The sequence below is a fragment of the Chryseobacterium sp. W4I1 genome, assembly GCF_030816115.1.
Classification (GTDB): domain Bacteria; phylum Bacteroidota; class Bacteroidia; order Flavobacteriales; family Weeksellaceae; genus Chryseobacterium.
The window spans coordinates 4,090,859-4,148,529 of record NZ_JAUSXQ010000001.1 but is presented as its reverse complement, the minus strand read 5'-3'; the positions used below and the strand labels follow the sequence as shown (position 1 = coordinate 4,148,529).

Here is a 57,671-nt window from a genome sequence, read left to right as displayed (position 1 = left end):
CGAAAAGCTTTCTGATTTTTATGCTGAATTTAAAGAAAAAGAATTCGGAAGTGAGGTGACGCTTAAAAACTTAGCCCAAATGGAAGCAGGACTTGACTGGGATGAAAATTACAATAATCCCTTTCTCCCGAATGCAAAGGCCTATTATGGAAGAAATCTTATAAATGCTGTTTTCTCAAGAAGATTTAAAGATGAACCCGGCACCCGGTTCGAATACCAGAGCGGATCTACTCAACTTCTCGGATTTGCTTTAAAAAAGGCTCTGAACCTGACACTTGCCAGCTACTTATCAGAGAAATTCTGGATCCCGATGGGGATGGAGCAGAATGCATACTGGAGTACCGATAATCACGGAATGGAAAAAACCTACTGTTGTATTCACTCCAATGCAAGAGATTATGCAAAACTGGGTCAGCTGTTTTTAAATAACGGAAAAGTGGGTGAAAAGCAGATTCTCAACTTAGATTTTATCGAACAGATGAGAACACCTACCAAAAAATCGCAGGAGATCTATGGAATGGGGCTTTGGATCAATCATGACAATCCCATCAGGCATTATTACTTCCTTGGATTGCAGGGCCAATATATTATTATGGTTCCTGAGCACAATATGGTCATTGTAAGAACCGGAAGCTACCGCAATAATCCAAAGAATGATAGAGGAAGACCGGATCAGGTAAAATTTCTTGTCAATGAAACCGTTCAATTATTTCAGTAAGCTTTATGGAAAAACACAGCCCGAAAATAGATGCCTATATTGAAAAATCACAGGATTTTGCAAAACCGGTTTTAGAATATATCCGTGAAACGGTGCATGAATTTTGTCCTGATGCAGAAGAAACAATGAAGTGGAGCTTTCCTCATTTTATGTATAAAGGAAAAATTCTCTGTGCGATGGCTTCTTTCAAGCAGCACTGCACTTTCGGTTTCTGGCTGGAAAAGGAAATGAAAACCATGCATGAGATTACCCGGAATATTGAAAAAAACTCAATGTTCAGCTTAGGAAAGATCACCGGGATAGAAGATCTTCCGCCAAAAATTCAGCTAAAAAAAGCGCTTACTGAAGCAATGGAGCTTACCGACATGGGCGTTACCGTAAAAAAGGCAGCCCCATCTAAAACGGAAACAAAAATTCCTGATTATTTCCAAACTGCTTTGAATGAAAATATAAAAGCTTTAAAAGTTTTTGAAAAGAGTTCACCGTCTTTCAGGAAAGAATATATCAGCTGGATCATTGAAGCCAAGACTGAAGCTACCAGAAATAAAAGAATGGAACAGTCTTTGGAATGGATAGCCGAAGGTAAATCCAGAAACTGGAAATACGAAAAAAAATAAAACACAATAATTACGATGAAGAAAAAAATAATCTTCTTTTTCTTCTTTGCCATTTCAACTTTTACATTCTCACAAAACTTTGATTTTGAGGGACAATATAAATATGCGCGGTCTTTAGCTTCTAAAAACCCGGACAGTTCTGAAATCATATTAAACAGCATTATAGATTCTGCCCAGAAAAAAAAACAGCCGAATTATCTGGCAAAAGCATATTACCTGAAATCATTCAACAGCTATTTGAAATCGGATGCAAAAGCGACACTTGATTTTGCAGAAAAGGCATTAAAGATATCATCGGAGAACAATTATGGCCCCGGAAAAGCCCTTGCCTACAGAATGCAGGGAACACAGTATGCAAAACTGGGACTTTTAAAAGAAGCCTCCCAAAGCCTTAATAAAGGTTTAGATGAGATCAAAAATAATGATTCTGATGAGGGACATGAACTGAAAGGCATGATATATAATTCTTTCCTGATCCTTTTCAATGAGAACGAATATCAAAAGAAAGAATCTTATTCTAAAAATGCAGTCCGGGAATTTCAGAAGATAAAAAATATTCCCAGAAGAAATGAACTTCTGGTCTCTGCCTACACAAACTTAGGTTACAATTTATCAGAAGTAAAGAAATTTAATGAAGCCCAATCTTATTTTGTGAAAGCGCTTGCGTTCGTTGGACATGACAATCATTATTTGAGGGCTAATATTCTCCATGATATCGGGTTTTCTTTTTCACAGCAGAATAAACCGGACAGTGCGGTGTCATACTATCAGAAAGCTTTAAAAATTGCCAGTCAATATGGGTTTAGCGAAAAGAAAATAGAAATTACCAAAAACCTTGAAACTGCATACAAACAGATCGGAGATCTTCCTAATGCCCAAAAATACAAACTGGAAAATCTTGAATTAAAGGACAATGTTTCGTACAGCCAGAAAATGGCTGTTGATAAGACCTTTAGCCAAAAGGAAGAAAACTTTAATAAACAGCTGAGTGAAAGCTATACTACCTCCAAAGGCCTGATTACAGCATGCATCATTCTGCTCCTCATTTTAGGAATTATTATTTTTTATATAATCCACCTTAGAAAAAAATATAAAAACACAGTCACCGAAATCTATGAAAAAGGGATCACTCCTGCTTCCTATGAAGCAGATCCTCAGGAATCTGCTGAAGACCAAACCGGAATTAGTGTTCCGGCAGATATAAAAATATCGCCCGAAGTAGAAGGAAGTATTCTACTCGGCTTACAGGTTTTTGAAGAAAGCTTTGATTTTAACAATAAAAATATTTCACGTTACAATTTATCTAATACACTAAATGTTAATACAAAATATCTTTCAGCAGTTATTAAAAAGCATAAAAAATTTAATTTCAATCAGTACATCAATCATCTGAGGATCAATTATATTGTAGACAAATTAAAAAATGAACCTCAATACCGTAAATATAAAATCAATCATCTTGCTGAAATCACAGGATATTCTTCCCACAGTGCTTTTTCTCTTGAATTTAAAAAAATTACAGGGTTGCATCCCTCAGCATTCATCAAAACGCTTGATGAAATAGCTTAATTATTGTTCCGCTATAGTCAGGTTATTATATCCCCCGGTATTATTTAATGAAAAGCCTGTTGTATTTAAAGCATTTAAATTAAACCAGATGTAAGGCATGAGCCGTTGCCCTGCCGTCATGTAAAAAGATGCTGTACAGTTGCTTCCTGCATCAATGTTTCCGTTGCTGTTTGAAGACATGGTATTGACACATTTTACTGTATTTACAATATTTGTAGCAAGTAAACCCGCTGTGTTGTCATACAGCTGCCAGATTGCTTCTATCTGGATTGGATTTAAAGGATCTGCTGTATAATTAATGGCAAGCGGGGCCAGATCTGTAGTAAAAGTGGCTATATACACTCCGTTTCGGGGTGCTGTAAAAACTCCTGTTGAGGTATCAAAAGTAGTTCCGGAATTACTTTCAAAAGCTTTCGTCCAGCCTACCAGATAATTACTCACACGGTTTTGTAATCCTGTGGTGGTTAATGCAGAAGGTAAAACCAGTTTTACAGTATTATCTGTTTTTGCAGCAATAACAATGACCTTATTGACTGCTGGTTGGGCGGTAAGCAAGGGAAGCCATTCATTTCCGTTGGAGTACTCCATTCCTGTATTGTAGCGAATTGCGCCTTCGTCTGCTGCGGCAGCTGTAAGTGCAGAAGTACCGAAACCTACTGCTCCGTTCCCGGAATTTCTGGCATCTACTTTTACAGCCGGACTATGAGTTCCCGCCCCTATTCTTCCGGCGTTTGTGATCAAAACATCATTGCTCTGCTGAGCAGGCGTAAATGAAGATCCGGATACGGGATTGTCTTTCTGTCCGTCTGTATGAAGAATTCCTCTGGGATTCGGCGTATTGATCCCAATCTGGGAAGATGCCCAGTTAAAACTTAAAGCTAAAATAATTACTAAATATTTTTTTTTCATCATTTGTGTTTTTATAATCCGAAAATACTCAGAGACGTCAGTGACGCATCAGTATCCAGTGTTTTTGCTGTTCCTAAAGCCTGGTTAAGGCTTACCGTAATATTGTCTCCCTGGTTAAGGTTAAAAATTCCGGAACAATTTCCGGCGACACGGTTTGAAAGTGAATTGGTTCCCGGATAACTTCCTACACACTTGAAGACCTTATTGGTAGTGGAAGATGCAGAATTGGTCTGAATCAGGGTTTCATATCGTGAATCATTGGCAATAGCACCGGAAGCCAATGAAAAGGTGAAGGAGACAATATATATTCCGGCTTTTGATGCTACAAAAGTTCCCGTGCCTGTATTAAAACTTCCGTTGACATCCGTTTTTTTTGTCCAGTTGGTAACTGTAGCCTGCGTTCCACTTGTAAAGTTCTGTCCAGAAGCATTTTCTGCATCTACAAAATCATTGGGCGCTTTGTGTGCCAGTGCGGTCCATGCCGTACCATTGGAGTAGCTCAGATCCTGTGTTCCGGAATTGTATCTCAGTGCTCCGGCTTTTGCTGCAGAAGCAGTCTGGGATGTTCCTCCGATGCCCAGGGCATTCTGATGTTCGTTAGATCTCAAATCCAGTCTTGATTTGGGTGTTTTTGTTCCTGCTCCCATATTTCCTGAAGAAGTTATCACCACGTCATCATAGTAGCTGGCAGGAACTGCCGGTGCTGTATTTTTCTGTCCGTCTACATGGAGTATGCTTTCAGGAGAGGTCATATTGATTCCTACCTGAGCCTTAACAAATAAGCTTACGCTGATCATTAAAACGAGTCCTAATCTTTTTTTCATTATCAAGTGTATTATTGTTCTACAATAGAAAGATTCACAAAGCCATACTCATTGCTTGCGGGAGTAATATCCGTCCGTAAACTTAAGCTCCCATTAAATACCGATTGGTAGATATGAGGCTGGAAGGTGTCTCCTTTATTGAGCTGGATCCCTGCAACACATGAGCCCGCAACCTGTGCGTTCTTTGAGGTATTCGAAAAAGATTTTACGCATTTTTTAACAACAGTACTTCCGTTCACAACGTATCTGGCTTCAGAAAAATATCCTGAAACAATAGGAATTCTTACAAAGTCATAAGTAAAGGAGACGAGATATACCCCTGTTCTGGGTGCGGTGAAGATGCCTGTTCCCGGAGTGAAATTAGAAGTGGGATCTGAAATTTCTGTCCACCCCGCAATGCCTGTAGAAACCTGATAAGGAACCTTGACAGCAAAACTAGCAACCCTAAGATTGGCTACTACAACAGCTTTGGTAGGGGAAGAAATAAGATCCTGCCACACCACACCATCTGAGTATTGCATTTTTCCACCGTTCAGCGGATTATATCTCATGGCTCCAGAGGCTGCTTCTGATGCCGTCTGGGTAGTTTCACCTATTCCGATAGAGTTATCTGTATTATTAGTCGATCTTGCGTCTATTTTCACTGCGGGCGTAAGAAGTCCTATTCCTACTTCTCCGTTGGCCGTAAATACTACATCATTAGCTACCTGAGCAGCAGTTGGAATCCCTGTAGCCGGATTATCTTTGGTGCCATCTATATGTAGTACGGCTTGAGGGCTTGATGTATTAATGCCCACTTGTGCAGACATGAAATTTACCAAAAAGCATCCTCCAGCCACTACACATTTCATCATTGTGTTTATTTTTTTCATCTAAAGTTTGTGTTTTTCAGAATGTAAAATTCTTCAGCAAAGATAAATTCAAATACATCATTCCTACAACACATAAAAAATGAAATAAATACAAATAACTGAAAATGTAACACTTAAGTACATTTTAAACAGTATCAAAATTCGGAATTTTAGTAACTTCAAGGAAATACAGGACAAAAAACTAATGTTTTTTTTAAACAAGAAAGAGAATTTAATAGAAATTTTTAAACATTAATGAAATCTGAAATTGGCTTCGGGTAACGTATTCTTTTTCAGGAAAGCTTCATATTCCGGAGAGAGTTTTGCACGGCCAAAGGTATTTTCCCCACTCATGCTTCCGAGGCGTACTTTGTCTTTACCATACTTTTTATTCATGGCATCCATTGCTTTCATGACCGGCAGGTGCTGATTCTGGGTATCTTCTTCAAAAAGACTGATCTGCCTCTGATCCTCCGGAACAAAGTCATTCACCATCACCCCTGCTCTTTTATAATGGAATCCATCTTTATAAATGGCTTCGAAAAGTTCGTTCACAACCCTTCCTATTAAAATGGAAGAATTGGTAGGGTTGGAAAGAATTCGGGTCATGGCATTTCGGTATTCAGGCAGATCTTTTCTGAAACGGTTAGTCTGTACAAACACGGTGATCATCTTACAACAGGTATTTTGCTTCCTTAATCTTTCTGAGCAATACATTCCAAAAGTTTCCACCCGCTCCCTGACCTCTTCTTTCCCGATAAGCATCTGCATGAAACTCCGGGTAACCGCAATAGATTTTTTGGGTGATGGGGAATCCAGTTCCAGTTGGCGGATTCCTTTAAGCTCATTGATCATCCTTACCCCATGAATTCCCATGATCTTACGGACCCACATTTCAGGTTTTTGGAGCAGATCCCAGGCTTTATAAACTCCACTGTCCTGCATTTTTGCAGCAAGTTTACGGCCGATTCCCCATACATCACCTATATTGAGCCACCTCAAAGCTTTTTCAATTTTTTCAGGAGTGTCGAGGGTATAAACACCATCAAACTGATTTGGAAAATCCTTCACAATCCTGTTAGCTACCTTGCAGAGTGTTTTTGTAGGTGCAATTCCTATGCTTACGGGAATATTTTCTTTTGCTTTGATCTCGTCTTTTATCTTAAGGCAGTAATCACGGATATTGACATATTTAAAACCGGAAAGATCCAGAAATAGCTCATCAATACTGTATACTTCATAATCCAGGACATACGACTTTGAAATATTAATGACCTGCTGGCTTTTGTAATTATAAAGTTCAAATTTTGCAGAAAAGCTTTTCACATCATGCTGTTTGAAAAGATCTTTATATTTGAATGCAGGAGCTGCCATAGGAATGCCCAGATCTTTTGCTTCTTTACTTCTCGACACCACACATCCGTCATTATTGGAAAGTACCACAACAGGTTTTTCTTCGAGAGACCCATCCAGAGTTCGCTCGCAGGAAACAAAAAAGTTGTTGCAGTCGACTAAAGCATACATGATAGATGATGATAATTTTAACGCAAAATTATCATTTTTAAAGATAATTTCTTTCTTTAATTTTAAAATTAACACTATAATTAACACATTGATTATTATATAGTTAATTTATTTTAAACACGTCAAGTTCTGTCGTATTACTTCTATACCTTACATGCCTTCAATTCAGCTATCGGCAGATTACCTTTAAATATTCTTCCAGATCGATCTGATATAAGTGCTGTCGAATGACTTCTTCATTAATGGAGATGTCTTTTATTTGAACTTAAATCAAAAGAAACTTTTATAAATTCCTTTGTCCTTATGTTGTGAGAAATATCTATTTAAATTAGAAAATTTTCAAGAATCTAAATTTATTTTATTTAAAATATTAATTAAATACGTCAAGTTTCGTCGCCATTCATGTATACTTTTGTGGTATAATAATATACATCATGGACAAAATTACAATAGAAAGAATCAACAAGCTTCATCCTTATGTACGGGACGAAGTGAAGCAGATTATTAAAGAATGTGACGAGGCACTCACCGGACGTGCAAAGGTGAGAATTACCCAGGGACTGAGATCTTTTGAGGAGCAGGAAAAACTGTATGCCATCGGAAGGATCACTTCCGGTAAAAAAGTGACCAATGCAAAAGCCGGGCAGAGTATCCATAATTATGGCCTCGCTGTTGATATCTGCCTGATGATCGACGGTAAGGTGGCAAGCTGGGATACCGTCAAAGACTGGGATAATGATCAAGTGGCCGACTGGTATGAGTGTGTAAAGATTTTCGCAAAGCACGGTTGGGACTGGGGTGGAAACTGGAAGACTTTTAAAGACCTTCCCCACTTTGAAAAAAAGAATATCCTGACTAAAAAAGGACTGGTCAAAACAAACTGGCGAACGTTATCCAAGATGCCGAGGGATAAGCAGAATTATATTCTATTTTAATTCTCTTTTATTTGAAAATAATTATAATACGACAAGTTCTGTCGCTTCCCAATCCTACCTTTGGTTTGTTAGAAAAATGTTAGTTAACTGAGATCTCAATACTAAAACCAGCATCTGTTTTTAAAAACAGAACGTTGGTTTTAGTTGTCTCAGGACTCTATTTTTCTTTTGAAAAATTACTAAAAATCACATGAAAAAGACAACCATTCTTTCTTTGGACGGGGGCGGAATAAGAGGTATTATCACCTGTATTATTCTCCGCTACATAGAAGAGCAGCTTCAGTATCATGATAACCCGGCGGCCAAACTCGGGGATTATTTTGATCTGGTGGCCGGAAGCAGCACAGGAGGACTGATCGCTTCTATTATTCTATGTCCCGATGAACACCGGAAAGCAAAATATTCTATTCAGAAAGGATTAGAATTATATGCTGAAAAGGGAGGCGACATCTTTCAGGTATCTTTTTGGGAAAAGCTGGTCAATCCATTTGGCCTTCTTAATGAAAAAATCCCTCAGGAATCACTTGAAAAAAACTTAAATGATTTTTTTGGACACTTAGAACTTAAAGAATTTATAAAACCATGTTTAATAACCAGTTATGATATAGAAAACAGAAGAGCTAAGCTTTTTAACTCGTGGGAGGCTAACCTCAGCACAGATAATTTTTATGTAAAAGATATTTGTAGAGCTACATCGGCAGCGCCCACTTATTTCAGTCCGGTACAGATAAAATCTATGTATGGACAGATCTTCAGCCTGATTGACGGCGGTATGTTTGCGAATAACCCTACTTTATGTGCCTATGCGGAAGCGAGAAAAATTCCTTTTGCAGAAGTATTAAAGAATCACCAGAAAGCCAATCATCCGGGTGTAAATGATATGATTATTGTTTCCCTGGGAACAGGTATGGAAGCCAGACCTTATTCTTTTAAAAAGCTGCAAAAGTCAGGAAAAATAGGTTGGGTAAATCCTATCATTGATATCCTGATGTCTGCAAATGCAGAAACGGTAGATTATCAGATGTGCCAGATGTTCCAGACCTTGGGACAAAGGAATCAGAAAAATTATTACCGTCTGAATCCTTCATTAAAAAATGCTTCTCCAAGTATGGACAATGTAAGACGGTCCAACATCGAAAATCTGATCCAGGCAGGCCTAAGCTATATTGATGATAACAGGGAAACACTGAACCAAATCGTACAGAAACTGATCAGAAATAAAATATAAGCTTTTTACCTTATAAAGATTTAATATAAGCTTAAAAGCTAATATTTAGAAATTATAAAAAGTTTTTTAAACACGTCAAGTTTTGTCGTCTTCCCGCACTACTTTTGAAGTATAAACAAAGACACAAAAAAGCAATCATTAAAATTTTAAAAAGCCTTTGAATTCAACATTTATCAATGCTGAACAGCCAGAAATATGTTTATTAAAACATAACCTCAACCTTAAAACACAAAACATGGAAGCACCAGATCACAATCCAGACACACTTTTCGATGAGGATCTCTATACGATAGAATGGAGCGACATTGAGCACGCTGAGATGGACTATGAAAACTATCTCAATGACATAGAAAATTTTTTCAGGGAAGATTTCGAAGAGGCTATTCCTGAAGAAAACAGATACTAAATACTCTATAACACGACAAGTTCTGATGCTGTCCGGAATTACCTTTGAAACACCAAATCAAAACACCAGACATCATCCTATAATCATTCAAAATCACCTTTGAATCTATCATTCACAAAATGCCGGACAGCCAGAACTATGTCTGAAAATCTGTAAAGTAATATGAAAATCTAACCATAAAGTGGAAATAGTCTCAACCACTAAAAAATGAAGACTCAATCCATGAAAAGCTTCTAACAAGAAGACTTTTCAAATTCTATTAATTAATCAAAAACAAAATCACACAGTTTTATTATGAAAACAAAAGAAGAATTAAGGCTTTTATTCGAAAACGGAGATAAGCCTACACAAGAAAATTTCTGGGAATGGCTTGATTCGTACTGGCATAAGGATGAGAAAATTGCCCAGGATTCCATTGAAAATATTGAAAAAGTAGTCCCTTTTTTTAATGAGGATGGATTACTTGGATCAGCAATAATACTTACTATTCCTGCCAACACAAAAAAAATCCTTCCTAGTAGTTTCGGCTATATGGGGACATCTTCCCAAATTATAAAAGTAATTTTTAATGAGGGACTTGAAGAAATAGGAGAATCTGCTTTTATGGGACAAAATATTAAGAGCATCAAAACCCCTTCGACATTAAAAATCATTAAAGCACAGGCTTTTTGGGATCAAAGAAACAGTATTAATGGCTCGGATTCCATGGAAGAAATCGTTCTCAATGAAGGTTTAACAACTATTGAGCTTCAAGCATTTTACTGCCCTAGAGGAACATCCTCCGTTGAAGATTTATACATTCCAAGCACAGTAACGTCTGTTGGACAAAATGCATTTGTAATTCCTTCGCTAAAAACAGTTTCAGCCCCGGCTGGCCTGGATTTAAGTATTGCAGGAATCCCCGCAACAGCCACAATCACCTATAGATAAAAATATTTATGAAAACAAAAGAAGAACTAAGGCTTTTATTCGAAAACGGAGATAAGCCTGTACAAGAAGATTTCTGGACATGGTTGGATTCGTACTGGCATAAGGATGAGAAAATAGACATGACTAAAATTTCAGGTCTAGAAAATGGACTTCCTCGCTTAAATGACTTTTATGCAGATATAGATGAAGATGGAAATGCATCTTTTGCCAGTTTATCTGTCAGGAAAATATTTATAAAATCGGGAACATTAAAAATTCCTGAGCAGTTTGCTACTAATATGGGACTGTCCATTCTATTTCTTGCAGATAGTGTTACCATTATTGGTGCAGATGCTTTCAGTAATAATGCTCTAAAATCATTGACGATTCCCGGAAATGTTACAGAACTTAATGACAGGGCTTTTTCATCTAATCAGCTGACATCATTAATCATTCCCGGCAATGTTAAAGAAATTAAAGATTCTGTATTTGCTTCCAACCGTTTAACATCATTACAGATTGCCAGCGGTGTAGCAAAAATTGGGCACAATGCCTTTAAATATAATCCGGATTTAAGTTCAGTTACTTTATCCCCAAGCACGCAATATTATTCAGACTCATTTGATCCTACTACTCAAGTTATTGGTGGAAATCTTATCAATTAATTTTAAATAAATCACAAAATGAAATCAAAACAAGAAATCAAAAAAACCTTTGAGAACGGAGACATCCCTGTACAGGAAGAATTTTGGGAATGGCAGGACTCTTACTGGCACAAAGATGAAAAACTTCCTCTAGGAAATATAGATTATGACTTTTCTAAAAAAGCTGAGGTAAATGCATCCAATATAAGTCCGCAAAATGCCCAGCTATGGAAAGATAAAATAGAAACACAGACATCAATTCAAAATCCGGAACTAAATGGAAATATTCTAACTGTATATTACACAGGAGAAAATGGTGTTCAGCAAAGCAAATCGGTAGATTTAAGTGGTCTCGCAACTAACAATATCAGTATTGAGAATGCAGAGTATGATGCCTCTCAAAATATCATTACCATTACTCAGAGTGACGGATCTTCGTTTCCGATCAATCTTTCTGAATTTAGTATTATTCCTACTACAAATGTAGACGGAAGTGTTTCCCTGGTTCAGGAAGGTGTCGAAAAAATAAAAATACATAAAGCTGGTGTTTCAGGTAGCTATAATGATCTTTCTGATAAACCAACTTTTAGTGGTAGCGATAATTTACAAAATGTTATTGACAGAGGTAACGGAACAACTAAACCTATTATTTTCCAGCCAAGCCAAGGCAGAGCAGGTGAAATAAATTTCAGTTCCACCACTTATTCTTTTTGGTTTGGAAATTTAAATACGGATCATACCGGAGCCTATGGACTGGGCATTGGTTATAATGCATTATCAAAATTAACAACAGGTTCAAATAATGTAGCACTGGGTTCTTATGCTTTAAATGAAGCAACCACAGGTAAATGGAATACAGCAGTTGGTGTATTAAGTGGTTCCAAATTAACTACAGGCGAATACAACGTATTCATTGGTACAGCATCAGGTGAAAACGTAACGACAAGCAACCAAAACACAATGGTTGGTGACGAATCAGGCAATAGAACTACCACGGGCTTTAAAAATACTTTTTTAGGTGTTGGAGCTGGTTATCTCAATACTACCGGTAACCTTAATACATTGTTAGGCTGGAAAGCTAATAATCAATCCAATTTGGGTGATAAAAACATTATGATTGGTGTTTCATCCGGTTCTGGGGTTACAGGCAATAATAATGTTTTGATCGGTACAGGGGCAGGAATGAATGACGGAGCCATCAGTAATAAATTAATTATCCATGGTAACCAGACATTAACAGGATATTCAAATACTGCTGAAGGAAATTTTGGAAGTTTCCAACAAGGTCAATTAAACAGAGCTTTAATCACAGGTGATTTTGTAGATCGCTGGGTTAGAATGAATGCTGGATTTCTACAAATTGGATCACCAGCTTCAAATACTGATGATATAACGATCACTCCCACAACAGGAATAACAGCCTCAAAACTATATACTCCTGCAAGTAACAACGATTATATTCAACGTGGCTGGATATTTAATAATTACTATAACCAGGCTCAAATTCATTCACTATTGAACAGAACGTATCATGTAATGGGGTCTGTTGCCAATTTTGGAGCTTTACCTACAACGGCTCAAACGGTAGGTGATGTATGGAATTTACTTGATACTGGTGAAAACTATGTTTGGGTAGATAACTTAAATAATACCGGAGCTGCCGGATGGGACAAGCTTTCAGGAATAATTGATGTTTCAGGTTTTATACCGGTAACAGGTACCGCCACAGGTCAACCTATAACAGGAGATCTGGTACTTGACAATTCAATTGGGAACAGAGAGATTAAAGGAGCCGTACAGGGATCATATATTTCATTCTTTGATGATGGTCAGGTTGAAATAAACAACATTCCCAATGCAGGCAGCAATGTAGGCATATCAGGCATCGACTTTGCCGGAACACAACCCGGATCTCCAGGAATGACTGGTGCGTACTACTATGGAGATATGTATCAGGACAAATCTTTTATCCAGAAACAATATGCAGACAAGCAGCATTCCTACACCACTAAAGAGGAATTAACAGGCGGAACATGGATCAATGGTAAACCAGTTTACAAAAAAACCTTGTATTTAGACCAAATTCCAAGAACGGGTGAAATTGATTTTAAAATCGAGTTCCCTGATATTGAAACCATTATTTCCAATGAGATGTTTACAGAATGGCAGGCCATAGATGCTTCTTTCGCAGGTAACCAATGGCGAACAAAAGCCTACATCACCATAGAAAGGAGAATGGCTAAAATTGAACTGCTTAATGAGCCCGATTATGACTACTCTGTCATTAATTCATTCACACTTACCCTTGAGTACACAAAAAAATAAATCATTTAAACAAATATTAAAAATGGCAACAAACAATATACCTCCAAAAACCGCATTTACTGTAGGCGGATCATTAATAGGAGAAGGCATCATTAATTATAAAGAAATCAATACCATGAATGCAACTAATAACGCATCACAAACACTTTTCAGATTTGTGAGTTTAAGAAACCCACAATTAACAGAAACTAAAGACAAAAATCTAGGATTTATCCACAGACCAAAAGAAGCAACCGGTATTTTTGACACTGCAGTTGCCGGAAGACCTGCCAAAACTCTAAAATTTGGAGAAATGAAAAGGGCTGCCAGCGGATTTAATAATGTCGGGTTTGAAACCGAAAAGAAAATTGAGGAAGGAGTATTCGGAGATCTTCTCGTTATCGGGCGAAAACTTTCTAAAAAGGAAATATTAGACAACAATGACTGGACCTACGTTACAGATTATTACAAAACCCTTATTGATGCCAATAAAGAACTTAACCCTGAAGGAATTAAAACATTTACCCTTCTTTGGAATAACTTTATTTATCAGATTGTTACTCAGGGAGACTTTTACATTAAAGAAGCAATCAGCCATGTTTTGATGGCCATCCAGCTTGGTTTTGCGAACATCCAAGATATTACAGACCCGGAAATTATCAAGGTAAATGGTGAAAAACCATTAGAAAAAGCAATGGCTAGCCAAATTATATTACCAAAATCTCTATTTTCAGAGGACAATTCAGAAACGGTTTCTTCAGTCTCTTCAAGAGGAACCGAAGGTGAAGCCAAACCTGTTCTGGGTGCAAAAACAATTCAAAGATTAGAGGCTGAAACAAGAGCTTCCCTGGTTGTTAACAAAGCAATTCACAGGAAAGAAGGTTTGGATAAACTGAATACTGAATTGGAAAAAATTCAGAAAAAATATCATAAGTCCCGTTATCAGGCATACCAGGAAGGCTATTCAAGATATATGGACGAAAATAGAGAACGTCTGGAAACCTATGACAGAAAACTGGCCGAAGTAGAAAGCAAAATCACTCCGGAAACTACAGAAGAAGAAAAAAAACGTCTGTACGACAGCTTAAAAGAATATGAAGTTCCTTCTTTTGAATTTTCTTTTAGAAATGAAATCGATTTGGAAGATTTAAAAGCAAAACTTTCTCCTGAATCCTTTGACCTTTTTGTTGAGCTTTTCGGAGAATTAAACGCAGGAGAACTATCTAAAATGACAGATACAGAAACTGTTCAGATTCTTTCATCCGATACAATGAAAATCGGAAATCAGACGATTATCATTGATGATGAAATACAAAGCTATTCCGATGCTTTGATTGTTGTACAAAACAATATTTCTTCATCCATGCAGACTGCATTACAGAATAGTTCTCTTCCGCAGCAACAGTATGTGAACATCGGAGGAGCTTCCATTCCTGTTAATCAAAGTACAGCCAGAACACCAATGGCATACAGCTTTTTAGCACACAATTCTTTCGGGATTTCAGGAACAAGAGGATTCGTTAATTTTTCTTTTGAAGTAGAAGACACTTCATGGAGCGTCGCTAATATCAAAATTATTGCCACTACAGATGTTGCAGGAAGTTTTGAAGAAAACTACAGCAATATTCCGGTTATTGACAACAAAATCACTCTGCCAAGCAGCTTGATTGATAAGTTCAGAGCCAGCATTGTTTTCAGAATAGAAATCATTTTTGATAATGGAAGTCAGGCATATGGCGATCTTGGACAATTGTATCCAAAAGGCGATCTGGCCCTTACGGGAATGCTTACTCTGAAACGTGCAGTAGAAAACCCAGGAAATTCGGGTGAACCAGAACCTGTAACAATTCAGAAACGTAAAAATTTCGGAATCAAAAGATTGGGGGTTGCAGATTATCTTAAAGTCGTACAAAGCGTTCACGCTTACGTTCCGGGAGAAGTTTCCAATATCGAAAATGTTATGGCCAGCGAACTGAGACATAAATCTTCTGTTTCCAGGGATTATTCTGAAATTACAGATACAACTTCCAAGTCTGAAGAAACTGAGAAAATTTCCGACACTTCAAAAACTTCCAGAACAGATATGCAGACCGAGGTGGCAAAAGAAATTGATAAGCAACAAAGTATTTCTGCCTATACAAGATTCAGTTATGGGAATGACAATGCTATGAAGTTTGAAATTGGGGCAGACTACGCCAATAATACAGCACAGCATGACAGTACAAGACAGGCAGTGATGAAGTCTCAGGAAATTACGGAAAGAGCCATGGAAAGAGTTCTTACCAAAATTTCAGAAGAAAGAGTACAGAAAATCATCAAAGAATATACAGAAACCAATGTGCATGAATTCGACAACAGAGGAAAAGCTCTTACAACGAATGAACCACCACAGCACATCACAGGAGTTTACAGATGGATCGATAAAAAGATGAAGAATCAGATCTATAACTATGGTAAACGTACCATGTTTGAATTTATGGTTCCTGAACCATCAAGATTACACCGTCTGGCGCTGACTGTTGCCAAAGCTCAGGTGCTTACCGCTCCAGTAGACCCTAGAAGAGCTCCCGAACCATGGTATATGCCGGATCCGAAATCTGCAACTGTAGAACAGATACAGCATTGGGCACAGATTTATGGGGTACAGCTAGAAGCTTTCCCAGCTGCTACCAAGCAGGTTATATATAATGCTGCGAGTGTTCCTCAAACTAATGATGATTTTGGAATAGATAACTGGCAGATTGGTATCCCAGACAACTATGCTGGAAAAAATGCAAGTTTCAGCTGTAGATCATCCCGAAACAGAGGTGGCGGATGGGACGGATCCCGTTATTCCGAAGTATTCTGTTCAAATTTTAAAGGAGATATGGTTGGCCGCTCTGAACGTGGTGATATTAATTTTGACGAAGGAGCATCCGGTTTCAATATAACTGGCCCTGTATCTTTCCAAGTAAGAGGACATAATGTTAAAAATTACAACATTAAAGTAACAATAAACTGCGAGCTGAGTGATGAATACATCAGCAAATGGAAAACAGAGAGTTTCAATGCTATTATCAAAGCGTATGAAGAAGCTTATGCAAAGTTTCAGGAAGAGCAGGCTAGATTAGATGCAGAGCAGAAAGAAAAGGAGGCACAAGCGAAAGAAAGACAGGATACTTTTTACCGTTATATGGAGCATGATGTCTTAAAGCACAACTGTATTGCGTACCTGCTGCAGGATTATCTAAATTCCAATACATTAGGCAGGGAAACAACAAACGGAGCTGAGGATAAAACAACTATGGATAATTTCCAGGTATACCTGAGTGATGAGCTGGATAAGTATACTGCCCTTGCCAAGTTTATGGAACAGGCCTTTGAATGGGAAATTATGGATTACACCTTCTATCCGTATTACTGGGCCAACCGTAAGAGCTGGCAGGAGTTTTACCTGAGCGAAAGCATGGATCCATTATTTAGAAGCTTCCTACAGGCAGGTATGGCAAGAATTATCGTTACCGTAAAACCAGGCTTTGAAAATGCTGTACAGTTCTTCATGGAAACAGGAATTATCTGGAATGGCGGCGCTGTTCCGGTAATCGGAGACCCAATGTACATGAGTATCGTGGATGAAATGAGACAGCCTACAGGAGTAGCACAGGGTAAATACTGGATTACCAAAGTACCGACCACCTTAACTATTCTTCAGGATAAGTCTACAGGATTACCTGTTGATGAACCCCTACCAATTTTCCCGGAAACTGATCCGAAAAATTGTGAGAATCCTTCAGAACTGGAGACTAAGACAAGTTTTAGGTTGGATGAAAATGCACAATTATCACATAGTGATAAACCAACAACATTACCAACAACCATTGTTGGATAATAATTAACCTTAATCAGCGGTGCGAAATATCACCGCTGTTTTTTGAAAATTTAATCCTAAAAATTTAGAAATGAAAAATATAGATATTAGAAATCTGGCAAGCATTGGAGTGGCTGATGTGGATGTTTACAAAACTGATAGGAGAAAAAATTCTAATTTCAAACTTGAAGGTGATGTATATTTTTGTCGTTCAACAACAAATATTGATGATAAATTAGGCTTAGAAGATTCTGCATATATTGGACAATTTGGTTTTGATAAGTATAGTGTAGATCATTGTCCTACTGGAAGTATAATTTACTATATAAATAAAGAAGGAAAGCCAATCGAAAACAAGCAATATACAGGCTATTCTTGCCCATATATAAGCATTTGGCCCCCTTTAATAAATAAACAAAAAAGCACCTTTCTTCTATATGTTAAAACCAAAAATAACAATGATGTTCCTGAACTATTAGAATATAAATGTAAAGAATGGAATGAAGACAGTAAATCTTTTGCACAAGAGACTGACAAACTAAAAGTAATAAAAGAAAATACACAACTTATTAACGATAAAAAATATTACAAAATCAGAATAGAGTGCCTAAAACCCTTCGAAAATGATATAAGCATTGAGGCAACATATGATGGTAATACGGTTGGTAGATTAATTGCAAAAGCTAATTCAAAAGTATATGAGACAACAATACAACCTGTTCTCGTTACTTTTGGCTCTGAGCCATCCACTAAAGTTGACGAGAAAGAACATACAGATTTTGAATTTGTTCCGAAGTTAATTGACTTTTTTAATAATCAATCATTTAATCAATCATATATACATGGAAAACTTGCAAAAAACACCCATGTTGTACAATTTTTGGAAAGTGATTTTACTAAAGATGATGTAGTGAAAATAAAAGGAAAAAAATTGTTCATTAATTATACTGAAACCAACCAAAGGAATGCAACAATATATAATGATTTAATTGAAAATAAATACTCGGCCTTGTTTTATAATTCAGTTAAAATTAGGGAAAACATAGAAAAAATGCATGATTGTATTAAAAAAATACTTATTGCATTCAAGAAAGATTTTAAGTATGATAAAGAATTAAATTTAAAAAAAGCAAAAAAATTTCATGAAGATCATACTGCAACTATTGCTTGGAATAAAATAAAAGATAATTTATATAAAGAATATCTAGCTTATAAAGCTGAGTATTTACAAAATAAAATTGTACATCTTGATCAAAATAATATCATTTATGTATTTATCAATACATCCATTGAAGGTGGCAAAAACGAAGATGCTAAAACTCAGGCATATTCTTACCGGAGTTCAGGAGTTACGCATATATTTAAAAGCGCAATAAAAGATCAAGACGGACTTGCATTAGTTGTCCATGAGATAGGGCATTCTCTTGGCCTGCCTCATACCTTCGAAGACGATATAAAAAAAGAAATCAACAAATTAAATACATTGATTGAACGGAAAAAAGCTGAACTAGATGAATTAAATAATGTAAAAGCCGAATTAAGAAAATATTTCCCACTTGATAGCAAATATCGCGTTATCCAATCTATTATTGAATCATCAGAAAAATCTCTTGTTGACATTGAGTTTTTTGAAAAAAGATTTCTAGTGAATATTATTGGTGAAAGTTCCTATTTAAATGAAAAGTCAGAATTGATAACGGACAAAAAAACGTCAGTAATTGAGCTTGAAAGTATCTCTCTACCTGATTTCGATGTGGAAAACACAAAAAAAAAGGCACAAAAAGATATAAGAGATTTTGAAAATCAAATTGCAAAAAAAACACCATACTCTGATATAATAAAAGAACAAAGTGAAACTTTAGAAAACATAATGGATTACAGGCAATATGCTACTCCCCAAGATACCAATACTTCTGAAGATGGGAAACCTAACTTTAATAGAAATTTCAAATACAAATCTTTTTATCAGTGGCAGTGGAAAAAAATGCTAGAAGAATCAACAAATAATAATTATATTAGTCAAATAATAACTAAAAAATGAAAAATATTGTTTTTTTATTAAGTCTACTCATTGTCAATTTGTTTTGTGCTCAAGAATCTTTGGAGAAATTTGAACAAAATGGAAAAATAGGTTTAAAATATCAAAATAAGATAGTACTCCCCCCTGTATATGATATGATTTCAACCAATATTTTAATTATAACAAGTAAGGCAAATGAAAAAAATATTTATGATCAGAAATTGTCTTTACTGTATAAAAATACAGACTTTTTAACTACCTATTATTCTGAAGATTTTGACATTCTACAGATTATTCTAAAGGATGGAAGTATGAAAAATTACACATGGGATGGCATACTTAATGACTATTCTAAATTTATTCCAAAGAAAGAATCAACCGAATCATATAGAGAAAGCAGAGACCGTGGTAGCAAAACTTATATAATTGAAAAAAAAGTAATTAAAGAAGAATTGAATAATATTTTAAGTAATCCCGAAGATGAACTTATACATGTAAAATATATTATCAATGGCAAAGATGCTGTTTTTTTAAACAATGAAAAAAAATTAGAAATCGAATATACTCAAAAAAGAAAAGGTAACTTTAATGACAAAATCATTGATTATGGTTATAGCGAAGAGTTTTTGTTTAGACCTTTAAAGATAGAATACATAATTTCGAAACAAGGAAGCAATTATGGAGTTTGGGATTTTAAAGAAAGAAAAATGATACTTCCTTTTGAATATAAAAGAATTATATCATATCAAAATTACCTTAATTTAGAAAAAAACGGTTTGTATACTTATTATCCAAATATTGGTACAGAACCAAAATATAAAAAATTAGAACCTTATATTGGATATTTTGCTAGATTTGAAACTCCAGATGGCAAAAAGGGATGGGTAAATAGAAAAGGAAAAGAGTATTTTGACCAATAATCAGTAAGCCACAATATTTGTGGCTTATTTTTTTCAAAAAACTTCTCAAAAAAATAAAACGACACGTTTTGTCGCATTAAGCATATATATTTTTCTTATAATATTTTACCATGAAACTTAGCTGCCTTATAAATCCTACTATGGAAAAGAGAAGAAAAAACTCTTTTTCATTGGTTAGATGTAATTTGGATTTGCACGAGGAGAAGCTTAATATTATATCCCAAAACATTACAAATTTAAACCCCAACATAATTGTTGATTCATCTTTACATTTTAATTAAAAAAAGACTTTTAATTACCAATGATTCAACCGTAGCAGCCGCTGCGGTTCTTTATTTCACATAATATATTACTATCCGAATAGACTGGTAATATTTTAGATAAAAACAAAAAATTAATTTTATAAAAAATTATAATTATGATAACAGATAAAGATTTAGAAATTCTATATTATATAACCCCAAAAAAATATAGAGGAATATTAGATGGAGAGCCAGATCCGATGTCCTTAGAAAATATGCATAAGGAAATACATTTGGAAGAAGTATTATTAAAATCTTCTTTAAATGATTTAATTGCAACCATTGTCAAAGTATTTAAAAACAAATATGCTAATCCACTACCTATTTGGACAGGAATTGTAGATTATGAAGTAAAAACAAAAAAAGAATCATCTAAAAGAAAAGATATCAAAAAAATACAATTCGATTTTAAATATGGAGTAAAAACTGACTTCGGAGGAAATACTGAATATTTGGACAACTTATTTATGGAATTCTCAATACCTTCTCAGATTTTTAAAGATATTGTAAAAAATAATTTACAAGGGAAAACATTTACAGAAAGTGAACAAAATAACAAAACTACCTTTGTTATTTCCAATAGTCCTATTTTAAAAATAGAAGTTACACCTACAACTTTTCATTTATATATCAATAAAGATTCTTTTATAGATTATGGGCAATAATTTGTAAAATCAAAAAAATAGTGAATGTACTTAATCATTTCAAGCTTAAATTTCATGGTGCCATAATCTCTATTTTATGAGCTGATTGCGAAGGTCCTTAAAATGAACAGTTATATCTTCGGCAGTTTTTTCTGCCGAAGCTTGTTTTTAAGATTTCTTTAAAAAAACAATATCAGATTGTTCAGAAAGTGATAACAAATAAAATATAAGCTAAAAAAATAAAATTGGGAATTTATATAAGTTTTTTTTTAAACACGCCAAGTTCTGACGTCTTGCCAAACTACTTTTGAAGTAGAAACTAATACGTAAAAAATCTTTAAAATTTTAAAAACCCTTTAAATTCATCATTTATAAAATGTTGAACAGCCAAAATTATGTCTAAGAATTTGTAAAAATTAAGATGGGCCACAGTCATCCATAATTAAAAAAAGACTGGGAAACTCTGAAGAGTTACTACTAAAAGAATCGTCTAACCTTAACTTATTAATACCAAACAAAATCACCAAATTTTATTATGAAAACAAAAGAAGACCTAAAACTATACTTCGAGAACGGAGACAAGCCAACACAAGAGCATTTCTGGTCCTGGCTGGATGCTTACTGGCATAAAAACGAATTGATTCCATTAAACCAAATTCAAAATAGTGATCAACTTATTCAGCAAAACAGCAGTTTTAAAGATTACATTAATCCAATTCTGGAAGTTGGAGCTCTGGCACTTTCGGGCTCTGTTGGGTTTCCTACAGGATCAACTACAAGAGGTAGAACAGATACCTTTTTAGATACAATCTATGCAAGTCAAATTGAACTTGTAGGTGAAATGTTGCTTCAAACAATCTTCTATTATACTGATTCAAATGTCTTTATTTCAAAGCAGGACATCAATGCAAAAACTTTTACTCCAACCATTCCTGCAACAGCAAAGAAATGGAAGGTTTCTGTATATCACATGAACAACACGCAAACAGTCACTCAACAAGAATTAAATACGATCAAGATTAATTGCTACTCATCTGAGTCAATCACATTTAATAATATCGTAGAAAATACAAAAACATCGACAAAGGTTATATCAGAATACAATAATTTTGAAATTAATTTAGGCGATAGTGTTCCTATGGAAATCGGCAGAATTGCGGTAAATAATGGTTTTAATTCAACCTCTAATACAGGGATAAGAACAGCTTTAATTCCTATGGTTACCGGTAACTATGTGATTAGTCAAAAATCAGGATATAAAATATCCCGTGTTGTTTTCTATAAGGATGGAGTATTTGCCAACCAGAATGTTACCACAAATGAGTTTTCAGTAGATAACGCAACCTCCAATCAGGTTAGAATAGTTTTTGAAAAGAATAGTCCAACGGATATTATAACTGAACAGGACCTCTTTGATTTTACATATATACTAAAAAATATTAGTTCCAGTAAGTATGATCAATTACTAAATGAAACTAAAAAAAGCAAGCCACTTCCATCTACTATTTATACAATAAACGAACAGGTTGCTATTCTAAACACAAATGACGCCGACATCAATTTTGATTTAACTAATCGCAAGATAATGATTTCGGGAGGAGCAATAATTGACACCGGAAATACCACCGTAGGAAGGATAAGTTTACCTGCTTCAACTGCAGGTATAGATATGCCATCTTCTATAACCGCAGGCGTTGTATTGTATAATAAAATAAATAACACAATCATTGTTCAAAATCAAACATCTGCTCCTTTGTTAAATCATTTGATTTTGTTCACTTACCGATACAGTGGTTCATTTGCTAGTTTTTACGTTACCGGACTGAAAAATTATTGTGTAAATGGAGTTCCTATTTCACAAAAGGACACACGGCAAATGAATAAATTTGCAGTCGATAATTTTGGGATTAAATATTGGAATGCACCAGTTTATCCAGCATTTAATCCCTTAACTCTTACTTCAAGTGTTCTTTATCCAATGTATGATAATGTAATAGCTCCTTTTTCTAATAACGTAACGAAAACAGTTTTAGGCCAAACAGAAGGACCCATACCTTACGATATTTTGAGAATTGACATTTCATTTAACAGAAAAACGCCACCAACGCAAAGACGCAGGAAGCCCCGTATATTCGTATGCGGAGGTACACATGGAGGTGAAAAGTTAGGCGTTTATACAATCTATTTATTTTTTAAACTGCTGCTTGAAAACCCCAATAAAGACGAGATGATCGATGCCTTACGAACCAATTATGACTGGACATTTATTCCTTTAGTAAATCCATATGCATTAAATATTGGTAAAGTGAATGGTGCAGAATCGGTAAGATGGAATCATAATGGCGTGGATATTAATAGAAACTTTGACTATAGATGGGCTGAATATGCAGACGGCGGCATGGGCTCACAATCTTATAAAGGTACTGCACCGTTTAGCGAAAAAGAATCACAATTGGTAAGGGATACTTTTAATTCTATCAAAACAGACACGGTATTATTTATTGATTGCCATAATTTTGGATCGGGAGTAAATATTGATTATCGGGCTGCCTGGTTTGCGTCATCATTCAACACTGTTCAAAATGCTATCTATTCACTGTGTGACAGATTAGACGCCGAAATAAGGAAGCGGTATAGCTATTTAGCAGATAAAGATCTTCTTGCGTTTTCCGACATTGATGGCAGTTCTCCAATGTCTCAGGCTTGGATGGGAAATCAGCAAATTGTAGCAATGACTATGGAGACAGATCAGGGAGACTTTTACAATCCGACAGATCCCACATCCTTTAACAGCAATGTTATTACAAGAAGCCTGGAAACATACGTAAATACATTTTATTCTTTAGGTAAATATGCTGTTGATTTTTATAACAGCAGAACATAGTAACCACTATTTACCAAGCATATAATTCTAAGTAATAAAAGCATCTGTAACAGGTGCTTTTTAATTTCAAAGCTAATAACTATGAAATATTAATATCCCCAGCATTTAAAATATAAAAGTTCCCACAAAAAAATAAAACACGACACGTTTTGTCGCATTAAGCCTATATATTTGTCTTATAAAATTTTACCATGAAACGCAGCATAGCTGCACATAAAATACAGACGAATGAAAAAAGATTTTTACCTGACAAGATATGCCTTAATTATCAAAAGATTAGAAAGTTCTCCGGCTAACTATTCCCAGCTGGAGAGCTATCTTTTAAACTCTTTCGAATTTCAGGATGCAGGAATCAAGAGTTACTCTATCCGTACCCTGCAGAGGGATATTCGGGAAATTTCTGATCTTTTTAATCTTTCTATTCATAATAAAAAGAAAGGTGACAACAGGTATTATATTGAAAGTCGTCCCATCATGGAAGTGGATGAATACAACCAAAAACTTTTAGAATCTTTCCAGGTAAGCAATGCCTTGAATCTTCATCCGGATTTTTCAGATTTTATTTTTTTTGAAAGCAGAAAACCTACAGGAATAGAGCATTTTTATGATCTTTTCTTCGCCATCCGTAATAAAAGAGTCGTTAGTTTTGAGCATTATAACTACAAGAATAAAGTGATGACTTCGCGGAAAGTACACCCTTTGGCTTTAAAAGAATCTAAAGACAGATGGTACCTGATTGCCATTGACACTAAAGACAAAGTATTGAAATCATTCGGTTTGGATAGAGTCAACTATCTTGATGTAAGCGACAATAAATTCCGCGAAAAATATAATTATAATTTCAGGGAACATTTCAAAAATGCCTTCGGAGTAATGAATTTGGCGGAGCAGAAACCGCAGAATATTGTGATGAAATGCAGCAGGCATCAGGGAGAATATATCAGAAGTTTTCCGCTTCACCAGTCTCAGAAAGAAACCAAAGAAACACCGGATGAGATCTATTTTGAATTCTTCCTCCACCCCACCTATGATTTTATGCAGGAAATTCTTTCGTATGGAAAAGAAGTCACTGTCTTGGAACCGAAATGTTTAGTTGACGACATCCGCACCCATCTTCAGGAATCCCTGAACCGTTATTTGGAAAGCTAACGTTGACATATAAAAACTCACATTTTTTGATTATATTTACATAAATATACTCCTTTGAAAGCTTTATTCTTTTGCCTATTCTGTCTTATTTCGTCATTTTGCTTTTCCCAGCAGAAAGAAGAATTCAGGCAGGTGAAAAACTATTACAATCAGCACAGAAACATGCTGAATACAGAGTTTAAGAAAAAATTTGACAAGGAATCGGACAACTTTAGAAAAGCAGCTATAAAGAGTGATTTTAGTCTTTTTATGCAGAAGATGGACAGCATTGAAAACGTCGCCATGATCGGAGCACTTTTAAGGGTGAGAAACCTGGAAGACTTACAGGCATTGAAAACGCCGAAATCTATCCTACAAGATAATACAGTAAAACCTGCCATTATGGAAAAGCCTGCCGATTATCCGGGCGGGTTTGCTACACTGAGGCAGGAAGTGGCCAATCTTTTCTATACACCAGCCGTTCATAGCGAAGTTAAATCCGTAAAAACAGAGGTAGCTTTCATTGTGGAAAAAGATGGCAGCATCACTAATGTTCACGCCCAGGGTGATAATTTTACCTTCAACAGACAGGCTGAAATTGCCCTGTATTCTGTTTCCGAAAAATTCTCTCCTGCAATTGTAAATGGAGATGCGATAAGATCTCCACTAAGGGTTCCTCTCACATTAACTATTGAAGACTAAATGTTTACCGACGAATATTACATGAAAATAGCTTTGCAGGAAGCAGAAACCGCACTGGAAAAAGATGAGGTTCCTATCGGATGTATCATTGTTTCCAATAACCGTATTATTGCAAGAGCCCACAACCTTACTGAAACATTAAATGATGTGACTGCCCACGCAGAAATGCAGGCCATTACTTCGGCAGCTAATTTCCTTGGCGGCAAATATCTGATCAACTGCACACTGTATGTCACCATGGAGCCCTGTGTAATGTGCTCAGGAGCTCTTTCCTGGTCGCAAATCTCAAAAGTGGTTATAGGGGCCAGGGATGAACAGAGAGGATTTATCAATAAACATCTTTCGCTGCACCCAAAAACAGAAATCGTAACGGGAATCATGGAATATGAATGTTCATCGATTGTAAAAGAATTTTTTAAGAGTAAAAGATAATACTTTGTATTTTCTATTGTAGATGAATAAGGTGCTTACAGATCTGGTCAGCAAAACACTTTCTCCTTCGTCAAGATAACCATAAATCCAGTTTATTTTTTTGATAAAAACTGACCGGATATCCTAAATAGAAATTAGCATCATAAAGATTTTTAGAATTGGATTCCTCCTTCTATGAAAAATTAAATCAAAGCTTATTTTTAAAGACGGAATGCAACATAACATCAAAATATTCTCCGTCCTTTTTAAGATGCTGTTTTAGCAGCGCTTCTTTTTCCATTCCTATTTTTTCCATGATTCTCCCGGATGCCGGATTGTGAAGAAAATAAGTGGCATAAATCTTATTAAGAGCCAGCTCCCGAAATCCAAAATCTATAATGGCAGCAGCAGCTTCCGTTATATATCCTTTGTTCCAGAAAAGCCTTCCCAACCAGTAACCCAACTCGGCTTTGTCATCATCCCTGTCATGCAGCCCGATTGCTCCTATAATAAGGTTTTCCTTATTACGAACGGCAAAAGTATATCCTGTGTTCTGTTCAAAAGCTTCTTTAGAAATTTTCACCCAAAACTCTGCATGCTCTCTGGTATAGGGATAAGGAATATTGGAGGTAAGGTCTGAGTAAATCTTATTCTGAAGATATTCGGTAACAAAAGGAATATCTTCTTCTTTCAACTGTGATAGGACCAGTCTTTCCGTTTCTATTGTCGGGAATTCTTCTAATTTTCTCATGGTGCTTTAATTTAGAATTTAATCTGAACTTTATATCTATAAATCTTTTCCCAGGAAGTAAAGTCCTTTGAGCGTGTGAAGCCTGTCCATCACATGGATCTTTTCAGTCAGTGGTTTATAAACATGAGAAACCCCGCCAGTTGCTACAACGAAGCAGTCATCATTCACCTCATCGTTGATACGGTCTATAAAACCTTCTACCATTCCCAGAAATCCGTACACCATTCCGCTCTGCATACAGGTTACTGTGTCTAGTCCAAGAACTGTTTTAGGTTTTTTCAGTTCAATATCCGGAAGCTGAGCCGTCTGGCTGATCAGTGAGTTCAAAGAAGTCACTATTCCCGGAGCAATGATCACCCCTAATGTTTCTCCTGTTTCCGTAACGCAACTTGCGGTCAGAGCTGTTCCAAAATCAATAACAATTTTCTTACGATTGGGGTATAAATTATGAGCCGCTACAAGATTGGCATAAATATCTGTTCCCATCTGTTTAGATTTTGCCACCACATCAGAAGGAGTAGATCTGTCTACGATCACCGGAACAATGCCATGGATCTTTTTAATTGCGGAACTGATGACTTTAGTAAGCTGGGGAACTACCGATCCTATAATAATTTTACTGATCTCTTTGGGTTCTATTTTATAGGTCTGGTACAGCATCAGCATTTGTACATACAACTCATCTACTGTTCTGTACGGCTTTGTATTGATCACCCATGAAATATCACAGTTGTCTCCATTGAAAAGTCCGAATCTGATGTTGCTGTTCCCTACGTTTATTACAATTGAATTCATTTAATTTTTTAAGCTTGAATGGGTTAAAAAACAGATGTAAAAATAAGGCTTTATCCTCAAAAATAAACAATATCCATATTATTTAGCTCAAAGTATATTTTTGTTGATTTTTAAAATAACTTTATCATTGCAAATCAATTTAAAATCACATTGAATGAAAAGAACGATCAGCCTTATATTATTTATACAATTTACGTTGATTCTCGCACAGAAGCCGGCAAAAATATACCTGGAGCAAAAGAAAGATGTAGTATCTTATTATGTTGATAACGAAGACATTTATCCTATTTCACTCTCATTCCCAAAACAACCTGAAGTTGTCAATATGAAGGTTCCTGAAACGTTTAAACTTATTCAGGTAATACCTCCCCAATCAATAAAATATAGAATTGCTTATTTTGTAATTAATAATAAGAAAAAAAGCTGGAAAATCGACAAAATACCAAACTATTATACGTTGATTGGAGATGCCACTTTAAAAACCTATGATTCGGATTATATATATGATCTTCCTTTTCAAAAAGGCAAATCTTTTAAGGTCTATCAGGGTTATAACGGAACTTTTTCCCATCAAAATGAAAATTCATTAGATTTCATAATGCCTGAAGGAACTGAAATTACCGCTGCAAGAGACGGCAAAGTGATTGAAGCTGTTCAGACCAGTAACAGGGGCTGTCCTACTATTGATTGTGCTAACTTAGCTAATTATGTTTCTATTTTACACTCTGATGGCACTATTGCTCAATATTATCATTTAAAACAAAATGGAGTTAAGGTAAATATCGGAGACTTCGTCAAAAAAGGTGATGTAATTGCATTAAGTGGCAATACAGGCTGGACAAACGGGCCTCATCTGCATTTTGTCTGCTATTTGCCTGATTTTACAAGTCCTAAACAAAAGAACACAATTAAGACTCTTTTCAAAACCGGAAACGGAAGCAAATCCGAATACATAGCAGAGAAAAAAACTTATACAAAAGAATATTAGTTTTTTTTTAGAGATATACAAGGAAAAAAAGAACAACATTTAGAAAATTGGAAACATTTAATTACCTTTAAAACTGAAAATATTTTAAACTGATCTCATGAAAAAATTGATCCTAGCATTTTTCTTTTGTATAAGCCTGAACACTTTTGCGCAAAGCGAAGCTCAGGTAAGGGAACTGTTCCAGAAAATAAAAGAAGGGGCGAAGATTGATAAAAATGACAGGACTGTTTATGATATTATGGATGAGTTTTACAACAAGAATCTGCAGGCTGAAAATGATGAAATGACTCCGGAGACCATTCAGAGAATTGAAAAAACGGCTTCTAATCCCGACACAAAAAACCTTCATATTCTCATGCTTTTCCTGATGTATCAACAGCATATCAGCAGAACTTCAATGGCCGGAAAAGCACCTGATACTGAATTTCAGATTGAAGCAATGAATCTCCTTGAAAACGAAACGAAGGACATCTATGGAAAAGTACCTGCGATTATTTTCATCTATAAAGCTGAAGCTCTGGACGGAGGCGGAAAAAAAAATGAAGCCAGAACAGTATTGGACCAAGGACTAAAAGAATACCCGGATTCCGTTCCTTTAAAAGTATACCGCTATCTCAATACGAAGGATGAGGTTCTAAAAAATGATCTGGTAAAAAATCATCCCAATCACTGGATGGTACAGCAGTTTGGAATAAAATAGGGGAGATAGATTTCAAATATCAGGCATAAGATTGTCAATGGTGAATTTTGCTTCGCAAGTGAAATGTGAATTTTAAAGACGCTAAAGTCTCCATGTGAAAGTTCAGCAGAAAAATAAAAATCCCGCAGAAAATTTCTGCGGGATTATCTTTTGATGTGGTAAGGTCTGTTATTTAACCTCAACAATATTATTATCCATATTCACATCTGCCAGTCTCTGGCTGAAATCTATTCCTAAAACAGATAACTGAGCTTTTGTATAAGGTATTGTCAGCGTATATTCTTTCTGTGTCCACGGCCAGTAAGGCATGGTTTTAAAATCTCCGTAGATATCTTTACTTTTCCAGGTATGGGTCATATTCAGGGGAATCTGGTAGGTAACGACTTTTTTATCGGTGGTCAGTACATTGAAATCAACAGGCATTGGAACCTGTCCATTATTTACCAGGGTAATGGTTGTAGATTTTGCTTCGTATTTTACATCTTTGATACCGTAATCAATGGTTTTCGTTGTATTGATCCAGTAATTCTGGAACCATTTCAGATCCATTCCTGAAACTTTCTGGGCAATATGCAGGAAATCTCTGTCAGAAGGATGTTTCATGTGCCATTGATCATAATACTGCTTTAAAGTTTCTGCAAGATTCTGCTCACCCATGATATACCCCAACTGTACAAGATACAATTCTCCTTTTACATAAGAGGCATAGGTATAGGACGTTCCGTTATCATGGTGGTCACCCAACCAAACGGCAGGTTCTTCAATCCCTTTTTTAATGAAATTCCTGTAAGCTTCCACGGTATGGGCAAAAGGATTCGGAAGTTCTTCAGGAAATAGCTGGTACATCACATAGCCTTCGGCATAGCTTGTAAACCCTTCATCCATCCACGGGCGTACCGACTCATTGGTCGCCAGCATCTGCTGATACCATGAGTGCGAGCCTTCGTGAGCCATCAGTCCCATCAGACCTTTCATATCTTTCGCCTCTCCCAGGATCATGGTACACATTCCGTACTCCATACCACCATCGCCACCCTGGATAAATGCGTAGGTAGGATATACATATTTCCCGAAATGGCTATTCATAATCTGGAAATATTTGGTCACATAAGGCTGTGCCTCTTCCCAAGCTTTCGTTTTATCATTCTGCTGATACACAAGAAATACTTTTGGTCCTTCTGGAACATCAAAACTTTTGATAATATAATCCCTGTCTGCGCTCCAGGCAAAGTCTAAGATATTATTAGCTTTCCATTTCCAGATCGCTTTTTTGCTTTTGTCAGCTATAATTTTTGCATTGGCATTATAACCTTTTACTTCCGTTGGGTTTTCAAGAATTCCTCCCGCTCCGATTACATAATCTTTGTTGATCTTGATGGTAACGTCAAAATCTGAAAACGGCGCATGAAACTCTCTTCCGATATAATCGAAGGTTGCCCAGCCGTCATAATCATATTCTGCAATTTTCGGATACCATTGTGTCATGGTCATATCGACTCCTTCCCTGTTGTTTCTTCCACTTCTTCTGATCTGCTGAGGGATTACAGCATCCCAGTCCATCGTAAAGGTGGTAGAAGAATTTGGCTTAATCGGTTCTGCCAGATACACTTTCATAATGGTTTCCTGAATCTCAAATTTCAGATCTTTCCCGTTCTGTTTGATCCAGTGGATATTTTGAGCACCTTCCTGATCTTTAGGAATCGAAGCCAGCCTGGAAATACCATCTTTCTGCAGTCTGGAATCTCCATTCTTACCTTGTCCGGCCACTCTCTGGTCCATCATTGAATTAGGCTTAAAAGCATTCCAGTATAGATGAAAGTACACAACATTCAACTCATCCGGAGAGTTATTGGTGTATTCTAAGGTCTGGTTTCCCTGGTAGGTAAATTTTTCAGCATTAACATCAATATCCATCTTGTACTTCGCAGCCTGCTGATAATAAGCTCCCTGCTGGGCCTGAAATTGTGAAATGATAAACGCAAAAAGGATTGCAGCCGATTTTCTCATTTAAAATTTATTTTTTTTAAAGGTAAGTAATTTATGTAAAACCCTCAAATATGGAGGTATTTCAGGGCTTTTGATCTGTTAATGATTTAGATGAGGTTTTATTCTGATGGTTAAGTTTACTCACGCAGATTTTGTTTTTTTTAATTAGTGGCAATCGTGAAAAACATTCATGGTATTTGTGTTTCAAATTACGGATGAGTCAGCATCTTTTTTATTAAAGTGATCTGTCCCAAATGATAGTAGCTGTGCTCAATCATTCCATCTATATTTCTTCTGTAGGTTCCGTATTTTTCATCCACGAAAACCTCATCCAGCTTATCATCAGGGATTTGCTCTACCAATGATGCAAGCTTTTCTGAATCTGTCCACAGCCTGTTCAACAAATCTTTCCATTGTTCTTCAGATTCAATGGGCGGAAGATCAAAACTGAACTGATCCTTTATTTCAAGATCACCCCCTTTCAACACATTAAGGACTCCGGCTATATAATAATGAATATGAAAAGTGAGCATGGCAATCGTATTTAAAGAATCTACCTTTGTGACAGCCTGCTCCCAGGTGACAGCTGAAAGCTGATTTTTAAAATTCGTATTGGCGATCCACAAGCCGTCCAGCAAGACCTCTCTGAATCTTTTTGCTAATTGTGAAGCTAAGCTCATTGTTTGACATTTTATGATTCTTAAAGATAATTATTTTTTTAAGCTTTTGCGGACTGTGCAGATGATCAGATTTTTTAACCACAAATGACACTAATAAAACCAAAATTTTAAACATTAATCAATTCGTGATATCGTGAAAAACATTCGTGTCATTCGTGTTTCAAAAACAAAAAACCTCAAATGTAAAATACACTTGAGGTTTCAATATGATTTAAAATCAGATTATTTTTTTGTAGCAATTTCTTTCTTACTGCTCATTAAGATCTTTTCCAGGATTCTCAAAGTGATCAGATAAGTTGGCTTTACTCCTGTAAGTCCTAAACCACCTGAAGAAAGGGTGCTTCCCGTTTCCAGTGGATTATCAGAAGCATAATAGGCATAGCAAACAAACAGATCCGGTGTAATATGATGTCTGATCTTGGAAGCTACCTGAATGGCTTTCTGGTAATGTGCTCCTTCCATTTCAAGACCGATTGCCTTCCATGAGGTATTCATAAAATACGATAAGATATCTCTGTTCTGAAGCGATGTTCCTAAAACGGTGATCATCGGGCCTTCAAAAGCTTTCAGTTCATCATCTTTGAAATCATCCAGTTTCAAAGCATTTTCAAAAGGATAATTATCTGCCGTTCCTTCAAAGATATGAGAAGTCGGGATCATAATATCACCTTTTCCTCCGTTAAGAATTCCTGCTTTACCCATGATAGAGACAGATTTTACCTTCATCATGTAGACTTCTCCTTTATGTTCGTAAGGTCTCAGCAATTCATCCATCACTTCATAAGCCTGTTCCCCGAAAGCATAATCAAAAACCATAATGACATCGTCTCCACCGTATTTTATGCCATTGAACGGAGTGTTTTGAAGGTTTGTTTTGCTTAAATCAATGATCTGAACGTCAATATTACTTCCGCTCTTATCATTAATGTAGATCATTCCTTCCTCCAAAGCATATTTTGATACTTTATCGCGAAGTTCCTTTTTATCAGAAATATCACCGTAGAGCTTATAGTCTACTTCCTTATTGTCTTTTTTCTTTAAAGCATCATTTCCGTACAGCATATTTTTTACGGAGTGCATGTTGGCCGAAATAATATGCAGTGGACGCATATGAAGATCGTTCTCAAATAAAACCTCCTTCACCGTATTCGCCCATTTCTCTCCAAAATAATGGTGCCCTACTCTTTCTTTTAAGATAGCACTGAAATGAATTTCTCTTTCTCTGGTCTGCTTGGCATCTTCAAGACTTACTTTTCCTAAGTTGTAGATGATCTTGAATAAACGATCGGGGTTATTATCATCCCCGAAAGAATTATAGGCATTTAATGTTTCGTCAAAAGTTCTTCCTATTAACGAAGAAAGGTGGATAAGCGCTACTTCTTTTTCTTTTCTGCTGAATTTCTTTTCACCTTTTACTACTTCCTCAATAATCTTGAAAGCACGTGTTGGCTTCCAGTTTTCGTCTTTGATGAAAGCCAGATTACGGATTTTGTCCGCTTCTATAAATAAGAAAGTTAAGTGGGTAAGAATGTCATAAATTTCCGAACGTCCCAAAAGAACTTCGATATTCATCTGGTGTTCATCTATTCTATAGCAGTTTCTTCTTCTCTTTTTGGGAACAATAGGCTCGAAACTTCCTTTATCAAACCCTTCATCTGATGTAAGATGAATGAAAGCGCATTCTTCAATTCCTTCAGGAAGCCTGTCCAACACATACATCAAACCGTTAAGCTCCAGTTTGTTCGGAATATTCATCGTTCCGTAAATCTCGGGATTGATGATCTTTAGCAAGCTTCTGATACTTTCTCCTGAGACACCCGCCGGCTTGAAAAATCCTCTATAAAATAAGTGTCTCATAGAAATATATAATCTTTCAATAGCTTCCGTTGTCTCTCTTGCTCTAGAATTTGTCATAAAATAAATTTCACACAAATATACAAAATCTCCACTCAACTTATTTTAAGTATCTTTTAACAAGCAGTTTAAATTTTGTATCTTTATGATTGTAAAAAATATAGAGTACAATATGCTTGTGAAGGTATTATAAGCTAAATATTAAATCTCATCTGTTACTTACCCCTCCTTCAAAAAACACTAAGACCAATATTAAATTTCAAACAATTTCAAAGAGACCCCTAAATTTTTATAGGGTAAAATGTTTTGAATTCATTTTTTTTGTAAATTTGCCCCACAAAATACCACCTTAATATGTCAACTTTAAGATTCAAAGCGTTAGAAACTTTACCATTTAAGGACTTCAGAAGAGATAATTCTGTTGAGGTTCCAGGAAAATTGTCAGAATTATTCTGCCAGAATGTTTTCTCAGAAGAGACCATGAGAGAATATCTGACAAAGGAAGCATTTCAGTCTATTATGGATGCTATCAAAAAAGGAACAAAAATCCAGAGACACATTGCGGATCAGGTAGCTGTAGCTATGAAAGACTGGGCAATGAGCAAAGGAGCAACTCACTACACGCACTGGTTTCAACCTTTGACAGGAACTACTGCAGAAAAGCATGATTCTTTCTTCACACCAATCGAAGGAGGCAGAGCCATTGAAAGATTCAGCGGAAACTTACTGATCCAGCAGGAGCCTGACGCTTCTTCTTTCCCGAACGGAGGAATCAGAAATACTTTCGAGGCAAGAGGCTATACCGCATGGGATCCTACCTCTCCGGCGTTCATTATGGGAACTACTTTATGTATCCCTTCTATCTTTATTTCTTATACAGGAGAAACTTTAGATTATAAAGCACCTCTTTTAAGAGCTTTGAATGCTGTAGATGAAGCTGCAACGAATGTAATGCAGTATTTTGACAAAAACGTAACGAAAGTAACTCCCACTTTGGGCTGGGAGCAAGAATATTTCTTAGTTGATTCTGCATTATTCCAATCCCGTCCGGACCTTGTTTTAACAGGAAAGACTTTATTAGGACATTCTCCTGCTAAAGGACAACAGCTGGACGACCACTATTTCGGTTCTATCCCGACAAGGGTAATGAACTTCATGAAAGAGCTGGAGATCGAATGTATGAAACTGGGAATTCCTGTAACGACAAGACATAACGAGGTAGCACCAAACCAATTTGAGCTTGCCCCAATGTTTGAGGAAGTAAACGTTGCTGTAGATCACAACTCTTTGTTGATGGACATTATGGCAAGAATTGCTCACAAGCACCACTTCCATATTTTATTCCACGAAAAACCGTTTGCAGGAGTAAACGGAAGCGGGAAGCACAACAACTGGTCTTTAGCCACTGATACAGGTGAAAACCTTTTAAGTCCGGGAAAAAACCCTAAGAAAAACCTACAGTTCTTAACATTCTTCGTTAATACCATCAAAGCAGTTTACGAATATGCTGATCTTTTAAGAGCAAGTATCGCATCTGCAAGTAACGACCACAGATTAGGCGCCAACGAAGCTCCACCTGCAATTATTTCCGTATTCATCGGAAGCCAGTTGTTCAGAGTGTTGGAAGAATTGGAAAAAGTAACGGAAGGAAAACTTTCTCCGGATGAAAAAACAGATCTTAAATTAAATGTTGTTGGAAAAATTCCTGAAATTCTTCTGGATAACACAGATAGAAACAGAACTTCTCCATTTGCATTTACAGGAAATAAATTCGAGATCAGAGCGGTAGGATCTTCTGCGAATTGTGCAGAATCTATGACGGTAATGAACACGATCGCTGCAAAACAATTGATCGATTTCAAAAAAGAAGTTGATGCTCTTATTGAAACAGGTCTTAAAAAAGACGAAGCGATTTTCAATGTATTGAGAGAGTACATCAAGCAGTGTAAGAGCATTATGTTTGAAGGTGACGGATATTCTGATGACTGGGCGAAAGAAGCTAAAAAGAGAGGTTTTGAACAACTTAAAAACCACTCCTGAAGCGCTTAAACAGGAAATGGATAAAAAATTCGTTGCTCTTTACGAAGAAATCGGAGTATTTACTCACAGAGAGGTTGAGGCAAGAAACGAAATCAAATTAGAAAAATATTCTACTGTCATTGATATTGAAGCAAGAGTTTTAAGTGATATCGCAAGAAACCATATCATTCCTTCTGCTTTAAATTATCAGAATAGACTGATCGAGAACGTAAAAGGTCTTAAAGAAATATTCCCTGACAAGGAATTCAAAACACTGGCGAAAGAGCAAATGAGCTTAATCACCAATATCTCTGAAAACGTTTCCAAAATTAAACTGGGCGTTGAGGATCTTATTAAAGCAAGAGAAGCAGCGAAAGCTGTATCCAATAGTCAAAAGCAGGCAGAAACTTACTGCACCAAAGTGATTCCTTTATTTGATGTGATCAGAGAAGCTTCTGATGATCTTGAAATGATGGTGGATGATGAGCTTTGGCCAATGACTAAATATAGAGAAATGTTATTCACAAAATAACATCTGTAAAGTTCCATATTAGTTAAGCTCCCCGGTTTTTCCGGGGAGTTTTTTTTGTTTTATTAACACCCCTGAAAATTAGAGTTTTGAATCTCAAAATCCGATAAACAGAGAAAAGATCATTTATTTTGTTAAAGAATCTTAATAAAAAAAACCGCAGGCTTACCAAAAATAGGCGCTTGCGGTTTGTTTTTCTTTAACATACTTAAATAATATGTTAAAATGTGTTAAATAAAGAACCTGACAATAATCATATCAGGGGTCTTTTATTCGGAATCTCTACTTTTGTAATGCTTTTAGAAAATAAATATTCCTTTTAACACGGATAATCAAATATATATGAAGAAAAGAGTTTTGTTTTATTTAGTTGCTTTAGTGTCTACAGTTTCAGTTCAATCATGCGCTACAAATTATGTAGTTTCACAACCAGCAACTTACGCTAAAGAATACAAAACAGATGCCAAACTAGCTTCTATTGATAATAAGAAAATGGAGCTTGATAAGCAAAGGCTTATTGATTCTTTCCTTGCGGAAAAAGCAGCATCTATCGCTAATGCGAAAAAAGCTATCAAGAATTCAGAGATTGCAAAGGCAGTCAAATACAATAAAACGATCGACAATATCCTTACAGAAGCTGAAACATACCTTGGAACTCCTTACAGATACGGAGGGATGACAAGAAGAGGTATTGATTGTTCAGCTTTCGTTCTTTCAGTATTCGGGGCAGCAGCAGGACTTAACTTACCAAGAGTAGCAGCTTCTCAGGCTCAGGAAGGAGAAAGTATTGACAAAGGAGATCTTCAGAAAGGAGACTTGATCTTCTTTTCACACGGTAGAAGAATCTCTCACGTAGGTATCGTAGAAAGTGTAACTGAGGAAGGTGAAATCAAATTCATCCATGCAGCCACTTCTAAAGGGGTAATGATCTCTTCGCTGAATGATTCTTACTGGGGACCTAAATTCAGGTTTGCAAAAAGAGTGATCAACGAGAACGGAGACGCTTATAACAATTTAGCAGCTTCTACTCCATCCACAGCGACAAGTTTTTAATTTTAAATAATTGATTTAAATAATGAAGCCATCAGATATCTGATGGCTTTTTATTTTTTAATTTGTTTGTATACTTTGTTAACTACCCCATCTTTTTGCTTTGCAAAAAACCACCCCTTCATTGAAGGGAATAATAGTGGATAGAATGAATTTTAGATCCTAAATATAAATAAAAGATGTTCTTACTTCTTTCACATTATCTAAGCTCTAATTTCTAACTTCTAATCTTTATCGATTACAATATCCAGTTTGTAGAGAAGACCATGCACTTCGGGAAGTGAAAACCTAGCCTTTTTAAGACGATTTATGGCAGGATCTATGGAATAATGGAAAGAAGTCCTGAGATCGGCTTTTTCGAGGTTGGTTTGATCGAAAATAGCACCGGACAGATCACAACCGGAGACTATCGAGCCGGACAGATCACATTCTGTAAAATCAGTTTCTATTAATTTTGAATTTCTGAAAACTGTTTTTTTAACTGATGTCTGATAAAAGACAGAGTTATTAAGGGAACATTCTTCAAATATAAACGAAATACCGAAACCATTACATTCATTGAACTGAAGCCCGAACATTTTACATTCTTTAAAACGGATGTTTCGGAAAGCGGTTTTAATCAGTTTTGCCATGCTTAGATTACATCCTATAAATTCGCAGTCTGTAAAAACAAAATCAGAAAGATCTGCATATTCAAAATTATAATTCCTGAATGTACAGTTCTCGTATTCGCACTTATCCAAAGGCTGTTGTGCAAAACTATCGTTTTCGAAATATTGATCCAAGATATATGCATCCTTCATCATGACAGTAATTATGTGAGTTATATTAAGGCTGATAAACGGATTTTAAGGAAGTATTAAAAACTTCTGCACTATAACAATTTAAACTAAACTGTTTTTATCCGAATAATTAAGTTTAAAGAAGATGAAAGTCATCATAGAAAAGGCAAGCAGTGAACTACCTCCATAACTGAAATAAGGAAGAGGAATACCAACAGTAGGAAAAAGCCCCATAACCATTCCTAAATTGATGGTAAAGTGCATCATGAGGATGGAAGCAAAACAATATCCAAATACACGGTTAAAGGTCGACTTCTGTTTTTCAGCGAGATAATAGATACGACCAATATAAACCATATAGCATAATACCAGAATTGCACTGCCCACAAAGCCCCATTCTTCACCTACGGTACAGAAAATATAGTCAGTTTCCTGTTCTGGAACAAATTTTCCCTGTGTTACGGATCCTTCACGGTATCCTTTTCCTAAAACTCCACCGGATCCGATGGCCGTTTTTGAATATAATAAGTTGTATCCTGATGTATCTCTGAATGCTTTTTCCCCTTTATAAAGAACCTCAATTCTCTCTCTCTGGTGCTTAGGAAGTTTTTCTAAAATGTAAGGTGATGCAAAAGCCAATCCACATAAAAGCAGAATAGATCCCACAATACTTCCAATGGAGATAACGTTCCAGGACATTTTATAATAATTCATTGCGATCCACCCTGCCGCAATTAACAGAATAACGCCAACAACATACAAAGGGTTTACAGCTAACGAAATAAGGAAAACGCCGGCAAAAAGGAATCCAATACCGAAAAGTAAACCATTTAACCCCTCTCTGTACAAGGCAACAAAAAATGCGGTAAAAACTAATAACGAGCCTACATCAGGAATTGCCAGTACAACAACTGCCGGAATCCCGATAATGGCTAATATCGTTAATAAAGATTTTCTATTACTTAAATTAAAATCCGGTCCTGAAATATAATTGGCAACCATAAGTGCTGTGCCTATTTTTGCAAATTCTACCGGTTGCATCGTAAAGCTTCCGAATTTATACCAGTTCTTCTGACCAAGAATTTCCTTACCAAAAGGAAAAAGCCCTATCAAAAGTAAAACTCCTCCAATGTAAATGATACCGGACATATTTTCAAAGAATTTGCTTCTGCTGAAAAAAATCAGGAGTCCCACAAACAAAGAAATACCAAAAAAGATCAACTGTTTTTCTCCCAATTTCTGGTCAACACTGTAAATATTCGCAATTGCAAATATACAAAGCAGGAAATACAGTCCCAGACCCAGCTTATCTATTCCTTCTGCCCATTTCATCGCTTTGTATTTTTAGTATTGTTCTTGGTTTCCTCTTCTATTTTTTTCTGCAGTTTTGCTTTTTGCGCTTTAATAAAGTTCAGGCTGTCCTGTTTTCTTTTTAAAGTCGCAGAGTCTGCCTTAGGATCTTTGTATAGTCCTTTACGTTTAAGATCAGCAACCCACTGTCTTTTGTACTCAGGCATAAAGCTGGCACTGGTCATTTTCTTATAAAGGTTCTCTCTTTTCAGATCTCCGGTAATGTATTTTTCAGCAATCACGGTACAGGCAGGCCCGGCCCATGTAGCTCCAAATCCTGCATGCTCCATTACTGCAGCCACAACGATTTTAGGTTTATCAGCTGGTGCAATTAAAACAAAAATAGAGTTATCTTTTCCTTGGGGAACCTGTGCAGTTCCTGTTTTCGCAAGTTGTGTAAAATCATTGGATTTTAAGCTTCTCGCAGTACCTCTTAATACTACAGCCTCCATACCTTTAAGTACTGGCTCGAAGTGCTTGGGATCTACAAGTGTTTTATGTTTTGTTTTGAATCTCGGGTCCGGATTAGGTTTTCCATCAATAGATTTAACGATATGAGGAGTATAAAACCACCCTTTATTAGCAATGGCAGCAACATAATTAGCCAACTGAAGAGGAGTGACAAGAACATCTCCCTGACCCATCCCGTTGAAAATAGAACCATTCATTGTATAGGCAGAGCTCCAGTCTTTTTTACCTGTTCTTTTTTCGTAAAACTTACCTGAAGGAATTCTTCCCGGCGAGCCAACTGCAATATCATTATTCAGGAATTCACCAACCCCAAAAGCTACTCATGATCTTTTTCCATTCATCCACTCCTCTGGAAGGGTCACCTGGATATTTATTCATAATCGCTATATAAGCGTGGGAGAAATAACAGTTACTTGAAACCTGAATAGACGGAATCAATGGCTCAGCTCCTCCATGTCCTTTAATTCTTAGTCCTTTATAGAAAAAACCTCCGCCACAAGGGAAAATTGTATTTTCATCCATTACTCCCATTTGCATTCCTGCCAGGGCAGTAAGCAGCTTGAAAGTAGAACCCGGTGGATAAGCTGCCTGCACAGACCTATCAAACGTAGGTTTGTTTTCGTACAGGGTATCTTTTGACAGGGCATAAAGGTTTTTAGATTTATAGGGACCTGTAAATAGGTTTGGATCAATGTCCGGACCTGTAGCCAACGTTAGAATTTCACCATTGTTCGGATCTATGGCTACAATTGCACCATGCTTGTCAACAAGCATTTCTTCTGCCATTCTTTGAAGGTCATAGTCAATGGTTAGCGTAATATCTTTTCCGGTAATTACGTCCTTGTCTAGTGTTCCGTTTTTATAAGATCCTATATTTCTGAGTCTGATATCCTTTTGAATATACTTTATTCCTTTTACCCCACGGAGTTCTTTTTCATATGATTTTTCAACTCCTGTTTTTCCAATAAAATCCCCGGGCAAATAATACGTGGAATCTTTTTTTATTTCTCTTTCATTCACCTCACTGGTGTATCCTAAAAGATTGCCTGAAGTTGCCACTTCGTACTGTCGCTGAGGTCTAGACACAATGCTAAATGCGGGATATTTGAAAATAATTTCCTGCACTCTGGCGATATCTTCTCTGCTGAGATCCTTCAGAAAAGTCATAGGAGTCAGCTTGGAATAGTATTTTTCTTTTTTAATGAGATCAATCCTTTTGATAAAATCAGTTTTGCTGATCTGCATAAGGCTGCAGAATCCGAGAGTATCAAAATCCGGCTTCATGAGAGCCTGGGTAAAGGAGATCTCGTAAGCAGGCTGATTTCCTACTAGGATCTTACCGTTTCTGTCAAAAACCACACCTCTCTGTGGAATAACATATTCAGTTTTAATGGAGGTATTGGCAGCATTTAAAGCATAACGGTCTGTAAACAGCTGTAAATAAGAAAGCCTCGCTACAAAAATAAGAGCGATGACTACAAGAACGGCAAAGATTTTTAAATAACGTGTGTTCAAACTTTTTGTTTGATTTTAAATATTAATGCGTAAACCACTATAAATATAAAGGAAATTATACTTGTGATCACTACATTAAGTAATATTTCGAAAAAACGGCTAAATTTAAAAAATTCAATGTACTGCACTAATAGCTGGTGCAGGAAGATACTTGAAAACAGAAATAATAAGAACTGCGCCCACTGCAGGGACTGAAATGAGAAGAAGTCTGTGGAAGTATCTGTGGAAGTTCTGAAGATCAGCGTCCTGAAATAAGCAATCAGAGTCGTTGCAAAAGCATTGATCCCCCATGAATATAGGAACGCATCTACGGAAAGTCCTATTAAAAAGCTTAAAGCTAAAAACTGGTATTTATTTCTGAAGAAAGGATAAAACATGACAAACACCGGGTAAAGAACCGGGGTGTACTTTCCGAATATCGTGATCCTGTTCAGTACAAAAATCTGTAATGCAACCAGGAAGATCATGATCAATATGTCGGTAAATAGAGTCCTGCTAATCATTTTCTTTTTTTATTACCGTCTGTAATGTATCCTGAATTCTTTGTACTTCGGCCTTTTTAAGATTTTTCACGACGAATACTTTACTTAAAGCACCCATTTTTTCGCTCAGCTCTACGGAAATGTCCCAGAAACCGGTTTTATTATCTACGGAATACCCAGCGATGGTTCCAATCATTACACCTTTAGGAAAAATAGCGGATTTTCCGTCTGTAACAACGGTATCGCCTACTTTTAAAGCAACATATTTAGGAATATCTGCAAGGTGCATCACTCTTGAATTATCACCGTTCCAGGTTAAAGTCCCGAAATATCCTGAATTTTTAAGCGAAGCATTGATCCTGATCCTATTAACACTTAAAACAGACTGTACCAAAGCATAACTGTCTGTAGAATTGATTACAATTCCGGCAATCCCTTTCGGAGCCATAACGCCCATCTGCGGGAAAACTCCGTCTCTGCGGCCACGGTTGATGGTAAAGTAATTGTTTCTTCTGTTGATACTATTGAAAACAATCTCCCCATCTACGAAAGTATAGATCTGGCCACCTCCCAAAGTATCATGAACTTTTTTGAATACAGGATTCTTTCCTCCTTCTTTCCCATAAAGCTGGGTCATCAGGGATTTGTTCTGAGCCACAAGATCTTCATTGATCTGTTTCAGCTTCAGATAAGAAACTCCTTCATCAATATATCCTGAAATCCAAGAATTCAGCGCAGCTGACTGGCCTGCCACCCATGATTTCTGCATGGCATTTTTAGAGAATATCAGAACCAGAGCAACAATCTGCAGGAATATAAAGAAGACAAAAAGAGCATTCTTCGAAAATAATCTCAGCAAAAATCCCATTCAGATATATTGTCGTAAAAGGTTAAAATTATTTAATTAAGAAATTGAATTTATCCATATTCTTAAGGGCAATACCGGTTCCGCGAACTACAGCTCTTAACGGATCTTCTGCAACAAATACAGGAAGACCGGTCTTTTTATGTAATCTGTCCGCAAGACCTCTCAATAAAGCACCTCCTCCGGCAAGATAAATCCCTGTTTTGTAAATATCAGCAGCCAGTTCCGGTGGAGTAAGAGAAAGTGTTTCCATTACTGCATCTTCAATTCTGATGATAGATTTATCCAGTGCACGTGCAATTTCTTTGTAGCCTACCATGATCTCTTTAGGTTTCCCTGTAATCAGGTCTCTACCTTGTACCGGGATATCTTCAATGTCCACATCAAGATCTTCTACAGCAGAACCTACTTCAATTTTGATTCTTTCTGCCGTTCTTTCCCCGATGTAAAGGTTATGATGAGTTCTAAGATAGTAAGCGATATCATTGGTAAATACGTCACCTGCAATTTTCACAGACTTGTCACATACGATACCTCCTAATGCTACTACAGCAATTTCCGTAGTACCACCACCTATGTCGATGATCATATTACCCTCAGGCTTCTGTACGTCGATCCCGACTCCTATTGCAGCAGCCATTGGTTCGTAGATCAGCCTTACTTCTTTTGCGTTGACTTTCTGAGCAGAATCTCTTACCGCTCTTTTTTCAACTTCAGTAATACCAGAAGGGATACAGATAACGATTCTCAGTGCCGGCTGTATGAATTTACCTTTAATTCCAGGAATTTTTTTGATAAATTCCTTGATCATATGTTCAGAAGCATGGAAATCTGCAATCACCCCATCCTTCAGCGGACGGATGGTTTTGATATCCTCATGAGTTTTACCCTGCATATGCTTAGCCTGCTCACCGACCGCAATTGGCCTACCCGTAGAACGTTCAATTGCAACAATTGACGGCTGATCTATAACAATTTTATTATTATGGATGATAAGGGTATTGGCAGTACCAAGGTCTATCGCAATTTCTTGCGTAAACATATCGAATAAACTCATATTTTTCTTCTGATTTTAAGTTTACAAAGATATAAATTTAACACTACCAAAGAAATTTAACGAGCATATAATTTGGTTAAAATTTTATTAAAATTTATAATTCTATATTAACTTTTGCTTTAATCATTTACAGAGCCTGATTTAAACTAAAATTAATGGGAGAAAGCGTTAAGACGGGAGACAGAAGTATTTCCATGGAAAACAGCAAAAGGGCTTTGTTAAAAAATGATAAAATACTGACTATAAAATATTTTCTTATTCACCGCTCTGCTATTACGCTGACATTTTCAAACTTTCTATTTCATTTTTCTCCCTTCTCACCATAGTTTTTCACGATAATTATCATATACATTATCAGAGGTTACTTAATTAAAAAAACCGTAAATTTGCGACTGCTTATGTTACAATATTCCAACATCCATCAAACATCGAATTTTGCTGTGCTTTCCATCAGTTACGAAAAGGCCGATGTAGAAACGAGAGGGAAATTTGCATTTTTTGATGAGAACATCAAGAACTTCGTCACCAGAATTCACAATGTGGATTTAGGAGATGCATTTGTAGTTTCTACCTGTAACAGGACGGAGATCTATACCACTTCACCGAACTATCTTCTGGTAGCCGAAGAATACTGCAAAACCATTGGAGTGCATCTTACAGACTTCCTGCAGTTTGCGAATATTCTGACCAAAGAAGAGGCGCTGATTCACCTGTTCAGAGTGGCAGCGGGACTGGAAAGCCAGATCATCGGTGATTTTGAGATCATCGGGCAGATAAAAAAAGCATACAGCCGATTCAAAAAAGAAAGACAGAATTCTAATCCGTATCTGGAAAGAGCGATTAACGCTGCCATCCAAATTTCGAAAAGAATTAAAAATGAAACGGGAATTTCCAACGGTGCTGCTTCGGTTTCCTATGCGGCCGTTCATTATATCCTGAACAGTCAAAAGAAAATCACGGAGAAAAATATTCTTCTTTTAGGGGTAGGTGAGATCGGGCAAAATACAGTTGAAAACCTGGTAAAACATGTTTACCAGCCTAAAATTAAAATTGCCAACAGAACGCAGGAGAAAGCTGAAAAAATTTCCGAAAAATACAATATTCCCCATGTTGATTATTCTGAATTTGATGAAGAATTGAAAAACACGGATATTCTTATCGTTGCAACGGGAGCCAAACACCCGATTGTCAACAAATCCCATTTCCCGAACGGAAAGGAAACTTTAGTGATCGACCTTTCTATTCCGCATAATGTTGAAAAGAATGTTACAGAAAATGAAAATGTAACCCTGATCGATGTGGATGAGCTTTCAAAACAGATTCAGGAAACCATTCAGCAAAGGGAAAAAGAGATTCCCAAAGCTGAAAAAATTATCAAGGAACTGATGAAAGACTTCCTTGAGTGGGAAAAAAAGAGAAAGCTCGCTCCAAATATCCACCATTTCAAAGCAGTTCTGAAGAATATGGAACGCAATGAAATGCATAACTTTTACAAAAAAAATAAATACATAAATATCACGGACATGGAGCTTTCTGACAAAATGATCCAGAAAATCACCAACCGTTTTGCAAAATTTATCATCGATAATCCTTTAAAAGCCGAAGAAATTAGTAAATTAATGCACGAAATATTAGTTGAACAACCAAACAACGAATTCAATGAAAAGCATTAGAATCGGAACAAGAAATTCCGCATTGGCACTTTGGCAGGCAAGAGAAGTTGCGAGGCACCTTCAAAACCGTAATTATTTAACGGAAATCGTCCCTATTGTATCTTCAGGCGATAAAAACCTAACCCAACCACTTTATTCTTTAGGGATCACCGGGGTTTTCACTAGAGACCTTGATGTCGCATTACTGAATGACGAAATTGATATTGCCGTACACTCTTTAAAAGACGTTCCAACCCTGCTTCCTCAAAACATTGAGATCATTTCTTATCTGGAAAGGGATTTTCCACAGGACGTACTGATCAGAAAGGAATCTGCAAGAAATAAAGAATTCCACGAACTTAAGCTCGCAACCAGCAGCTTGAGAAGAAGAGCATTCTGGTTAAAGAATTATCCTTACGCTGAATTTTCAGATATACGCGGGAATATCCAGACCCGTCTTCAGAAACTGGAAGATGGAGATTTTGATGCCACCATTTTATCACTGGCAGGAATCAAAAGAATGAAGATGGACATTGATTATGAGATGCTTCCACTGATGATTCCGGCTGCTTCCCAGGGAGCAATTGCTGTGGCCGGTCATTCGGACAAAACAGAGATCAATCAGATCCTAAGTGAGATTAATCATAAGAATACCCAGATCTGTGTAGAAATCGAAAGAAATTTCCTGAGCACTCTGGAAGGCGGATGTACCGCTCCTATCGGCGCTTATGCAGAAATCATCGAAAACCAGATCCGTTTCAAGGCAGCTTTATGTTCTCTGGACGGCAAAAACTGCATCGCTACCGACGAAAACTTCGAGTATAACGAGATTGAGAATTTTGGAGAAAAGTTCGCAAAGATCGTTCTTGAAAATGGAGGTAAGGAGCTGATGACGGAAATTAAAAATTCTTATTAGGAATTTTACCAAGGTTTATACTTTTATTTTCCCAAGTGCAGAAACAATGAAAAAATCCTTTTTTTTATTCATATTTCTACTTTGTGTATTCGTTAATGCACAGAATAAATTTGCGCTTCAATTGTCTGCTTCTGCATTGAGCCTCGTAGACCGTACAATTAAATATGATCCGACCTATTTTGTCCTGAAATATCCCAACGGAGATGTCCCTGCAGACAAGGGAGTCTGTACGGATGTCATTATTAGGAGCTACCGAAAACTTGGCATTGATCTTCAAAAGGAAGTACATGAGGATATGGTAAAAAACTTTTCGAAATATCCGAAAACCTGGGGATTAAAAAAGCCAGACACGAATATTGACCATCGCAGGGTTCCCAATCTTGCCGTCTTTTTTTCTAAATTTGGAAAAGAAAAGTCTATTGAAACCAATCCCGCCTTATATATTCCCGGAGATATTGTTACCTGGATTTTACCTGGAAATTTGACGCACATCGGAATTGTTGTGAATAAAAAATCAGCTGACGGAAAGAGGTTTCTGATCGTACATAATATAGGAAGTGGACAGGTTGTGGAGGATGTCCTTTTCAAATATACAATCACAGGACATTATCAATACCAAAAATAAGCATCTTTATGAAAAACCTGATCTATGCATTATTTATATTGATTGCCTACTGTACGAAAGCTCAAACTGCGGAATTTCCAATCATTAATAAACCGATTGATTATTCTCCCGAAAGAGCCCGCCTTAGTCTGGAATATTTAAAAGACCATTATAACATCATTCAGAATAAACCCACGATCTCACCCAAAATAATTGTACTGCATTATACAGCAGGAGGAACGGTGGAAACCAATTATAAGTATTTCAATAAAACGCATCTTGAATCTGCCAGAGGCACTTTGAAAAAACAAAGCACACTGAATGTTTCTTCGCAATATATTGTAGACCGGGACGGCACGATTTATCAGCTTATGGAAGCTAATATGTTTGCAAGACATACGATTGGACTTAATTACCGCGCCATCGGTATTGAAAATATCGGAAGCAGAAATCAGCCGCTTACAGAAAAGCAAACTTTAGCAAACGCACAATTAATTAGAGCTTTAACTAAAAAATACAATATAGAATATCTTATTGGTCATTCAGAATATGGTATCTTTAGGGATTCTAAACTTTGGAAGGAAACCGACCCGAATTATTTTACGATAAAAGATGATCCGGGAAAAGATTTCATGAAAAAAGTAAGAATACTGGTTACCGATTTACACTTAAAAGACAGACCCTAATGAAAATTCTATTTACCAAAACCATAGATGCCACATTATTATCCAGAGAATTAGGATCGGATATTTCGGCTGAATGTATTGAGGTAATTAGAACGGAACCTATAAAAACGGCTGCATTTGATTTAAAAAACAATTCCCTGATCTTTACCAGTGTGAATGGAGTGAGATCATTTTTCATCAATGGGTTTAAGCCTAATGAGGATTTTACGGCGAAAAATTACAATAAAATATACTGCGTCGGTGAAAAAACGAAACGTGAACTGAGAAAATTCGGTTTCGGAACGTTTAAAGTATTGAAAAATGCAGAGACACTTTCCAGGTTTATCATCGGAAACTGTCAGCACGAACAGTTCCTTCACTTCTGTGGCAATCTGGCTATCGATGTGCTGGATAATGAGCTTCCTTTGCAGAATATCCGCTACAAAAAGATCACAGTCTACAATACAGAAGAAATCTATCCTTCCGTACCTGAAAAATATCATGCTGCAGTTTTTTTTAGTCCAAGCGGAGTTCGTAGTTTTGCAAAACTCAACTCTTTAGAAGGAATGAAAATTTTTTCAATCGGTGAAACCACCTCGGGTGAACTGAGAAAATATACAACAGAAGAAATCTTCACATCAGAAGAAAATAATCTGACTTCTATTTTTGGGTTGATAAAAAAGGAAATTTAAACAGCTCAAGTATCGCTGTAAAAATAATGAGTGCCGGGAACGGCCGTATTAGTTTAAATAAATTATGATTAAAAACGACTTATATTTAAAAGCACTCCGTGGAGAAACTGTAGAAAGACCACCTGTTTGGATGATGAGACAAGCCGGAAGGTATTTACCGGAATTCATTGCTCTTCGTGATAAATATGATTTCTTTACGAGATGCCAGACGCCGGAACTAGCTTCTGAAATTACCGTACAGCCTATCCGTAGATTTCCTTTGGATGCAGCCATTTTGTTTTCTGATATTTTGGTAGTTCCCCAAGCGATGGGAATTGATTTTAAAATGAAGGAAAACGTGGGTCCATGGCTGGATAATCCAATCAGAACGATGGAGCAGGTTCAGAATGTTGTGGTTCCTGATGTGGATGATACTTTAGGATACGTTTTTGATGCCATTGAACTTACATTAATTAAATTAGATAATGAAATTCCATTAATCGGTTTTGCAGGTTCTCCATGGACAATCCTGTGCTACTGTATTGAAGGAAAAGGAAGTAAAGCTTTTGATATTGCGAAATCGTTCTGTTTTCAGCAGCCTGAGGCCGCTCATTTACTGCTTCAGAAGATTACAGATACTACGATTGCTTATTTGAAAAGAAAAGTTGAAAAGGGCGTTTCTGCTGTTCAGGTTTTTGATTCATGGGGAGGAATGCTTTCGCCTACGGATTACCAGGAATTCTCATGGCAGTATATCAACCAGATTGTTGAAGCTTTAAGTCCTCTTACGCATGTTGTGGTATTCGGGAAAGGATGCTGGTTTGCTCTTGAAGATATGACGATGTCTAAAGCATCTGCTTTGGGTGTAGACTGGACGATTAAGCCAGAATTTGCAAGAACATTAACGAACCATACCATGACGCTTCAGGGGAATTTTGATCCTGCAAGATTACACTCCACTCCGGAAACAATCAAAAAGATGGTTACAGAGATGATTAACCGTTTCGGAAAAGACAGATACATCGCCAACCTGGGACATGGAATTTTACCGAATATTCCTGTGGAAAATGCGGAAGCGTTTATCAGAGCGGTTGTAGATTGGAAACCGGTTCATTAATTTTTCTAACCACAAAAGTTGCAAAAATTTTTAATACTTTAGTATTTTTAGATAGAAATTCAAACTGATAGGTTTAGACAGAAATACACTTAAAGATATTAATTAAAAACAAAATCCCTTTCAACTATTTGAAAGGGATTTTTATGAGAAAAAAATTAGTAATTAATTGACTTCAGTAATGAAATCTTCTTTAGGCTTTCTCACTTTTGTAAGATTCACCAGCCAGTCTGATTCCGTATTCCTGTACCCGATAGGTAATAATAGAACACTTTTCAAGCCTTTTTCTTTTAAGTTTAAAACTTCATCCACAGCGTCAGGAGAGAAACCTTCCATCGGCGTAGAATCTACTTCTTCAAAAGCAGCAGCGATAATGGCAGCACCAAAAGAAATGTAAGCCTGTTTTGCAGCATGGGTGAAATTTTCTTCAGCAGACCTCTGTGGATATGTTCCTAGCAGCATCTGTCTGTAGTTTTCCCAACCTTCATTTTTAAAGCCTCTGATCTCGTTGGTAAGGTCAAACATACTGTTGATTCTTTCTTCGGTATAATTATCCCAGGCTGCAAATACTAAAAGATGCGAACAATCTGTGATCTGTGGCTGGTTCCACGCATGTGGCTTAATCTGTTCTTTCACCTCCTGATTGGTCACTACGATGATCTCAAAAGGCTGAAGCCCGCTGGAGGTAGGCGCCAGTCTTGCCGCTTCTAATATTTTATCCACTTTTTCCTGTGGTACTTTTTGACCGTTCATTGCTTTGGTTGCAAATCTCCAGTTCAGTTTTTCTATTAATTCCATTAAAGTTAAATTTAGACCAAGCAAAATTACTTCAAGAATAAAAACAATGAATCACAAAAATTGCTATTTGAAAGATTGTAAGAATCTATTTATCATCCAGATCATTTCTATCTAAATCAAAAGTCGCTCAAATTGAAAGCTCTATAAGTTATCTTTTTATGAATTTATATTTATATTTGATCACCAACTCTTAAAATCAAGAATATGAAAAAGTTAAGCAAAGAAAAATTGAAAACGATCGTAGCAGGAACAGAAATCTGCCTTGAATGTGCCATTGAATACTATCAGGTCATTATAGACGGAAGATGCTATTGCATACCGTGGGAGTAAACTAAATAAAAAAGCAGCTGATAAACAACTGCTTTTTTATATTTTATCCGAGCATTTTCTGAGCTTTCTTCACCCCTTCTACAAGCTTGTCAATTTCTTCAAAAGTATTGTAGACAGCAAAACTGGCTCTTACCGTTCCGGCTATATTGAAAAAGTTCATGATAGGCTGTGTACAGTGATGTCCGGTCCTTACAGCAATCCCCATTTTATCAAGAATCATTCCTACATCGGAAGAAATCCCCACGCCTACCAGATTAAAGGAAACGACGCCCGTTCTTTTTGCTTTCTCACCGTAGATCTTTATATTTTCCAGCTCCAAAAGTTTTCTTTGAGCATACTCCAACAATGCATTCTCATGATTCTGAATATTCTGTCTTCCGATTTTTTCCATAAAATCTACAGCCGCACCTAATGCAATATTTCCACCTACATTTGGGGTTCCGGCTTCATATTTAAAAGGAAGCCCGGCATAAGTAGTTCCGTCGAAAGAACAGGTAGCAATCATCTCTCCTCCCCCATGGAACGGTGGAAGCTCTTCAAGAATTTCCTGCTTTCCATATAGGATACCGGTTCCCATCGGAGCATACATTTTATGGCCAGAGAACACAAAGAAATCACAATTCAGCTTCTGTACATCAATGGTGAAGTGAGGAGCAGACTGCGCCCCATCAATCACAACATAAGCATTTGAATTTTTTCTTGTTTTCGCAATGATCTCTTCTATAGGATTTACAATTCCCAAAGCATTGGAAACCTGGTTCACAGAAACCACTTTCGTTTTTTCACTTAAAAACTGATCGAGGTAATCCAGCTGAAGAATTCCATTTTCATCAATCGGGATCACTCTGAGCTTTGCGCCGGTTCTTTCACAAAGCAGCTGCCAGGGAACGATATTGGAATGATGCTCAAGGTAAGAAATAATAATCTCATCGTCCTTTTTAAGCTTCTGCGTTAAAATATAGGCGATGAGGTTCAGTCCTTCGGTAGTCCCTTTTGTAAAAATGACTTCAAAATCATGTTTTGCATTAATGAATTTCTGGATTTTTCTTCTTGAAAGTTCCATTTCTTCAGTAGCAAGCTGGCTTAATGTATGAATCCCCCTGTGAACATTGGCATTAAGATCTGTATAATATTGATTCCAGACTTCCAAAACGGAATTGGGTTTCTGGGATGTTGCTGCATTATCTAAGTAAACCAAAGGTTTACCATTCACTTCGCGGTTTAATATAGTAAACTGACTTCTTATTTCTTGAATGTCAAACATTTATTAAAATTTTAAATTAGATGGCTCTTATTTAGAACACTTCAAATTTACGTCTTTTTTTCTGAAAGGATGCATCTCAATAATGACTGATACTTATCAGTTAATAGAAAAATTCGATGGATAGGATGACAAAGAAAGATCCATACTCCATTTATTGAATAAATAAAAACCTGCCAATAAATTGACAGGTTTTATATTGTGTTTGAATAAGCAAAAATTATTCTGCTGCAGTTTCTTCTGCTGGAGCTGCTCCTTCTTCAGTTGCAACTTCTTCCTCATCGTCATCAGCTACAGCACCACCTTTCATTGCATTTCTAGACATCTTAACAGCCACTACAACTGCATTGTCAGGATGCACGAAAGAGAATCCTTCAGCTTTAAGACCTCCTACATAAAGTTTGTTACCAATTTTCAATGGAGTAACATCAACCACTACCTCATCCGGCAAGTTTGCAGGAATAGCTTTTACTTTCAATTTTCTGAAAGACTGACGTAAAACACCACCAGCCACAACACCTTTAGAACGTCCAGTAAGTCTTACAGGAACTTCCATAATTACCGGCTTATCATCAGATAACTGGTAGAAGTCTACGTGTAAGATTTTGTCCGTAATTGGGTGGAACTGAATATCCTGAAGGACAGCCGGAATTGTTTTTCCGTCTAGTTCAATAGATACCGTGTGTGCTTCAGGAGTGTATACTAAACCTTTAAAAGCTCTCTCTTCAGCAGAGAAGTTTAAAGGCGCTTCACCTCCATAAACAACACAAGGAACTAATTCAGCATCACGCAAAGCTTTTGTAGACTTTTTGCCCACGTTTTCTCTTTTTGTACCTTGAATTGTAATAGATTTCATTTATAAAAATTTAAAAAATTATTCGATTAAATTACGCAAACTTCTAAAAATCAATTAGATAATAAACTTACTGCTAATTGATTGATGCTCATGAACCATGGTCATAACGTCTGCAAATAATGGGGCGCAAGATAGCACTTTTATTTTAGTTGACAAATTATTTTTAACAGGAATTGAGTCAGTTACAATCACTTCCAATAATTTTGAGTTCTCAATATTCTCGTAAGCCTTTCCGGAAAGTACTCCGTGAGTAGCCATTGCTCTTACTGATTTTGCTCCTTTTTCCATCAAAATATCTGCAGCTTTGCAAAGTGTACCTGCAGTATCAATCATGTCATCGATAAGGATTACATTCTTTCCTTCCACATCTCCAATCAGGAACATCTCTTCCACAACATTCGCTTTCTTCCTTTCCTTGTAAGCAATTACAACATCAGCACCAAGATGGCCTGCATAGTTTTTTGCTCTTTTTGCTCCACCCATATCCGGAGAGGCGATGGTAAGACTGTCAAGATTTAAGTTTCTGATATAATCCACAAAAATGCTTGAAGCATACAGATGATCTACCGGGATTTCAAAGAATCCCTGAATCTGGTCTGCGTGAAGATCCATTGTCATTACTCTTGTTGCTCCAGCTGCTGTTAATAGATTAGCAACCAGCTTTGCCCCTATCGGAGCTCTCGGTTTGTCTTTTCTGTCCTGTCTTGCAAGTCCGAAGTAAGGAATTACTACAGTAATGCTTTTTGCGGAAGCTCTTTTCGCTGCATCAATCATCAATAGAAGTTCTAAAAGATTGTCTGCTGGCGGGAAAGTAGATCCTATCAGGAAAACTCTTCCTCCTCTCACAGATTCGTCCAAAACAGGCTCAAATTCTCCGTCGCTGAACTCCTGAAAGTTGATTTTTCCTAATTCTTTCCCATAATGCTGGGCAATTTTTTCTGCCAAGTCCTTACTGGTTCTTGTACAAAATAGATAACTTAACTGATCGGCCATTTTTACTTTTTAAAGATTCTGCAAATTTAAAAAAAAACCACAAGAATTAGTCTTGTGGTTTCTAAGTTTTTATTTTCCTGTATGATTACGGGAATTTTATTCCTGAATACTTATTAGGATCTACCTGTGGCAAAGTAGATTTGTACTTCATATTGATAGATTTGATAAACTCGTTGGCAATAACTGCATAACCTCTTCCGGTAAGGTGAACACCGTCAAGAGAGAATGCGCCTCCGGTCACGAATTTGGCAGTATATTTTACCCCATCAAAGGAAATACCTGAATTTCCATTAAGCTCAACCATTTTAGCATTCCCATCTACAAAAGCTAATCCATAAGAATCAGCAAGTGATTTTATAGAAGTATTATAAGCATCTACTGCTGTCTTCACATAAGAAGCTTCTGTTTTTGTTAATACATGTTGATTTTGCAACGGATAAGAAATCCCATAAACATTTACAGGAGCCGGTGCTCCCGGTGCAGGAGTTCCAATTAGAGAACTTGATGTAAGAAGGATATAGTCATCTGATTTAGCCTGTCTTGCCTGTCCAAATATTTGTCCGAATGCAGCTGCTGTAAGCGGTCCTAAAGAAGGAGTCAATGCAGCAGTAAGCTGTGCAGACAGATCCGTAAGGGCAACATCTTTTATCAGAACAGGATTTGCAGAAGTAGAAGAAAGCAAATTAATTCTATCTCCAGCTCCAAAAGCAGTAAGTGCCTGCTTTAATGGTCCGTACAAACTTGCATTAAGAGTTGCTAAATTCGCTCCCAAAGTTGTTGGCGTTAAAGGATTGTAAGGCACTGTCGTGAAAAAAGGAATAGATGTAACATAAGGAATATTTCCAATAACTCCTTTTGTAGTACCTACACTTTTAAGACCATCCAGTACAGCTTTAATAGATCCCGCTACAAGATTGGGATCAGAAATATCATTTGATTTATAAGTCGTCGGATTTACGTTATTGGTTTGGACAGTTGCAACAGTATAAGTAGTGACACCACCTACCGTTTGAGAATTGGTTCCCCCATTGGTTGCATAAGACAATACATCATTATTACCAATCCAAAGAGAGAAAAATGTTGGCTTCTGAGCCATTGCATCTGCTAAAACAGTAGTTGTTGCAGAAGTAGCAAATCGCACAAAATATGGATTGGCAGCTCCTATGGCAAGATTGGCAGCACTCCCGTAACCTGGCGCAACCAAGTGGAAAGATTTAGCTCCCGGAACTCCCATATTTTGATAAGGTCCACCGGTGGCCACATTATCTAATGCAGCAGCAGGACTGCTTGCAACAGGGCCCAAGCTACCGCTTGCAGTAACCTGAAGAGTCAATTTCCCCGGAAAACCTGGTAATCCGATAAATCCTCCTACATCGTTTGGCATCAGCGGTTGTTTAAAAGCTCCACCACCAGCAAGCTGCATCTGAGCTGCAATTATACTTGGATAAGATTCACTTTGCCCACTGCTGTAAAGTGCTCCATCTCTGTAACCAGAAGTCAGGGAATTTCCTAAGGAAATATATTTAGAAAAATCTGCATCTCCTTTAGTCACTTGAACATCTTTTACATCTGTATCGAAATCAGTTTCACAACTTGTTGTAAAAAGAAGTGCAGAAACGGCAAGTGTTGATATTATAATTTTTTTCATAGTCTTTCAATTAAAAAGGGTTATACGATAAACCTAAACCAAAGTAAAATGCTTTAGCTTTTGCCTGTCCGTTAAAGCCAAGAGTAGTATTTCTCACGTCTCTGGCCTGAGGAAGTGCATATCCTCCTGCGATATCAACTCCGAACTGCTTTAGTTTAAAACCAAGACCTCCGGTAATTACATACGTATTGAATGAAGGTGTTTCCGGAATAAAGTGATCGTCCGTATAAGGAGATTCATCATAGTAAGCTCCTAAACGTCCGAAGATCATATCAGTGAAAGCATACTGTGTCCCCAATCTGAATGTTTTTGAGTTTCTAAAGTTTTTAGGAGATACAAGAACCGTAGGATCTGCTGGATTTCCAGTAGCAACCGGAGCCGTAGCAAAATCAAGAGTCAGCTTGCTGTATCTTTCCCATCCGTGATAGTTAAAGTCAGCTGAAACCAACCACTTCGGTGTCACTTTGTATGTTAAACCAACTGTATATTCTTCTACTAAAGGAAGTGTTGCTGTAAATTTATCCTGACCTGTACTTGGATCCAGTCCTAATAACGGATAAACAGATGCTGAAGGGAATTTGAATGTAGCTGTTCCGTTTTTAGCTTTCATATCAATAGGGGAACGGTAAGCAATACTTATATCCAACTTTGGATCAGGTCTGAAATAGAATCCGAATCCATAGCCGCTACCGCTTGCCTTTTCATCTTTAATGTTCAATTCACCACCGAACTGCGTCACCGCTTTATCCCAGTCTACTTTACCTTTTGCATAAATATAGCTTGCTCCGAATGACACCCAAGGCGCCAGTTTCACAGAGACCATTGGCTGAAAATAGAAACTCTTCAGCTCCAGTTTCTGCACCATTTCTCTTCCTTCCCAGTCGCTAGGCCACTGGATAGTACTTCCAAAAGGTGTAGTAAAACTGAAACCAACAGACAGGTTCTCTATCGGTCTGTAAGCAACCGCAGCATATAACGGAGTCCCAAGAGGATTATCTGTTTCTGTACTTTGTAAAGTATTCAAGTTTTGAAAAGTAACTTTATTACTTGCACCAAACCCTCCTGCTACTATACTCAGTTTAGAAGGAATGAATGACATACCCGCTGGGTTAAAGAATGCCACACTTGCGTCTTCGGCATGAGCACTAGTATGTGCCATGGCCAATTGTTTCACTCCTTGTAGAGATACTCTGAAGCCCCCTGCGTAGGATAGAACACCCGCCAATAAAGCAGTTGATACTAATATTTTTTTCATAGACTGTTATTATATAAGCCAAATATAAAATTATTTTGAATACACCTGTTAATATTTCTTAATATTTTAAACAATATCCCAAAAGAAAATTATGTTTGAAATAGCACTTTGAAAAAACACCTGTCTAAACTTATCTTTTATAACAACTTATCAATATTTATCCCATCATATAATTTATTCGTTTAATGTTAAACAATGACGATATTGAATATTTGAGTATTTTAGAATTGCATAAAGATAAATTTACATAAATTTGCAAGATTATAAAAAAAATAGTTATATGAGTTGTGGATGCAAAACATCCGGCGATTCTGCACATTCTTGCGGACCCAAAAAGACCGCGAATGGCTGTGAAAGTGTAAATACCTGTGGTAATAGTTATAAATTAAGTGTTTTCGACTGGCTTTCTGACATCAACAATCCTGCATCAAATAGGTGCGACCTTGTAGAAGTTAGATTTAAAAATGACAGAAAATCGTTTTATAAGAATGTAAATAATATCCCTTTACATATAGGTAGCGTAGTAACAGTAGAATCAAGCCCGGGGCACGATGTAGGCGTAGTAAGCCTCACCGGAGAATTAGTAAAGATTCAGATGAAAAAGAAAAAATTTCCTGAAGAATCTGTACTCAAAATATATAGACAGGCTAACCAGAAAGACCTTGAGGTCTGGCAGGAAGCCCGAAAAAAAGAAGATGGCGTAAAACTGGAAGCCAGAAAGATCGCCTACAGAATAGG

The 57,671-nt window shown here is 36.7% G+C and carries 48 protein-coding genes and 2 pseudogenes (2 of these 50 running past the window's edge); 29 read left to right on the top strand and 21 right to left on the bottom strand.

Features of this window, described 5'->3' with window-relative positions; genetic code table 11:
* The 3 genes in view from QF044_RS19335 to QF044_RS19325 are tightly spaced (at most 15 nt apart) and all read left to right on the top strand, a layout consistent with a single transcriptional unit that may run on beyond the window.
* Positions 1-718 carry the 3' portion of a serine hydrolase gene (locus QF044_RS19335; RefSeq protein ID WP_307270865.1) on the top strand. It extends 443 nt beyond the left edge of the window, so 718 of the gene's 1,161 nt are visible here — the last part of the coding sequence; its start codon lies off the left edge, out of view; it ends in the stop codon at positions 716-718.
* A gap of 5 nt (positions 719-723) precedes the next feature.
* Entirely contained in the window at positions 724-1,335 is a 612-nt protein-coding gene (locus QF044_RS19330) for a YdeI family protein (RefSeq protein WP_307270862.1), read from the top strand.
* 15 nt (positions 1,336-1,350) lie between these two features.
* Entirely contained in the window at positions 1,351-2,904 is a 1,554-nt protein-coding gene (locus QF044_RS19325) for a tetratricopeptide repeat protein (protein WP_307270860.1), read from the top strand.
* Here QF044_RS19325 and QF044_RS19320 read toward each other — a convergent pair whose 3' ends face one another.
* From QF044_RS19320 to QF044_RS19305, 4 genes are all read right to left on the bottom strand, one after another.
* Entirely contained in the window at positions 2,905-3,816 is a 912-nt protein-coding gene (locus QF044_RS19320) for a hypothetical protein (RefSeq protein WP_307270857.1), read from the bottom strand. It abuts the gene before it with no gap.
* 8 nt (positions 3,817-3,824) lie between these two features.
* Positions 3,825-4,637 (bottom strand): hypothetical protein, encoded by an 813-nt coding sequence (locus QF044_RS19315; protein ID WP_307270855.1) that lies wholly within the window; start codon positions 4,635-4,637, stop codon positions 3,825-3,827.
* 11 nt (positions 4,638-4,648) lie between these two features.
* Positions 4,649-5,509: a hypothetical protein gene (locus QF044_RS19310; RefSeq protein ID WP_307270853.1), complete on the bottom strand. Its 861-nt coding sequence runs from the start codon at positions 5,507-5,509 to the stop codon at positions 4,649-4,651.
* Between the two features lie 231 nt (positions 5,510-5,740).
* Positions 5,741-7,012 carry a Y-family DNA polymerase gene (locus QF044_RS19305; RefSeq protein WP_307270851.1) on the bottom strand — a complete coding sequence of 424 codons (1,272 nt, stop codon included), beginning with the start codon at positions 7,010-7,012 and terminating at the stop codon, positions 5,741-5,743.
* Positions 7,013-7,446: 434 nt separating this feature from the next.
* On the opposite strand from QF044_RS19305, the gene QF044_RS19300 reads away from it, so the two are divergent.
* The 14 genes from QF044_RS19300 (at position 7,447) to QF044_RS19235 (ending at position 26,317) form a co-directional block, all read left to right on the top strand.
* Entirely contained in the window at positions 7,447-7,947 is a 501-nt protein-coding gene (locus QF044_RS19300) for a M15 family metallopeptidase (RefSeq protein WP_307270850.1), read from the top strand.
* A gap of 190 nt (positions 7,948-8,137) precedes the next feature.
* Positions 8,138-9,175 (top strand): patatin-like phospholipase family protein, encoded by a 1,038-nt coding sequence (locus QF044_RS19295; RefSeq protein ID WP_307270847.1) that lies wholly within the window; start codon positions 8,138-8,140, stop codon positions 9,173-9,175.
* Positions 9,176-9,410: 235 nt separating this feature from the next.
* On the top strand, positions 9,411-9,581 hold the full coding sequence (locus QF044_RS19290; protein WP_307270844.1) for a hypothetical protein: 171 nt from the start codon (positions 9,411-9,413) through the stop codon (positions 9,579-9,581).
* Between the two features lie 294 nt (positions 9,582-9,875).
* Positions 9,876-10,511: a leucine-rich repeat domain-containing protein gene (locus tag QF044_RS19285; protein WP_307270841.1), complete on the top strand. Its 636-nt coding sequence runs from the start codon at positions 9,876-9,878 to the stop codon at positions 10,509-10,511.
* An 8-nt stretch (positions 10,512-10,519) separates the two neighbouring features.
* Positions 10,520-11,155: a leucine-rich repeat domain-containing protein gene (locus QF044_RS19280; RefSeq protein ID WP_307270839.1), complete on the top strand. Its 636-nt coding sequence runs from the start codon at positions 10,520-10,522 to the stop codon at positions 11,153-11,155.
* Positions 11,156-11,173: 18 nt separating this feature from the next.
* Entirely contained in the window at positions 11,174-13,459 is a 2,286-nt protein-coding gene (locus QF044_RS19275) for a hypothetical protein (RefSeq protein WP_307270838.1), read from the top strand.
* Between the two features lie 22 nt (positions 13,460-13,481).
* Positions 13,482-17,306 carry a hypothetical protein gene (locus QF044_RS19270; RefSeq protein WP_307270836.1) on the top strand — a complete coding sequence of 1,275 codons (3,825 nt, stop codon included), beginning with the start codon at positions 13,482-13,484 and terminating at the stop codon, positions 17,304-17,306.
* Positions 17,307-17,376: 70 nt separating this feature from the next.
* Entirely contained in the window at positions 17,377-19,326 is a 1,950-nt protein-coding gene (locus QF044_RS19265; protein ID WP_307270834.1) for a M12 family metallo-peptidase, read from the top strand.
* The gene (locus QF044_RS19260; RefSeq protein WP_307270832.1) at positions 19,323-20,225 is read left to right on the top strand and encodes a hypothetical protein; all 903 of its coding nucleotides are present in this window, start codon (positions 19,323-19,325) and stop codon (positions 20,223-20,225) included. The genes QF044_RS19265 and QF044_RS19260 overlap by 4 nt, the downstream gene beginning before the upstream one ends.
* Positions 20,226-20,643: 418 nt before the next feature.
* A complete protein-coding gene (locus QF044_RS19255) occupies positions 20,644-21,192 on the top strand; it encodes a hypothetical protein (protein WP_307270830.1) in 549 nt (182 codons plus the stop codon).
* Between the two features lie 514 nt (positions 21,193-21,706).
* A complete protein-coding gene (locus tag QF044_RS19250) occupies positions 21,707-24,055 on the top strand; it encodes a M14 family metallopeptidase (RefSeq protein WP_307270828.1) in 2,349 nt (782 codons plus the stop codon).
* A gap of 228 nt (positions 24,056-24,283) precedes the next feature.
* Complete coding sequence (locus tag QF044_RS19245; RefSeq protein WP_307270825.1) at positions 24,284-25,204, top strand: YafY family protein; 921 nt, start codon at positions 24,284-24,286, stop codon at positions 25,202-25,204.
* Positions 25,205-25,258: 54 nt separating this feature from the next.
* A complete protein-coding gene (locus QF044_RS19240) occupies positions 25,259-25,885 on the top strand; it encodes an energy transducer TonB (RefSeq protein WP_307270823.1) in 627 nt (208 codons plus the stop codon).
* The gene (locus QF044_RS19235) at positions 25,886-26,317 is read left to right on the top strand and encodes a nucleoside deaminase (RefSeq protein ID WP_307270820.1); all 432 of its coding nucleotides are present in this window, start codon (positions 25,886-25,888) and stop codon (positions 26,315-26,317) included. It abuts the gene before it with no gap.
* Between the two features lie 187 nt (positions 26,318-26,504).
* On the opposite strand, the gene QF044_RS19230 is transcribed toward QF044_RS19235, so the two are convergent.
* A complete protein-coding gene (locus QF044_RS19230) occupies positions 26,505-27,047 on the bottom strand; it encodes a GNAT family N-acetyltransferase (protein ID WP_307270817.1) in 543 nt (180 codons plus the stop codon).
* A gap of 36 nt (positions 27,048-27,083) precedes the next feature.
* Positions 27,084-27,842, bottom strand: coding sequence for a type III pantothenate kinase (locus tag QF044_RS19225; protein WP_307270814.1), 759 nt, complete (start codon positions 27,840-27,842; stop codon positions 27,084-27,086).
* 154 nt (positions 27,843-27,996) lie between these two features.
* Between QF044_RS19225 and QF044_RS19220 the strand changes: the two genes are divergently transcribed.
* Positions 27,997-28,830 (top strand): peptidoglycan DD-metalloendopeptidase family protein, encoded by an 834-nt coding sequence (locus QF044_RS19220; RefSeq protein WP_307270811.1) that lies wholly within the window; start codon positions 27,997-27,999, stop codon positions 28,828-28,830.
* Between the two features lie 97 nt (positions 28,831-28,927).
* The gene (locus QF044_RS19215; protein ID WP_307270808.1) at positions 28,928-29,530 is read left to right on the top strand and encodes a hypothetical protein; all 603 of its coding nucleotides are present in this window, start codon (positions 28,928-28,930) and stop codon (positions 29,528-29,530) included.
* A 168-nt stretch (positions 29,531-29,698) separates the two neighbouring features.
* On the opposite strand, the gene QF044_RS19210 is transcribed toward QF044_RS19215, so the two are convergent.
* From QF044_RS19210 to QF044_RS19200, 3 genes are all read right to left on the bottom strand, one after another.
* Positions 29,699-31,537: a M1 family metallopeptidase gene (locus QF044_RS19210; protein WP_307270804.1), complete on the bottom strand. Its 1,839-nt coding sequence runs from the start codon at positions 31,535-31,537 to the stop codon at positions 29,699-29,701.
* Positions 31,538-31,725: 188 nt separating this feature from the next.
* Positions 31,726-32,196 carry a DUF1572 domain-containing protein gene (locus QF044_RS19205; protein ID WP_307270801.1) on the bottom strand — a complete coding sequence of 157 codons (471 nt, stop codon included), beginning with the start codon at positions 32,194-32,196 and terminating at the stop codon, positions 31,726-31,728.
* Positions 32,197-32,418: 222 nt separating this feature from the next.
* Positions 32,419-34,110, bottom strand: coding sequence for a hypothetical protein (locus tag QF044_RS19200; protein ID WP_307270798.1), 1,692 nt, complete (start codon positions 34,108-34,110; stop codon positions 32,419-32,421).
* 294 nt (positions 34,111-34,404) lie between these two features.
* On the opposite strand from QF044_RS19200, the pseudogene QF044_RS19195 reads away from it, so the two are divergent.
* Both QF044_RS19195 and QF044_RS19190 read left to right on the top strand, forming a co-directional pair.
* Positions 34,405-36,601 (top strand): annotated as a pseudogene (locus tag QF044_RS19195) (glutamine synthetase III).
* A 339-nt stretch (positions 36,602-36,940) separates the two neighbouring features.
* Positions 36,941-37,651, top strand: coding sequence for a C40 family peptidase (locus tag QF044_RS19190; protein ID WP_307270794.1), 711 nt, complete (start codon positions 36,941-36,943; stop codon positions 37,649-37,651).
* 221 nt (positions 37,652-37,872) lie between these two features.
* Here the strand turns inward: QF044_RS19190 and QF044_RS19185 are convergent, their stop codons facing one another.
* The 6 genes and pseudogenes from QF044_RS19185 to QF044_RS19160 all read right to left on the bottom strand — a co-directional run bounded on the left by QF044_RS19185 (position 37,873) and on the right by QF044_RS19160 (position 44,170).
* Positions 37,873-38,454, bottom strand: a complete 582-nt coding sequence (locus QF044_RS19185; RefSeq protein WP_307270791.1) for a pentapeptide repeat-containing protein — start codon at positions 38,452-38,454, stop codon at positions 37,873-37,875.
* Positions 38,455-38,532: 78 nt separating this feature from the next.
* Positions 38,533-39,762, bottom strand: coding sequence for a rod shape-determining protein RodA (gene rodA, locus QF044_RS19180; protein WP_307270788.1), 1,230 nt, complete (start codon positions 39,760-39,762; stop codon positions 38,533-38,535).
* Positions 39,759-41,766 (bottom strand): annotated as a pseudogene (locus tag QF044_RS19175) (penicillin-binding transpeptidase domain-containing protein). Before QF044_RS19175 ends, rodA begins: the two are co-directional and overlap by 4 nt.
* On the bottom strand, positions 41,763-42,269 hold the full coding sequence (locus QF044_RS19170; RefSeq protein WP_034724152.1) for a hypothetical protein: 507 nt from the start codon (positions 42,267-42,269) through the stop codon (positions 41,763-41,765). The pseudogene QF044_RS19175 and the gene QF044_RS19170 overlap by 4 nt, the downstream one beginning before the upstream one ends.
* A complete protein-coding gene (gene mreC / locus QF044_RS19165) occupies positions 42,262-43,116 on the bottom strand; it encodes a rod shape-determining protein MreC (RefSeq protein WP_307270783.1) in 855 nt (284 codons plus the stop codon). Before mreC ends, QF044_RS19170 begins: the two co-directional genes overlap by 8 nt.
* Positions 43,117-43,144: 28 nt before the next feature.
* On the bottom strand, positions 43,145-44,170 hold the full coding sequence (locus QF044_RS19160; protein WP_027381028.1) for a rod shape-determining protein: 1,026 nt from the start codon (positions 44,168-44,170) through the stop codon (positions 43,145-43,147).
* Positions 44,171-44,568: 398 nt separating this feature from the next.
* On the opposite strand from QF044_RS19160, the gene hemA reads away from it, so the two are divergent.
* The 6 genes from hemA (at position 44,569) to hemE (ending at position 49,795) form a co-directional block, all read left to right on the top strand.
* Positions 44,569-45,843 carry a glutamyl-tRNA reductase gene (gene hemA / locus QF044_RS19155; RefSeq protein ID WP_307270765.1) on the top strand — a complete coding sequence of 425 codons (1,275 nt, stop codon included), beginning with the start codon at positions 44,569-44,571 and terminating at the stop codon, positions 45,841-45,843.
* On the top strand, positions 45,830-46,738 hold the full coding sequence (gene hemC / locus QF044_RS19150) for a hydroxymethylbilane synthase (protein WP_307270763.1): 909 nt from the start codon (positions 45,830-45,832) through the stop codon (positions 46,736-46,738). Before hemA ends, hemC begins: the two co-directional genes overlap by 14 nt.
* Positions 46,739-46,784: 46 nt before the next feature.
* On the top strand, positions 46,785-47,363 hold the full coding sequence (locus QF044_RS19145) for a DUF1287 domain-containing protein (protein ID WP_307270761.1): 579 nt from the start codon (positions 46,785-46,787) through the stop codon (positions 47,361-47,363).
* Positions 47,364-47,371: 8 nt separating this feature from the next.
* Positions 47,372-48,028: a peptidoglycan recognition family protein gene (locus QF044_RS19140; protein WP_307270757.1), complete on the top strand. Its 657-nt coding sequence runs from the start codon at positions 47,372-47,374 to the stop codon at positions 48,026-48,028.
* Positions 48,028-48,699 carry a uroporphyrinogen-III synthase gene (locus tag QF044_RS19135; protein WP_307270755.1) on the top strand — a complete coding sequence of 224 codons (672 nt, stop codon included), beginning with the start codon at positions 48,028-48,030 and terminating at the stop codon, positions 48,697-48,699. Before QF044_RS19140 ends, QF044_RS19135 begins: the two co-directional genes overlap by 1 nt.
* A 64-nt stretch (positions 48,700-48,763) precedes the next feature.
* Positions 48,764-49,795 (top strand): uroporphyrinogen decarboxylase, encoded by a 1,032-nt coding sequence (gene hemE / locus QF044_RS19130; protein ID WP_307270752.1) that lies wholly within the window; start codon positions 48,764-48,766, stop codon positions 49,793-49,795.
* Positions 49,796-49,957: 162 nt separating this feature from the next.
* Here hemE and QF044_RS19125 read toward each other — a convergent pair whose 3' ends face one another.
* Positions 49,958-50,590: an NAD(P)H-dependent oxidoreductase gene (locus QF044_RS19125; protein WP_307270750.1), complete on the bottom strand. Its 633-nt coding sequence runs from the start codon at positions 50,588-50,590 to the stop codon at positions 49,958-49,960.
* Between the two features lie 204 nt (positions 50,591-50,794).
* On the opposite strand from QF044_RS19125, the gene QF044_RS19120 reads away from it, so the two are divergent.
* The gene (locus QF044_RS19120; protein WP_307270747.1) at positions 50,795-50,920 is read left to right on the top strand and encodes a GNAT family acetyltransferase; all 126 of its coding nucleotides are present in this window, start codon (positions 50,795-50,797) and stop codon (positions 50,918-50,920) included.
* Between the two features lie 43 nt (positions 50,921-50,963).
* Here QF044_RS19120 and QF044_RS19115 read toward each other — a convergent pair whose 3' ends face one another.
* From QF044_RS19115 to QF044_RS19095, 5 genes are all read right to left on the bottom strand, one after another.
* Positions 50,964-52,184, bottom strand: coding sequence for an aminotransferase class V-fold PLP-dependent enzyme (locus QF044_RS19115; RefSeq protein WP_307270744.1), 1,221 nt, complete (start codon positions 52,182-52,184; stop codon positions 50,964-50,966).
* Positions 52,185-52,401: 217 nt separating this feature from the next.
* Positions 52,402-53,037, bottom strand: coding sequence for a 50S ribosomal protein L25/general stress protein Ctc (locus tag QF044_RS19110; protein WP_307270742.1), 636 nt, complete (start codon positions 53,035-53,037; stop codon positions 52,402-52,404).
* A 54-nt stretch (positions 53,038-53,091) separates the two neighbouring features.
* The gene (locus QF044_RS19105) at positions 53,092-54,030 is read right to left on the bottom strand and encodes a ribose-phosphate pyrophosphokinase (RefSeq protein ID WP_307270739.1); all 939 of its coding nucleotides are present in this window, start codon (positions 54,028-54,030) and stop codon (positions 53,092-53,094) included.
* Positions 54,031-54,115: 85 nt separating this feature from the next.
* Positions 54,116-55,678 (bottom strand): G-D-S-L family lipolytic protein, encoded by a 1,563-nt coding sequence (locus tag QF044_RS19100; protein ID WP_307270737.1) that lies wholly within the window; start codon positions 55,676-55,678, stop codon positions 54,116-54,118.
* A gap of 10 nt (positions 55,679-55,688) precedes the next feature.
* Positions 55,689-56,933 carry an OmpP1/FadL family transporter gene (locus QF044_RS19095; RefSeq protein ID WP_307270736.1) on the bottom strand — a complete coding sequence of 415 codons (1,245 nt, stop codon included), beginning with the start codon at positions 56,931-56,933 and terminating at the stop codon, positions 55,689-55,691.
* Between the two features lie 280 nt (positions 56,934-57,213).
* Between QF044_RS19095 and QF044_RS19090 the strand changes: the two genes are divergently transcribed.
* Positions 57,214-57,671: the beginning of a regulatory iron-sulfur-containing complex subunit RicT gene (locus QF044_RS19090; protein ID WP_307270734.1), read on the top strand. It continues 967 nt past the right edge of the window; 458 of the gene's 1,425 nt are visible here — the first part of the coding sequence; it begins with the start codon at positions 57,214-57,216; its stop codon lies beyond the right edge, outside the window.

What these genes read in the sequence shown, in the direction of transcription:
- QF044_RS19330 (WP_307270862.1), top strand. Translation starts at nt 724, where the DNA reads ATGGAAAAACACAGCCCGAAAATAGATGCCTATATTGAAAAATCACAG.
- QF044_RS19325 (WP_307270860.1), top strand. Translation starts at nt 1,351, where the DNA reads ATGAAGAAAAAAATAATCTTCTTTTTCTTCTTTGCCATTTCAACTTTT.
- QF044_RS19320 (WP_307270857.1), bottom strand. Translation starts at nt 3,816, where the DNA reads ATGATGAAAAAAAAATATTTAGTAATTATTTTAGCTTTAAGTTTTAAC.
- QF044_RS19315 (WP_307270855.1), bottom strand. Translation starts at nt 4,637, where the DNA reads ATGAAAAAAAGATTAGGACTCGTTTTAATGATCAGCGTAAGCTTATTT.
- QF044_RS19310 (WP_307270853.1), bottom strand. Translation starts at nt 5,509, where the DNA reads ATGAAAAAAATAAACACAATGATGAAATGTGTAGTGGCTGGAGGATGC.
- QF044_RS19305 (WP_307270851.1), bottom strand. Translation starts at nt 7,012, where the DNA reads ATGTATGCTTTAGTCGACTGCAACAACTTTTTTGTTTCCTGCGAGCGA.
- QF044_RS19300 (WP_307270850.1), top strand. Translation starts at nt 7,447, where the DNA reads ATGGACAAAATTACAATAGAAAGAATCAACAAGCTTCATCCTTATGTA.
- QF044_RS19295 (WP_307270847.1), top strand. Translation starts at nt 8,138, where the DNA reads ATGAAAAAGACAACCATTCTTTCTTTGGACGGGGGCGGAATAAGAGGT.
- QF044_RS19290 (WP_307270844.1), top strand. Translation starts at nt 9,411, where the DNA reads ATGGAAGCACCAGATCACAATCCAGACACACTTTTCGATGAGGATCTC.
- QF044_RS19285 (WP_307270841.1), top strand. Translation starts at nt 9,876, where the DNA reads ATGAAAACAAAAGAAGAATTAAGGCTTTTATTCGAAAACGGAGATAAG.
- QF044_RS19280 (WP_307270839.1), top strand. Translation starts at nt 10,520, where the DNA reads ATGAAAACAAAAGAAGAACTAAGGCTTTTATTCGAAAACGGAGATAAG.
- QF044_RS19275 (WP_307270838.1), top strand. Translation starts at nt 11,174, where the DNA reads ATGAAATCAAAACAAGAAATCAAAAAAACCTTTGAGAACGGAGACATC.
- QF044_RS19270 (WP_307270836.1), top strand. Translation starts at nt 13,482, where the DNA reads ATGGCAACAAACAATATACCTCCAAAAACCGCATTTACTGTAGGCGGA.
- QF044_RS19265 (WP_307270834.1), top strand. Translation starts at nt 17,377, where the DNA reads ATGAAAAATATAGATATTAGAAATCTGGCAAGCATTGGAGTGGCTGAT.
- QF044_RS19260 (WP_307270832.1), top strand. Translation starts at nt 19,323, where the DNA reads ATGAAAAATATTGTTTTTTTATTAAGTCTACTCATTGTCAATTTGTTT.
- QF044_RS19255 (WP_307270830.1), top strand. Translation starts at nt 20,644, where the DNA reads ATGATAACAGATAAAGATTTAGAAATTCTATATTATATAACCCCAAAA.
- QF044_RS19250 (WP_307270828.1), top strand. Translation starts at nt 21,707, where the DNA reads ATGAAAACAAAAGAAGACCTAAAACTATACTTCGAGAACGGAGACAAG.
- QF044_RS19245 (WP_307270825.1), top strand. Translation starts at nt 24,284, where the DNA reads ATGAAAAAAGATTTTTACCTGACAAGATATGCCTTAATTATCAAAAGA.
- QF044_RS19235 (WP_307270820.1), top strand. Translation starts at nt 25,886, where the DNA reads ATGTTTACCGACGAATATTACATGAAAATAGCTTTGCAGGAAGCAGAA.
- QF044_RS19230 (WP_307270817.1), bottom strand. Translation starts at nt 27,047, where the DNA reads ATGAGAAAATTAGAAGAATTCCCGACAATAGAAACGGAAAGACTGGTC.
- QF044_RS19225 (WP_307270814.1), bottom strand. Translation starts at nt 27,842, where the DNA reads ATGAATTCAATTGTAATAAACGTAGGGAACAGCAACATCAGATTCGGA.
- QF044_RS19220 (WP_307270811.1), top strand. Translation starts at nt 27,997, where the DNA reads ATGAAAAGAACGATCAGCCTTATATTATTTATACAATTTACGTTGATT.
- QF044_RS19215 (WP_307270808.1), top strand. Translation starts at nt 28,928, where the DNA reads ATGAAAAAATTGATCCTAGCATTTTTCTTTTGTATAAGCCTGAACACT.
- QF044_RS19210 (WP_307270804.1), bottom strand. Translation starts at nt 31,537, where the DNA reads ATGAGAAAATCGGCTGCAATCCTTTTTGCGTTTATCATTTCACAATTT.
- QF044_RS19205 (WP_307270801.1), bottom strand. Translation starts at nt 32,196, where the DNA reads ATGAGCTTAGCTTCACAATTAGCAAAAAGATTCAGAGAGGTCTTGCTG.
- QF044_RS19200 (WP_307270798.1), bottom strand. Translation starts at nt 34,110, where the DNA reads ATGACAAATTCTAGAGCAAGAGAGACAACGGAAGCTATTGAAAGATTA.
- QF044_RS19190 (WP_307270794.1), top strand. Translation starts at nt 36,941, where the DNA reads ATGAAGAAAAGAGTTTTGTTTTATTTAGTTGCTTTAGTGTCTACAGTT.
- QF044_RS19185 (WP_307270791.1), bottom strand. Translation starts at nt 38,454, where the DNA reads ATGATGAAGGATGCATATATCTTGGATCAATATTTCGAAAACGATAGT.
- rodA (WP_307270788.1), bottom strand. Translation starts at nt 39,762, where the DNA reads ATGAAATGGGCAGAAGGAATAGATAAGCTGGGTCTGGGACTGTATTTC.
- QF044_RS19170 (WP_034724152.1), bottom strand. Translation starts at nt 42,269, where the DNA reads ATGATTAGCAGGACTCTATTTACCGACATATTGATCATGATCTTCCTG.
- mreC (WP_307270783.1), bottom strand. Translation starts at nt 43,116, where the DNA reads ATGGGATTTTTGCTGAGATTATTTTCGAAGAATGCTCTTTTTGTCTTC.
- QF044_RS19160 (WP_027381028.1), bottom strand. Translation starts at nt 44,170, where the DNA reads ATGAGTTTATTCGATATGTTTACGCAAGAAATTGCGATAGACCTTGGT.
- hemA (WP_307270765.1), top strand. Translation starts at nt 44,569, where the DNA reads ATGTTACAATATTCCAACATCCATCAAACATCGAATTTTGCTGTGCTT.
- hemC (WP_307270763.1), top strand. Translation starts at nt 45,830, where the DNA reads ATGAAAAGCATTAGAATCGGAACAAGAAATTCCGCATTGGCACTTTGG.
- QF044_RS19145 (WP_307270761.1), top strand. Translation starts at nt 46,785, where the DNA reads ATGAAAAAATCCTTTTTTTTATTCATATTTCTACTTTGTGTATTCGTT.
- QF044_RS19140 (WP_307270757.1), top strand. Translation starts at nt 47,372, where the DNA reads ATGAAAAACCTGATCTATGCATTATTTATATTGATTGCCTACTGTACG.
- QF044_RS19135 (WP_307270755.1), top strand. Translation starts at nt 48,028, where the DNA reads ATGAAAATTCTATTTACCAAAACCATAGATGCCACATTATTATCCAGA.
- hemE (WP_307270752.1), top strand. Translation starts at nt 48,764, where the DNA reads ATGATTAAAAACGACTTATATTTAAAAGCACTCCGTGGAGAAACTGTA.
- QF044_RS19125 (WP_307270750.1), bottom strand. Translation starts at nt 50,590, where the DNA reads ATGGAATTAATAGAAAAACTGAACTGGAGATTTGCAACCAAAGCAATG.
- QF044_RS19120 (WP_307270747.1), top strand. Translation starts at nt 50,795, where the DNA reads ATGAAAAAGTTAAGCAAAGAAAAATTGAAAACGATCGTAGCAGGAACA.
- QF044_RS19115 (WP_307270744.1), bottom strand. Translation starts at nt 52,184, where the DNA reads ATGTTTGACATTCAAGAAATAAGAAGTCAGTTTACTATATTAAACCGC.
- QF044_RS19110 (WP_307270742.1), bottom strand. Translation starts at nt 53,037, where the DNA reads ATGAAATCTATTACAATTCAAGGTACAAAAAGAGAAAACGTGGGCAAA.
- QF044_RS19105 (WP_307270739.1), bottom strand. Translation starts at nt 54,030, where the DNA reads ATGGCCGATCAGTTAAGTTATCTATTTTGTACAAGAACCAGTAAGGAC.
- QF044_RS19100 (WP_307270737.1), bottom strand. Translation starts at nt 55,678, where the DNA reads ATGAAAAAAATTATAATATCAACACTTGCCGTTTCTGCACTTCTTTTT.
- QF044_RS19095 (WP_307270736.1), bottom strand. Translation starts at nt 56,933, where the DNA reads ATGAAAAAAATATTAGTATCAACTGCTTTATTGGCGGGTGTTCTATCC.